38 protein-coding genes and 1 pseudogene (2 of these 39 cut by a window edge) are annotated in these 57671 nt (G+C 63.7%); 31 read left to right on the top strand and 8 right to left on the bottom strand.

Features of this window, described 5'->3' with window-relative positions:
- The 5 genes from guaA to DL240_RS06470 all read left to right on the top strand — a co-directional run.
- Positions 1-275, top strand: the 3' end of a protein-coding gene (guaA, locus tag DL240_RS06490; protein WP_233497049.1) for a glutamine-hydrolyzing GMP synthase. Its footprint begins 1303 nt before the window's first position; 275 of the gene's 1578 nt are visible here — the last part of the coding sequence; the start codon falls outside the window, past its left edge; the stop codon is at positions 273-275.
- Positions 276-304: 29 nt separating this feature from the next.
- Positions 305-1201 carry a hypothetical protein gene (locus DL240_RS06485; RefSeq protein WP_146618144.1) on the top strand — a complete coding sequence of 299 codons (897 nt, stop codon included), beginning with the start codon at positions 305-307 and terminating at the stop codon, positions 1199-1201.
- Between the two features lie 67 nt (positions 1202-1268).
- Positions 1269-2720, top strand: coding sequence for an AI-2E family transporter (locus tag DL240_RS06480; protein ID WP_111729054.1), 1452 nt, complete (start codon positions 1269-1271; stop codon positions 2718-2720).
- Between the two features lie 72 nt (positions 2721-2792).
- Entirely contained in the window at positions 2793-4820 is a 2028-nt protein-coding gene (locus DL240_RS06475; protein ID WP_111729053.1) for a hypothetical protein, read from the top strand.
- A 98-nt stretch (positions 4821-4918) separates the two neighbouring features.
- Entirely contained in the window at positions 4919-6172 is a 1254-nt protein-coding gene (locus DL240_RS06470) for an alkaline phosphatase family protein (protein ID WP_111729052.1), read from the top strand.
- 326 nt (positions 6173-6498) lie between these two features.
- Here DL240_RS06470 and DL240_RS06465 read toward each other — a convergent pair whose 3' ends face one another.
- Positions 6499-7233, bottom strand: a complete 735-nt coding sequence (locus DL240_RS06465) for a fatty acid desaturase CarF family protein (RefSeq protein WP_158542399.1) — start codon at positions 7231-7233, stop codon at positions 6499-6501.
- A 225-nt stretch (positions 7234-7458) separates the two neighbouring features.
- Here DL240_RS06465 and DL240_RS06460 point away from each other — a divergent pair, with 225 nt between their 5' ends.
- The 6 genes from DL240_RS06460 to DL240_RS06435 all read left to right on the top strand — a co-directional run bounded on the left by DL240_RS06460 (position 7459) and on the right by DL240_RS06435 (position 18990).
- Complete coding sequence (locus DL240_RS06460; RefSeq protein ID WP_111729050.1) at positions 7459-8427, top strand: YihY/virulence factor BrkB family protein; 969 nt, start codon at positions 7459-7461, stop codon at positions 8425-8427.
- A gap of 81 nt (positions 8428-8508) precedes the next feature.
- The gene (locus DL240_RS06455) at positions 8509-11352 is read left to right on the top strand and encodes a transglycosylase domain-containing protein (RefSeq protein ID WP_111729049.1); all 2844 of its coding nucleotides are present in this window, start codon (positions 8509-8511) and stop codon (positions 11350-11352) included.
- A gap of 66 nt (positions 11353-11418) precedes the next feature.
- A complete protein-coding gene (locus tag DL240_RS06450; protein WP_111729048.1) occupies positions 11419-11874 on the top strand; it encodes a hypothetical protein in 456 nt (151 codons plus the stop codon).
- 165 nt (positions 11875-12039) lie between these two features.
- Entirely contained in the window at positions 12040-13383 is a 1344-nt protein-coding gene (locus DL240_RS06445) for a TolC family protein (RefSeq protein ID WP_146618143.1), read from the top strand.
- Between the two features lie 11 nt (positions 13384-13394).
- On the top strand, positions 13395-15137 hold the full coding sequence (locus DL240_RS06440; protein WP_158542398.1) for an efflux RND transporter periplasmic adaptor subunit: 1743 nt from the start codon (positions 13395-13397) through the stop codon (positions 15135-15137).
- The gene (locus DL240_RS06435; RefSeq protein ID WP_111729045.1) at positions 15127-18990 is read left to right on the top strand and encodes an efflux RND transporter permease subunit; all 3864 of its coding nucleotides are present in this window, start codon (positions 15127-15129) and stop codon (positions 18988-18990) included. Before DL240_RS06440 ends, DL240_RS06435 begins: the two co-directional genes overlap by 11 nt.
- Positions 18991-19038: 48 nt before the next feature.
- On the opposite strand, the gene fni is transcribed toward DL240_RS06435, so the two are convergent.
- Positions 19039-20097, bottom strand: coding sequence for a type 2 isopentenyl-diphosphate Delta-isomerase (fni, locus tag DL240_RS06430; protein WP_111729044.1), 1059 nt, complete (start codon positions 20095-20097; stop codon positions 19039-19041).
- 290 nt (positions 20098-20387) lie between these two features.
- Here fni and DL240_RS06425 point away from each other — a divergent pair, with 290 nt between their 5' ends.
- A complete protein-coding gene (locus tag DL240_RS06425; RefSeq protein WP_158542397.1) occupies positions 20388-22802 on the top strand; it encodes a serine/threonine-protein kinase in 2415 nt (804 codons plus the stop codon).
- 106 nt (positions 22803-22908) lie between these two features.
- Here the strand turns inward: DL240_RS06425 and DL240_RS06420 are convergent, their stop codons facing one another.
- The gene (locus DL240_RS06420; RefSeq protein WP_111729042.1) at positions 22909-24348 is read right to left on the bottom strand and encodes a sigma 54-interacting transcriptional regulator; all 1440 of its coding nucleotides are present in this window, start codon (positions 24346-24348) and stop codon (positions 22909-22911) included.
- Between the two features lie 197 nt (positions 24349-24545).
- On the opposite strand from DL240_RS06420, the gene DL240_RS06415 reads away from it, so the two are divergent.
- The 4 genes from DL240_RS06415 to DL240_RS06400 all read left to right on the top strand — a co-directional run bounded on the left by DL240_RS06415 (position 24546) and on the right by DL240_RS06400 (position 32770).
- Positions 24546-26948 carry a serine/threonine-protein kinase gene (locus DL240_RS06415; RefSeq protein ID WP_158542396.1) on the top strand — a complete coding sequence of 801 codons (2403 nt, stop codon included), beginning with the start codon at positions 24546-24548 and terminating at the stop codon, positions 26946-26948.
- Positions 26949-27075: 127 nt separating this feature from the next.
- On the top strand, positions 27076-27657 hold the full coding sequence (locus tag DL240_RS06410; protein WP_111729040.1) for a hypothetical protein: 582 nt from the start codon (positions 27076-27078) through the stop codon (positions 27655-27657).
- A 96-nt stretch (positions 27658-27753) separates the two neighbouring features.
- Positions 27754-30246, top strand: coding sequence for a hypothetical protein (locus DL240_RS06405; protein WP_111729039.1), 2493 nt, complete (start codon positions 27754-27756; stop codon positions 30244-30246).
- Positions 30247-30307: 61 nt separating this feature from the next.
- Positions 30308-32770 (top strand): sulfatase family protein, encoded by a 2463-nt coding sequence (locus DL240_RS06400; RefSeq protein ID WP_146618142.1) that lies wholly within the window; start codon positions 30308-30310, stop codon positions 32768-32770.
- Positions 32771-33032: 262 nt separating this feature from the next.
- Here the strand turns inward: DL240_RS06400 and DL240_RS06395 are convergent, their stop codons facing one another.
- From DL240_RS06395 to DL240_RS06380, 4 genes are all read right to left on the bottom strand, one after another.
- Positions 33033-33644 carry a YecA family protein gene (locus DL240_RS06395; protein WP_111729037.1) on the bottom strand — a complete coding sequence of 204 codons (612 nt, stop codon included), beginning with the start codon at positions 33642-33644 and terminating at the stop codon, positions 33033-33035.
- 50 nt (positions 33645-33694) lie between these two features.
- Positions 33695-34405: a tetratricopeptide repeat protein gene (locus DL240_RS06390; protein WP_111729036.1), complete on the bottom strand. Its 711-nt coding sequence runs from the start codon at positions 34403-34405 to the stop codon at positions 33695-33697.
- Between the two features lie 94 nt (positions 34406-34499).
- On the bottom strand, positions 34500-35744 hold the full coding sequence (locus tag DL240_RS06385) for a serine hydroxymethyltransferase (protein WP_111729035.1): 1245 nt from the start codon (positions 35742-35744) through the stop codon (positions 34500-34502).
- A 143-nt stretch (positions 35745-35887) separates the two neighbouring features.
- Positions 35888-37963 carry a (Fe-S)-binding protein gene (locus DL240_RS06380; RefSeq protein ID WP_111729034.1) on the bottom strand — a complete coding sequence of 692 codons (2076 nt, stop codon included), beginning with the start codon at positions 37961-37963 and terminating at the stop codon, positions 35888-35890.
- A gap of 429 nt (positions 37964-38392) precedes the next feature.
- On the opposite strand from DL240_RS06380, the gene DL240_RS06375 reads away from it, so the two are divergent.
- The 4 genes from DL240_RS06375 to DL240_RS06360 all read left to right on the top strand — a co-directional run bounded on the left by DL240_RS06375 (position 38393) and on the right by DL240_RS06360 (position 42779).
- Complete coding sequence (locus DL240_RS06375) at positions 38393-40051, top strand: Hsp70 family protein (protein WP_111729033.1); 1659 nt, start codon at positions 38393-38395, stop codon at positions 40049-40051.
- A 154-nt stretch (positions 40052-40205) separates the two neighbouring features.
- Entirely contained in the window at positions 40206-40949 is a 744-nt protein-coding gene (locus DL240_RS06370; RefSeq protein WP_111729032.1) for a hypothetical protein, read from the top strand.
- Positions 40950-40972: 23 nt separating this feature from the next.
- A complete protein-coding gene (locus DL240_RS06365) occupies positions 40973-41773 on the top strand; it encodes a TatD family hydrolase (RefSeq protein WP_111729031.1) in 801 nt (266 codons plus the stop codon).
- Positions 41774-41873: 100 nt separating this feature from the next.
- Positions 41874-42779, top strand: a complete 906-nt coding sequence (locus DL240_RS06360; protein ID WP_199589758.1) for a tRNA threonylcarbamoyladenosine dehydratase — start codon at positions 41874-41876, stop codon at positions 42777-42779.
- Between the two features lie 90 nt (positions 42780-42869).
- Here DL240_RS06360 and DL240_RS06355 read toward each other — a convergent pair whose 3' ends face one another.
- The gene (locus DL240_RS06355) at positions 42870-43481 is read right to left on the bottom strand and encodes a hypothetical protein (RefSeq protein ID WP_111729030.1); all 612 of its coding nucleotides are present in this window, start codon (positions 43479-43481) and stop codon (positions 42870-42872) included.
- A gap of 273 nt (positions 43482-43754) precedes the next feature.
- Between DL240_RS06355 and lepA the strand changes: the two genes are divergently transcribed.
- From lepA to DL240_RS06300, 11 genes and pseudogenes are all read left to right on the top strand, one after another.
- Positions 43755-45572 carry a translation elongation factor 4 gene (gene lepA / locus DL240_RS06350; RefSeq protein ID WP_111729029.1) on the top strand — a complete coding sequence of 606 codons (1818 nt, stop codon included), beginning with the start codon at positions 43755-43757 and terminating at the stop codon, positions 45570-45572.
- Positions 45573-45593: 21 nt separating this feature from the next.
- Positions 45594-46586: a signal peptidase I gene (gene lepB / locus DL240_RS06345; RefSeq protein WP_199589757.1), complete on the top strand. Its 993-nt coding sequence runs from the start codon at positions 45594-45596 to the stop codon at positions 46584-46586.
- Between the two features lie 63 nt (positions 46587-46649).
- Positions 46650-47591, top strand: coding sequence for an aspartate carbamoyltransferase catalytic subunit (locus tag DL240_RS06340; RefSeq protein ID WP_158542395.1), 942 nt, complete (start codon positions 46650-46652; stop codon positions 47589-47591).
- Between the two features lie 10 nt (positions 47592-47601).
- Positions 47602-48801: a glutamine-hydrolyzing carbamoyl-phosphate synthase small subunit gene (gene carA / locus DL240_RS06335; RefSeq protein ID WP_158542394.1), complete on the top strand. Its 1200-nt coding sequence runs from the start codon at positions 47602-47604 to the stop codon at positions 48799-48801.
- Between the two features lie 115 nt (positions 48802-48916).
- The gene (locus DL240_RS06330; RefSeq protein ID WP_111729026.1) at positions 48917-51088 is read left to right on the top strand and encodes a protein phosphatase 2C domain-containing protein; all 2172 of its coding nucleotides are present in this window, start codon (positions 48917-48919) and stop codon (positions 51086-51088) included.
- 91 nt (positions 51089-51179) lie between these two features.
- Complete coding sequence (locus tag DL240_RS06325) at positions 51180-52403, top strand: hypothetical protein (protein WP_146618141.1); 1224 nt, start codon at positions 51180-51182, stop codon at positions 52401-52403.
- 16 nt (positions 52404-52419) lie between these two features.
- Complete coding sequence (locus DL240_RS06320; protein ID WP_111729024.1) at positions 52420-53127, top strand: hypothetical protein; 708 nt, start codon at positions 52420-52422, stop codon at positions 53125-53127.
- Positions 53128-53141: 14 nt separating this feature from the next.
- Positions 53142-54425, top strand: coding sequence for a phosphopyruvate hydratase (gene eno, locus DL240_RS06315; RefSeq protein WP_111729023.1), 1284 nt, complete (start codon positions 53142-53144; stop codon positions 54423-54425).
- A gap of 282 nt (positions 54426-54707) precedes the next feature.
- Positions 54708-55842 (top strand): peptide chain release factor 2 gene (prfB, locus tag DL240_RS06310; RefSeq protein WP_111729022.1). Its coding sequence is split into 2 segments (ribosomal slippage): positions 54708-54767 and positions 54769-55842, totalling 1134 coding nucleotides; the frame shifts between segments, so codons are not numbered across the junction.
- Positions 55843-55970: 128 nt separating this feature from the next.
- Positions 55971-57506, top strand: a complete 1536-nt coding sequence (locus DL240_RS06305) for an FtsX-like permease family protein (protein WP_158542393.1) — start codon at positions 55971-55973, stop codon at positions 57504-57506.
- Positions 57499-57671 (top strand): annotated as a pseudogene (locus DL240_RS06300) (ABC transporter ATP-binding protein); its annotated part runs 508 nt beyond the window's last position; the annotation flags it as partial. The gene DL240_RS06305 and the pseudogene DL240_RS06300, both read left to right, overlap by 8 nt.

Here is a 57671-nt window from a genome sequence, read left to right as displayed (position 1 = left end):
TTCGGGCCGAGGGGCTCTACGACCAGGTCTGGCAGGCCTTCGCGGTGCTGTTGCCGGTCAAAACGGTCGGGGTGATGGGAGATCAGCGGACCTACGACGAGGTGATTGCGCTTCGAGCGGTGACCAGCAAAGATGGCATGACCGCCGATCGTGGCCACCTGCCGATGTCTTTTCTGGGCCGGGTCAGCGACCGCATTATCAACCGGGTCGAAGGGGTCAATCGGGTGGTGTACGACGTGACCAGCAAGCCGCCGGGCACCATTGAATGGGAGTGACGCGCCCGGAGGGCGCAGGAGTCATAGCGATGAAGACGTACGTGTGGTCGTGGATGTTGATGGTTGCCGCGCTGGTAGGCGCGCCGACTCTGGCTCAGGCTCAGCAGAGTGGTGGGGCGGTGGTGCTGATGACCGAGGTGGTCGAGGCCGGCGTCGCTGGTGAGCAGCCGCAGGTGGGCTTCTGGTGGAGTCAGGCCGGTGAAGCGCAGTGGACCGACAGTGATCGTGCGCTGCTTCGCGGGCTGGAGGCCCAGGGCGTGGAGCTGGCGCGGATGGGCGACCAGAGCATCTCACGCATTTACCGACGCCCGGCGCTGAGCCCGGCCAATGCCGCGCAGCTCGGGGCGTTGCTGGGCGGGGACCGGGTGTTGGTCGGCCAGATCACCTACCGCAAGCTGGGGCCGATCTGGCCGCTGGGTCTGGAGACGCTGGAAGCCAACGCCGAACTCGAGCTGGTTGCCGCCGGCTCGACTGAGGGCGTCTCCTTGCAGCGTTTTGTCGTGAACCGACGTTACTACGGCAGCGATGCCCGGGAGCTTCTGGCCGAGGCTCGCCAGCAGGTGGGCCTCGCGCTCGGTGAGGTGGCCGGGCGAGGGCTTCGCCGCTCGGCAGGGCCGGTGGGAATGGCGAGCACCGAGCCTTTGATCGCGGTGCGAAACGCCACCAGCGCCGCGCATCTGGAGCGTCTGCGCGCGCGGTTGCTGGAGCTGGACGGGATCAGCGCGGTGGTCGAGCGCTGGGCTAGCGAGGGTATCATCGCCCTGGAGATCAATCCCGGAGAGGTGACGTCCCCCGATGTTGTTGAATACGCCGTCCGGGTGTTGGAAGGGCATAGCTTTGATGATTTTGCGGTCAGCAGCGTGCCGGGCTCGCGCCTCGAAGGTGTGCGAGAGCTCTGGGTGGAGCCCTACCAGCAGGGGTTTTGAGTGGGGCCGGGGGGATGCGTCGACATGATGAATGGTTGGATCCAACTACTTTTAGCTGAGCGCCTGTATGTCTGAACAATCCTCCTCACGGCCTGGCGAGGCCGGGAGTCCTCGTCTTGACGCCGGTTCACAGTGGGAGCGCTTCGGCCGCTACCCCTATCTGCTCTCGAAGCTGCTCTTTTTTGGGTTGCTCCTGGGGGGATTTTTCTGGGTCCTTGGGAAATTCTCCGCGGTGCTCCTGCCGATCTTTGTCAGCCTGCTCTTCGCCTACTTGCTCGATCCGGCGATCGACAAGCTCGAAGCCCGGGGGATCAGGCGTGGTGTGGGCATCGTGCTGGTGCTGACGGTCGGCGTGCTTGTTGTGACGCTTTTTGCGCTCTTTCTCTACCCGACGCTCGCCAATCAGGCGCGTTTGATCGCCGATCACTTCCCCGCGCTGCTCACGTCGCTGGAGACGAAGGCCTTGCCCTGGATTGAGCGCACCTTTGGGCTGGAGCTTCCCTCGACGGTGTCGGCGGCGATGGAGCGCTACGGGGCGCAGATTCGCGAGGCCTTGCCGACGATCGGGCAGCACGTGGGCTCGGTGCTCACCAACGCCGTCACCCGCACCGGCGCGGTGGTGGCGAGCCTGATTAACGCGGTGATGATCCCGCTCTTTACGATCTATTTTTTGCATGACTTTGATCGGGGCCGGCGCGCGTTGGTGCGCTTTATCCCGCCGCATCGCCATGATCACTTCATCGATCGTCTCCAGGATATGGATCAGGCCGTGGGGCAGTGGTTCCGCGGTCAGATTCAGGTCGCGATGATTCTGGCCGGGATGTACGCCCTCGGTCTGGCGATTGTGTACGGGGCCTTCGGGCTGGATGTGCAGTCGGGGGTGGTCATCGGCATCCTGGCCGGGTTCCTCAACGTGATCCCTTATTTCGGGTTTGCGGTGGGCACGCTGCTGGCGGTGCTGGTGGTGTTGATTCAGTGGAGCGGCTTTGGCGCGCTGCTGGGCGTGGGTATCGTGTTCACCTCGGTGCAGCTGCTGGAGAGCTACCTGATTACGCCCCGGATCGTGGGCGAAAAGGTCGGACTCAAGCCGGTGACCGTGATCATCGTGCTCTTGCTCGGCGGCAACATCGCCGGGCTGATGGGGATTCTCCTGGCGATTCCGGTCACCGGGGCGCTCAAGGTGCTGCTGCCCGACATCTTTGCCTGGTATGAACGCACGTCCTTCTTCACCGGCAAGCCGATGGCTCCGGCGCAAATGCACGTACGCGCCCGCGTGATCACCGACGATGCGACAACATGGGATGAGGAGATTTCCGGAAACGCGGAGACTAAATCGCCAAGCGACGCCGCGGTCGATGGGCCCGCTTCGGAAGATGGGCAGACCGGCGACCCGGCGGAGCACGAAGATGGCGAGTCCGGGAGTTCGGCGGAGGACGACTCCTCGAAAGACGACTCCTCGAAAGACGACTCCTCGAAAGACCCGAAGGCCGATCGTGGAAACTCCGAAGAGCAGGATTGACACGTTCACGGGCCCTTGGAACGATGTCGCACGACACTCGTCTCCCAGCCTCCAGTAACGCCCGGAACCTCCATGTCTCAGAGCCATTGGTCGAGTGACGAGCAAGCGCTCATCAACGCCCTGGAACGCTTGATGTCCGAGCGTTTCGGGGAGCTGCGCGGCCCGGGGGTGCGCGCCGTCTTTGAGGAGGTGTTGACTCGGCTGGAGAAGGCCCCGGCTCCGCAGCGTTCGCCCGAGGGGTGGACCGGACGCATGGAGCGCGAGGTGGCCAGCCCGGTGGCGTCCACGCATCAAGGCGGGTTGATCCGCGCCGATGTTGAAATCGTGGCCGATACCGAGGCGCTGATCGACAGTCTCCTGCATCAGATTCTGGAGGTCGGGGCGGTGCTGGTGCAGCTCGATGATCCCCCGGGGCTCAACGACATCGTTCAGGTAAAGCTCAGCTTCCCGCACGCCCACCTGGAGGTGGAGGCCCGCGCCCGGGTGGTCCATCAGTCGGAGCGCGGCACGGCGATTGAGGTCTCGGGACTCAGCCGCGAAGATCGCGTGACGCTGCAGGCGGTCGCCGACGATCGCCAGCGCGAGGCCGAGGCACAGGCCGCCCGGGAGACGTCGGTCACCGAGGTGCCCTCCACCCATCCGGCGCCGGTCGACGACGCCGCGCGCTCTTATTCGGGCTTTGGCGCAGGGCGTGGCTCGGTCACGCGTACGATGCAGTCCGCGGGGCGCCGGCGCTTTGATGTGCCCGATCCCGATATGGATGTGGTGCGCTCGACGATGCAGTCGATGAAGTCCGGGTTCATCACCCGAGAATTTTACGGACCGGCGCCGCCCTGGTTTGAGCCTGATGGCGACCCGGACCGCGTGGAAGCGCTGGCCGGTGAGCGCGTGCTCGATGTGCTGCTCCAGCTCTCGGCCAGTGGGTTTACCGGTGCCCTGGTGCATCGCAGTGGCACGTCTCAGCGTCAGCTCCTCTTTGAGAGCGGCTATATGGTGGAGATGAGCAGTCTCCCTCGTGCTCCCGGCGCGGAGCTCGGGCCGATGCTGCAGGCGGCCCGGCGCATCACCAAGCGCCAGCTCGCCATGGCGGCGGCTCATGCCGACGAGTTCAACTCGCCCCTGGCCCGCAGCCTGCTGGAACTCGACATTCTCGACCCGGATCGCATTCGACACGCCATCTCGGGGCGCCTGACTTTTTTGCTGCGCGAATTCTGTGAGGAGCGCAGCGGCGATGTGGCGATCTTCGACGCCGCGGCGCTTCCGGCAGACTTTTTGCCCAAGCCTCCGCTGCGCGTGCACCTGGCCGTGGAGCGCGTCATCTACGAGCGTCTGCTGCGCGGGCTCACCCAGTGCATGGCGAGCGAGCGCGATCAGGTGATGGCCCCGGAACTCGATACCTACCCGGAGATCCTGATCCAGGAGCGAGACCGGCTGGAGCGGGCGCTCAGCGCTGCGGCTCAGCTGCGCCTGGTCGATAAGGTGCTCAATGGGCGTCGTCGTTTGCGCGAGGTGCTCACCGAGAGCGCGCTCCCGCCGGCCGAGACCTTCGCGGTGGTCTTTGCCCTGCACAGGATGGGTTTGCTGCGCTTTGATCGCTCGCTGCATCAGACGGTGGTGCGCGAACGCCTGCGCGAGAACGTCACTGTGAAGTACCTGAGCGTGCATAAGGCCAGTTACTTCGAAGTGCTGAACGTCCACTGGTCGAGCTATTCCGAGGTCATTGAAAAGGCCTACGGAGAGCTTAAGGCTCAGTTTGATCCCTCACGCATTCCGGCCGAACTGGAGGACGAGGTTCATCAACGGGTGCGCGAGATCAACGAACGGGTGGAGGCGGCCTATGCCGCGCTGGCCAAACGCGCCACACGCCACGGCTATCGCACCCGGATCATGCCCGAGTACAAGCTCGCTCACGCCATCCCCCTCTTTTTGAAGCAGTCGGAGCTGGCCGAGCGCCGCGGGCAGTGGGCGGAGGCCCGAGACGCGGTGCGCCGCGTGCTCGAGATCGAGCCGGACAACGCCGAAGGCCAACGCCGCCTGACGCGCTATGAGCAGATCATCGAGAAGGGGATCTCGCCGAACCCGGCAGATACCAATCAATGAGCCTGAAGGGGCAGGGCGTTGGCTGAGCCTGCCCGAAACCTCGCTCTACCCTTTTACATCCTACTTACGATCGTGAACTCCTTATCTGTGGAGGTGCCATGGAGCGCATCAAGTTGTTGCAGGAACTCGTCATCAAGAATCAGAGCAAGATCCTCTTCTGGGTGTTCGACGGCATCGGGGGATTGCCACACCCGGAGACGGGAAAAACCGAGCTGGAGACGGCGAATATCCCGGCGATCGATGCCTTTGCGCGCTCGGCCAGCTGTGGCGGGCTGGTGCCCCACGGTGCCGGGGTAACTCCCGGGAGCGGTCCGGGGCATCTCTCGCTTTTTGGTTACCCGCTGGACCAGTTTGACCTGCCGCGCGGCGTGCTCGAGGTGCTCGGCGCAGAAGATGTCTTCCACGGTGGTGAGCTGGTACAGGGCGTCGAGATTCAGGCCGGAGACCTGGCCATGCGTGGGAACTTCGCAACTCTGGAGCACCGCGGAGATAAAGCGGTCATCTCCGATCGCCGGGCCAACAAAATCGCCACCCCCGAGAGCCGGCGAGTGTGTGAGTTGTTGAGTCGGGAGCTCTCGGTGGAGGGCTACGAGGTCTATGTGTACCCGGGCAAGGAGCACCGCTTTGCGCTGCTCTTGCGTGGACCGGGCCTGGTCGGCGGCCTTAGTGACGCTGACCCCCAGAAGAGCGGGGTGCCGCCGAAGCCGGTGGAGGCCGAGCATCCGGAGGCCGAGCGCTCCGCCGCGCTCGTCAACGAGATCATCGCTCAGGCGACTCGCATCCTGGCCGACGAGCCCGAGGCCAACACCGTGTTGCTGCGGGGCATCGGTGCAGCGCCAAAGATCCCCACGTTGGAAGAACTCTACGGCATTAAGGCCGCCGCCATCGCGACCTACCCGATGTACAAGGGCATCGCGCGTCTGGTGGGGATGGATGTGCTCGACGTCGGCTCGATGGAGCACGCCGATGAGGTCAAGGCGCTGGAAGAGGCCTTTGACGACTACGACTTCTTCTACCTGCACATCAAAGAGACCGACGGCTATGCCCACGTCTTTGATTTCGATGGCAAGGTCGGGGTGTTTGAGTCCTGTGACCCGCTTTTTAAGAAGGTGACCGAGATGGGCTTTGATGTGATCGCGCTCACCGGTGACCACTGCACGCCGGCGGTGCTGGGCGATCACTCCTGGCACCCGATCCCCACGGCGTTGTGGTCGAAGACGGTGCTCGGTGGCGGCGTGGAGGCGTTTAGCGAGCGCGAGGTGTTGCGTGGCACCATGGGGCTGCGGGCGTCGCGCGACCTCCTGCCGCTGGCGCTGGCCGAGGCTCGTCGTTTCAATAAGTTCGGAGCCTGAGACTCAAAAGGGGGGGAGGGCGGAGCTCGCTCGCCCGATCCCCCTTCTTGTGCCCCACGGAGTAAGGCCGAAACACGACCCGCTGGCAGGCCTCAGGGGCTCGGCAGGGCCTTCGCGCATCAAACGAGACACTCTGGCGCTGTCGATGTCCTTCGCGTCTGCTTGTGGGCTCTCCTGGAGAGAACGGCGATGCTTTCGCGCATTGAGAGGGGCCCCGGTAAGGCCCCTCTCAATGCGTCTTTGGGCTCTTTAGACTGGCGAGTCTGCGCGTGTCGGGGCTTTGCCCTCATGGAGGAGGGAGAAGGGGAGTTAGCCGCGGGCCGGGTTCAGGCCTGCTTGCGGATCGCGTCGGGCTGATCGTTGACCGTCTTGATGCCGAAGGTGCTCCGGGCCACGCTTTCCAGCGTTTCGAAGAATTTCAGACGCTCGAGGATCGGGTTCAGCCACCCGCAGGTGATGCAGTAGTAGGTGTCGTAAGGCGCGGTGTGGTGAAAATCGTGGTTCGTCGGCGTCAGGATCAGGTTGAAACGCTGCAGCAGGCGGATGTAGGCGGGCGGGTCGCTCATGTGCGCCCACTTGTGGAACTGGTTGGTCATGAACACGCCGCAGGTGAAAGTCACCGAGCAGGCGAGCACGAGCAGCTGCCAGATCTGCGTGGGATCGGTGAAAAAGAGGGCGATCGGGATCATGTAAAGCGCCAGCACGATCGAGTTGTTGCCGTTGACCGTCACGTAGTCGTGCTCGCAGATACCCTGGGGGTGGGTGTGATGATCGCGGAAGGGCTTGACGAATCGCTCGCCAAGAATAGGCGTGTCTTCGCTGCCGAAGGTGTCCCCCATCCAGTGCACAAAGCCCGAGGCAAAGTCAGCCCCGACGTAGCCGAGCGCCGCGGTCAGGGGCACCAGCCAGGCGGCGGTCTGCCAGCCCAGCACCGAGAGCCCGTGGAAGGCTCTCATGCTGATGATCACGACCAGCCCGAAGAAGCTCAGGATGGCCACGATTTCCAGGAGGCGATGAAGGGGGGAGTAGTCAAAGTCACGACTGAGGAACGACTTAAACATCGAGGACATCATACAGCTCTACTTCAAAGGGGAGATACAACAGGTCGCATTGCGCGACCGGGATCGGAGAGGGGGACGCCGATCGAAGTGTCGGCTCGCCATACCCGGGGCGATGGGTGAGCCTACCTGCGGTTGACGGAGGTCCTGGCAGTGGTGAGATTGCTGCCACCGACACGACACAGAAACTGTCAACATTGGTGACCGCGAAATTTAAGGAATGGCGGCATGGAAATCAAGGCACGCGCACGCAAAGTCTTGGCGCCAGTGATGCCCTTTTTTACGTTTATTGGCGAGGCCGCGCGTGAATGGAGCGACGACAACGCCCTGCGTTTGGCGGCGGCGCTGGCGTTTTATTCAGTTTTTTCGATGGCGCCCCTCCTGGTGATCGGCATCGCGGTGGCGGGGCTGGCGTTCGGGGAGGCCGCCGTGCAGGGGCAGGTCGTCGGGGAGCTGGAGGAATTTGTGGGGCTCGATGCCGCCGAGTTCATCGAGGAGATGCTGCGCGGGGTGCGGATCAACGACTCGGGCTTGATGCCGATGCTCGTCAGTCTGGGCACGATGGTCTTTGGGGCGCTGGCGATCTTTGCCGCGCTGCAGGACACCCTCAACATGATCTGGCGGGTGCAATCCGATCCCGACAAGGGAATCCTCTACACGATCAAGCGCCGGCTTTTTGCCTTCTCGATGGTGCTTTTTTTTGGCGTGCTGCTGATGGGCTCGCTGCTGGTCGGCTCGGTCATCGCCGTGGTGGAGAGTTCTTTTGCGGATCTGGTCACCACCCCGCTGTGGATCTGGCGGGTGGGGGATAGCCTGGTCTGGCTGATCTTTTTCACGGCGGTGTTTGGCTCGATGTACAAGGTGTTGCCCGACGTGCAGATGGCCTGGCGCGATGTCTGGGTGGGCGCGGCGATGACCTCGATCCTCTTCGGGGTGGGCAAGTTTGGCATCAGCACGTATCTGGCCCGCTCGGGGGTGGGTTCCATTTTTGGGGCGGCGGGCACACTCGCGGTGATTCTGACCTGGATCTACTACTCCTGGGTTATCGTGCTCTTTGGGGCGGAGCTCACCCAGGTGTGGGCTCGGCGCATTGGCTCGGGGATTGCGCCCGGGGAGGGGGCGGTGGTTCGGCCCAAGTACGATATTGAGGATCCACGCCATCAGGTCATGGGCGATCAGACGCCGGGCTCCGGGTGACTAGATTCAGGGGGAGGAGATGACACCGGGTTGTCTCCCTGAAGATGCCCGCAGAGCGCTGAGAGTGCGCAGGGGGCGAGGATGGAGCGAGCACCGTGGTGGCTTTCGATACCGGTTGCGCTGGGGTTGGTTTGTCTGACCGGGCTTGTGGTGGTGTGGCAGGAGGTACGCACCTCCGCGCTGCAATCCGCCCTGGGCGCGCAGCTGGCCTCCGGGGTGGTGACCTCGCCGGCGGTGGCGTTGAGTGAGCGTCCGCCGGCGCTTTCGGCGCCCGGTGGTCCCTGGGATCAGGCCCGCGGGTATGCCGGGCATCTCAAGCGGGCCGAACGCCTGGAGAGTCTGGGATTCAAGGTGGTTGCCGCGGCTCGACCGACTCTGGTGACCCAGCGCTGGGCTCACCGCGCTTGGACTTATCCGATCTATGAACTCCGGCCGCAGGCCGGGCTCCATATCGATGATCGCGTCGGGCGCACGCTGGAGGCCTGGCGTTTCCCTCATGTCATCTGGGAGACGCCCCCGCAGCTGGCCCGCGACGCGGCGATCGTGCTCGAGAATCGGGCGCTCGATAACCGTGCGCATGCGTACACCAACCCGGCGGTGGATTGGACCCGGCTGGGGGTGGCCACGCTGAGCCAGGTGCGCGCCCGTGTCGATTCGGGACATCGCGCCATCGGTGGCTCCACGCTGGCGGTGCAGATGGAGAAGTTTCGCCACTCGCCAGGTGGGCGTACCCACTCGACCTCCGAGAAGGCCCGGCAGACCCTGACCGCCTGGTTGCGCGCCTACAGCCACGGGCGCGACGCTCAGAGCTGGTCGCAGCAGCTGGTCACCGACTGGCTCAATTCTGTGCCGCTGGGGCACCGCGCAGGCTACGGGCCGATCCAGGGCGTCGCCGAAGGGATGTGGGCCTGGTACGGGCGCAGCCTTAATGAGGTGGAGTGGGCCCTCTACGGCGACGCCAGCGACGCCCAGCGCGCCCAAATCCAACGCGAACTTCTCTCGCTGATACTCGCCCAGCAACGCCCGGCGCGCTACCTCCCCCGGGGGCTGGAGCGCCTGGAGAGTCGCGTCGATGGCCTGGTCGATGACCTTGTGGCAGCGGGGAAGATGCCCCGCGAGCAGGGCTACATCATCGCCTCGCGAACGCTCACCCTGGCCGAGAGCCCCCGGCGCCTTCCCGTGGCGCGGGGTGATACACATTTGGCCGGGCTTTCCGCGCGTCGCTGGAGTGCGATCAGCGGGGAGGACCAATCCTCGATGCGAACGCGCGATGCCCGGGTGCAGACGACCTTTGACGCCGAACTCCAGCAGGCCCTGGAGCGCGAACTGGGGGAGCGCTCCTGGCCCTCGCGGGTGAGTGTCGCGGTCTATGCCCACGCACCGGGGCGCCTGGAGCCGCGGGCCATCGTCGACACCGATCCCCGCGCCGTCGATCTGGCTACCGAAGGGCGCCTGGATCTCGGATCCACCGCCAAGTTACGGGTGCTGATCTCCTACCTTAACGCCGTGGAGCAGGCGTATCGCGAGATGCGTGATCGGGGCAGGGCGTCCACCACCGACCCTCTGGGGCGCTTTGTCGCCCGGGAGCTTCAAAAGAACCCCGAGCTGGGGCTCGATGAGCTCTTGCAACGCGCGCTGCAACGTCGGGTCTCCGCCGACCCGGATCAGGTCTTTTATACCGGCGGCGGCCCTCATGAGTTTCAAAACGTGAACCCCGGCCATAACACCCGCACCTTTAACGTGGCCTCGGCCTTTGTGGCCTCGGCCAACCTCCCCTTTGTGCGCGTGATGGAGGAGCTGGTGGCCTTTCATGCGCATCGTCTCTTTGATGCTCCCATCGACGCGGTGCTGGCCGGCGATCATCCGGAGTACGAGGCGTTGCGCGATCAGCATCTGGAGATGGCCGCGGCGCGCCTGGTGCGCGAGGCCTATTTCCGCCACCACGGCAAGACCCCCGATGCGATGGTTGCCCTGGCCCTGGACGGTCTGGATGCCACGCCCGAGCGCTGCGCGCGCCTGCGGCTCGCACTTCTCCCCGGAGCCCACTCGCCGCCTCCGGCGGCGCTGCGGGCCCGCTGCGGGGCGGACCCCGGCCCGGACGCCAGCCCCGATGGGTGGGATGCGCAGGACCCGCTGGAGCTGGCGGCCATCGCCGCCCTGACCCAGGCCCCCGATGCCTCGCTCTCCGAGGTGATGCTCGCGACCCGAGAGGCCCGGGCCCGCCAGATCGACTGGATCGACGCCCACACCAGCGCGCTCGAGACGCGCCGCGGCATCACCTACGCCATGGAAGCCCGCGTCTTTGAACTGTTGCGAGAGCAATGGGCCCTGGCCGGCTACCCCTTTGAGCGTCTGACCCCCTCGCTGGCCACCGCGCTGGGAAGCTCCGGGGATCGGCCGGCGGCGCTGGCGCGCCTGGTGGCGGCGGTGCGCGCCGGCGGGGTCGTGCCTGAGCTGCGGATGATTGAGAGCGCACGCCTCTATGAGCAGACCCCGTATGAGACCTGGTTTCGCGCCGCCGGTGGCCCGGCCCAACGCGCGTTTAGCCCCGAGGTCGCCCGGGCGGTGGAGGCGCTGCTGATTCGGGTGGCCGAGCGCGGTACGGGGCACGCCTCGGAGGGGCCCTGGAGCGTCGACGGAGAGCGCTGGGAGGTGGGGGGAAAGACCGGCACCAGCGAGCATCTGCTGCATATTCGCGATCGTGCCGGCCGCGTGATCGAGCGTCGGCCCATGGCGCGTTCCGGGACCTGGGTCTTTTTTGCCGGTCCCTGTCTCATCGGCAGCGTCGTGATCTTCGAGCAGGGGGCGTCCGCCGCGGAGCATCACTTTCACGGGGGAGACGCCGCCGAACTTAGTCGGGCGATCTGGCGAGCCCTGGAGTCCACGGAATCGGGAAGTACCTTTTGTGAAGGTCTGGACGAATAAGAACGAGGGCATTAGTGTTGCAACAGAATCCGGCGACACCTCCGTCGCCAACCCTGGAGCGTTTGCATGCCTTTGAACCTGCGCATTGAGACTCTGATCGGCCCGCTGCTGGTCGCGATCTTTACGATCGCGCTGGGTGTGCCCTGTCTCTGTGCGCCGGCTGAGGCCAGCGAACCTGTCAGCTCCGAGGCCGAACACGCCGAGACCTCCTGTGACTGCTCGCACGGTGATGAGCCCGAGGAGGAGCAGAGCTGCTGCTGCGGTTGTGATGCGGTCGATTCGGCGCCGGATGTACCGCTGACCGCTGAAAACTCGGCGGCCATGGCGGCCGGCGACCTGCGCCTGGAGCGCACCGGCACCCCGCTGGTGTTGGAACTCCCCGAGCCCGGACACCTGGCTGCGGCTGGGGTTTCCCCCGGGCCGGTGTTTGCGAGCGCGGGGCTGGACCGCGCCCCTCCCCACGGCTCCCTTCCGGAGCATCCCCAACCGACCTACCTCCGAGTGCAGACGCTGCGCATCTGATGTCGCGCGCCTTTGATGAGGCGCGCGCTCTGTAGAGCGCCCACCGTCCAACTCGTCCTGTGTTCCCAATGAACGCGCGATGCTGAGTCAGGGTCAGACGTGCACCCACGTCTCAGACCGGTATCGCGAGGATTGGGCCCCTGTCTGGGCCCGAGAGGTGTTGCAATGGCAACCGATTCTCGGCGCACCTGGCTGGCGACGGCATCATGGATGAGCGCGCTCGGGCTGACAGTATGTCTGTCTCTCCCGCTTGCCGCTCAGGAGCTTGAGGAAGCTTCGCTCTCCATGGCCGCGCTGGACCAGCGCGCGCTCGAATTACATCCTGAAGTGCGCGCAGCCGGGCTGCGCGCTGATGAAGCTGCGATCTCCGCCGATGTGGAAGAGGGGCGCTGGCCGGAGCCTCGTGTCGAGTACATGGCTGAGATCAGTACGCCCTGGGCCAGCCATATGACCACCAGTCATATGGTCACGCTGATGCAAACGCTGCCCTGGGCGGCTACTCGTAAGGCGCAGGCGGCCCCGGCGCTGGCCCGGGAACGCGGCGCTCGCGCCGAGGAACGGGCGGCGGCTCACGGCGCCCTGCGCGATCTGCGCGTGGAACTGGTGAACATCGCCCGCACCACCGAGATGATCCGCCTGCTCGAGGAGGAGCAGGCGCTGGTGTCGGATGTCCTCCAGGTGCTCGAGACCACGCTGGCGACCACCGAGCGAGAGCACTCCGATCTCTACCGCCTGCGCCTGGCCGAAGAAAACCTCGTCGACCAACGTCGCGAACAAGAAGGCCTGCTCGCCGGATCTCGCGGTCGACTGGCCCAATTGCTGGGGCAGGCGCCCGAGGATATCTCGCTTGAAAACGTGGCGTCGATCCTGACCTGGTCGCCGGAGCTTCCCTCGCGCGAGCAGTTGCGCGCGATGATCGAAGAGGGGGCCCCGGCGCTGGCGATCTTCGAGGCGCAGGCCTCGGCGGCCCGGGCTCAGGAAGAACTCAGCGAACGCCAGCTGCGTCCGCCCCCGCAGGTGATGCTCGGCTACGCCAATATGCCGCCGATGTTTGCGCACGACGCTCCGCGCCACGACGCAATTCGGGTGGGGTTCTCGATCGCGCTGCCGGTCTGGGGCGGACGCTACTCCGCAGAGGCCCGGCGCTGGCAGGCCGCGGCGCAAGCCGCCGGGGAGTCTCAGGCGCAGCGCCTGCGTGAACTCCTCTCCCGGATGGAGTCGGCGCGGGCACGGGTGGAGCAGGCCGACGCGCGCCTGGATGCCTTTGAGGCGGAGCTTGTCCCGCTGGCCGAAGCGCTCAGCGAGCAGGTGCTCATCGGCGTGGAGACTGGCGAGCGCAGCGTGACCGACTATCTGGGCGCGGTGCGCGAAGAGCGGACGCTACATACTCGCCGTCTTGGACTCCAGGCGGAGCGTGCCACCCAACTTCTCGAACTTCAGTATTTGAGCGGAGGGCTCTTTGCCGTCCGCAGCCCGTGGGCGTATCCGCCCGCGATGCGAGGTCAGTGATGGATGACAGAATGAAACGATGGGGGGTGGCGCTGGGCTGCCTGGCGCTGCTTGGGGGCGGGGCTTGCCGCGGCGATAGCGCCGAGGGTGAGCATGGCGATCACGCCCATGCTAGCGAGCAGGGCGCTCAGGACGAGGCCCAGGAGTACGTCTGTCCGATGCACCCCCAGGTGCGTCAGGACGGACCGGGAACCTGCCCGATCTGCTTTATGGATCTGGTGCCCAGTGGCTCTGATGGCGGCGATAGTGACATCCCCTCGGTACGCCTCTCCGAGGGCTCCCGACGTCTGGCTCAGGTCGCCAATGCCAACGTGGAGGCCGGGGCACTGGTCGATACCTTCGAGGTGTTTGGGAAGATCGAGGTCAGTGAGAAATCCGAGGTCGACTTAAGCGCCTGGGTCGGCGGCCGCATTGAGCGCCTCTACGTCAACGCCCGTGGCGAAGAGGTCAAACGCGGGCAGCGCATCGCCCGGATCTACTCGCCACAGCTCTTGACCGCCCAGCAGACGCTCTTGCAGGCGCGGCGCAATCTGGAGGCGGCTCAGGCCTCGGGCAGCGTGCCGCGTGAGCGTGCCGCTCAGGCCTCGTTCGCCGCGGTGCGCGAAGAACTGCGCCTGCTCGGCATGGGGGCGCGCCAGATCGACGCCGTTTTGAGTGAGGGCAGTGCCCGCAAGACGGTCGATGTCTTCGCTACGGCCAGTGGAACCGTACGAGAGCGCCTGGTCTCGGTCGGTGATTACGTGACCACGGGGGAGCCCCTGGTGTCATTGGCGGCGCTCGACACAGTCTGGGCTCAGCTGGAGATCTTTGAGCAGGACATCTCGCGGGTCAGTGTGGGGCAGCCAGCCAACGTGCGGATTCCGGCGCTGGGCGACCACATCGTGGAGGCCCGTGTCGACTTTTTGGCGCCCGAGATCGAGCCGGAGCGTCGCGTGATGCTTGCCAGGGTTGCCCTCCCCAACGACGAGGGACGACTTCGTCCGGGCATGTACCTGAGCGCGGAGCTGGAGCGGCGCGTCGGTGATGAACACCTGCTCTCCATTCCGCGTGAGGCCGTGCTCTGGACCGGTTCGCGCTCGATGGTCTATCGCTGGGATACCTCGCTGGAGCCGCCGGCCTATGTGCCCGAACGCATTGAGATTGGCGAGCGCCTGGGCGATCGCGTGATCGTCCGCGACGGCCTCAAGGCCGGCGACGTCGTCGCTGCCCGGGGGGCCTTCCGAATCGACGCCTCGCTCCAGATCAAGGGCGGGCCGTCGATGATGAGCGAACTCACCGACACCTCCCCGGTGGAGGTCGCCCCCGAGGGCACTCGCTTTGACCCGGCCGTCGACGCCGAACGCCTGCCCGAAGGCGTATGGTTCTGCGACATGGGTACCACGCACTACGCGCAGCACGGCTCCGGAGAGTGCCCGGTCTGCGGGATGTTCCTGGTGGAGAAGACAGGCGATGAAGACGCGCCGACCGAAGATGCGACGCACGATCATGAGCATCATCATGATCACGAGCCCACCTCCCCGGTGGAGGTCGTCCCCGAGGGCACGCGCTTTGATCCGGCCATCGACCCCGAACGCCTGCCCGAGGGCGCGTGGTTCTGCGACATGGGCACCACGCACTACGCGCAGCACGCCTCTGGCGAGTGCCCGGTCTGCGGGATGTCCCTGGTAGAGAAGACGGGCGGCGATAGCGCGTCAGCCAAAGAGGCGAATCACGGCCACAACCACGAGCAAAGCGAGGGGCATCATGGCCATTGAGTCCTCGAATTCGACGTGGACAGCGCGCCTGATTGAGGGTGCGCTTCGTCAGCGCCTCATCGTGGTGTTGCTCACGCTGGCGGTCATCGTCTGGGGCGTCTTTGTCTCACCGATCGATGTGGGCTGGGAAGGGGAGGGCGATCCGGTACCGGTCGATGCCATTCCGGACCTGGGTGAGAACCAGCAGATTGTGTTCACCGAGTGGCCCGGCCGCTCCCCTCAAGACATCGAAGATCAGATCACCTACCCGCTCACCACCGCGTTGCTGGGGGTCCCCGGGGTGGAGACGATTCGCAGCTCCAGCATGTTTGGGTTCTCCTCCATTTACGTGATCTTTGAGGAGGACGCCGAGTACTACTGGACGCGAGCGCGCCTGGTCGAGCGATTGGCCAGCCTGCCCGGGGGGCTGCTCCCCGAGGGCGTCGCGCCGCAGCTGGGGCCCGATGCCACGGCCCTGGGCCAGGTCTTCTGGTACACGCTGGAGGGGCGCACCCCCGAGGGAGAGCCGGCCGGCGGATGGAGTTTAGAGGAGCTGCGCACGCTTCAAGACTTTACCGTGCGCTACGCCCTCTCCAGCGCGCCCGGCGTGGCTGAGGTGGCCTCGATTGGCGGGCATGTACGGGAGTATCAGGTCGAGGTCGATCCGGCCCGGCTTCGCGCCTACGACGTCACGCTGGCTCAGGTGGCCAACGCGGTGCGCCAGTCCAACTCCGAGGTCGGCGCGCGCACCACCGAGATCAACGGCGTGGAGTACCTTATCCGGGGCGTGGGATACGTTGAGAACCTCGAAGATATCGAAGCGGCGCCGGTCGTCACCCGCGACTCGGTTACGGTGACCGTCGGCGAGGTCGCCCGGGTGACCAGCGGGCCCGGCATTCGCCGCGGGGCGCTGACCCGCGGCGGTGTCGAGGCGGTCGGCGGCGTGGTCACCGCCCGCTACGGCGCCAACCCCAAGCAGGTCGTGGACCAGGTGAAAGCGTCCATCGATGAGGTGCAGCGCGCGCTTCCGCGACGCACGCTCGAAGACGGCACCGTCTCTCAGGTCACGATCGTGCCTTTCTACGACCGCTCCGAGCTCATTGAACGCACTCTGGGAACGTTGAGCCTGGCGCTTTATCAGCAGATCCTGATCACGGTTCTGGTGGTCATGTTGATGATGCTGCATCTGCGTGCCGGGTTGCTCGTTTCCTCGCTCTTGCCGCTGGCAGTGCTGATGACCTTTGTGGCCATGAAGTACACCGGCGTAGATGCCAACGTGGTGGCGCTGGCCGGCATCGCGATCGCCATCGGTACGATGGTGGATATGGGCATCGTGATGACCGAGAACATCGCTCAGCATCTCGATGACGCTCCCGAAGGCGAGGACCGTCTGCGCGTGATCGGACGCGGGGCCTCGGAGGTGGCGCCGGCCATTCTTACCGCGATCACGACCACCGTGGTGAGCTTCCTGCCGGTATTCATGCTCACCGGCCAGGAGGGCAAGCTCTTTACGCCGCTGGCGTTCACCAAGACCTACGCGTTGGTGGCCAGCCTGATCATCGCGCTCTTTGTAATTCCGACAGCGGCCAGCTGGGTGTTGGGCGTGCGCGCGCGCTCGCTACGCTCGCGCTTTATTCTCGGGCTGGCGGCCGCCGTCGGCGCGCTGGCCGTGGCCATCTGGGCGCATGTGGGCGTGGGGCTGGCGCTGCTCCTCTCGGCGCTGGCCTGGCTCGTCGACGATATGCTCGACGCCAAAAAGGTCTGGCGAGATACCCGGGAGCACCGCTGGGCGCGCCGTGCGCTGCGTTGGGCGGGGCTGGTGGCTGTGGTGGTCGTGGTGAGCTGGCTTCTGGCCACGTCCTGGATGCCCCTGGGAGCCGGGAAGGGGATGGCTCCCAACCTGATTGTGGTGCTGGCCGTGGTCGGCTGGGTGTTGGGTTCCTTTATGCTCTTTCGGGTGGCCTACCCCACGATGCTGCGTTGGATCCTGGCGCATAAGGGCCTTTTCCTGGCGCTGCCGGCGATGGTGGTGGTGCTGGGGCTGACGATCTGGTTGGGATTTGCCGCGACCTTTGGCTGGCTGCCCGATGGGGCGCAGCGCAGCGCGCCCGGTCAGTGGATGCATCACGCGTTTCCCGGATTGGAGCGCGAGTTCATGCCCGACCTCGATGAGGGCACCTTTCTCTACATGCCCTCGACCATGCCGCATGGCTCACTTGGCGAGGCTCGCGACATGCTCCAGAGCCTGGACCTGCTCTTTGAGACGGTGCCTGAGGTGGAGTACTCGGTGGGCAAGCTCGGACGTGCCGAGAGCGCGCTGGACCCGGCGCCGGTGGCGATGGTCGAGACGATCATCGAGTACAAGCCCGAGTATCGCCTCGATGCTCAGGGGCGGCGCCTGCGCTTTAAGGTCGACGGCCAGGGCGAGTTTGTGCGCGATGAGCAGGGAGAACTGATCGAAGACCCCGATGGGCGTCCCTTCCGGCAGTGGCGCGATGAGATCCGGCGTCCCGAAGATATCTGGGACGAACTTGTGGACGTCGCCCGGCACGTGCCCGGGTTGACCACGGCCCCCTTGCTCCAACCGATCAGCACTCGCCTGGTGATGTTGCAAAGTGGCATTCGCGCGCCGATGGCGGTGCGACTTCAGGGCGATGAACTCGAAGATCTGGCCGACGCGGCGCTCAAGATTCAGGAGATTCTGCGCGAGCACCCCCTGGTCAACCAGGGCGCCGTCAACGCCGACCGCCCGGTGGGCAAACCCTACCTGGTGATTGAGCCCGAACGGCGCGAACTCACCCGCTACGGCGTTTCCATGGAGGCGTTTCAGCAGGTCGTCGAGGCCGCCATCGGCGGGGCCAGCGTGGGGCAGACGGTCGAGGGGCGAGAGCGCTTCGCGATGCGGGTGCGCTACCCTCGTGAGTTGAGGGACGATCCGCAGACCATCTCCCGGATTCTGGTCGCCACGCCCTCCGGCGCACAGGTGCCGCTGGGGCAGCTTGCCAGCATTCGCTATGAGCGCGGTCCGGAGATGATCCGCAGTGAGAACTCAGCGCTGGTGGCCTATGTCATGTTCGACGCCGCCGAAGGTACCAGTGAGGTCAGTGTGGTTGAGAGCGTGCGGGCTCGCCTCGACGATTTGCAGGCCTCCGGTGAGCTGGAGCTCGCCGAAGGCGTGCGTCTGAGCTTCGCCGGCAGTTATGAGAACTCGTTGCGTGCCGAGGCGCGTCTCCGCATCCTGGTGCCGCTGATTCTGTTGATCATCGCGCTCTTGATCTACCTGCAGTTTCGTTCTCTGTGGACGGCGCTGACCATCTTCAGCGGCATCGCCGTGGCCTTTGGGGGCGGGTTTATGCTGATCTGGCTCTACGGTCAGAGCTGGTTTTTGGACGTGTCGATCTTCGGGGCGTCGCTGCGCGAGATCTTCCAGATCGAGCCCATGAACCTGAGTGTGGCCGTGTGGGTGGGCTTTATCGCGCTCTTTGGTATCGCCGCCGACGACGGTGTGGTCATGGCGACCTACCTCAAGCAGCGTTTTGATGAGGGTAAGAGTGGCACCGTCGACGAGGTGCGCGAGCGTGTGGTGGAGGCCGGGCTGCGTCGCATTCGTCCCTGCCTGATGACCACGGCCACCACGGTTCTGGCGTTGCTCCCGGTACTCACCAGCTATGGGACCGGCGCCGATGTCATGATTCCCATGGCGGTGCCGGCCGTGGGCGGCATGACGATCGCGCTCTTGACGCTCTTTGTGGTCCCGACGCTCTACTGTGCGGTTGAAGAGGGTCGCTTGCGTCTGCAAGACCTGAACGCAGCGCCGGAAGACGGCGACGTGGTTCCGGCCTCGATGAGTGTCGAAGATGAGCTGACGGACTGAGTTTAGGCTCAGTGTGTGGCCCCCCCGCGCCGCGTCAGCGGCGCGGGGTTAGCGACAGGTGTCGGCAGCCAGCCAGCGTTCCAGGCGAGGGCCGATCATGCGTGGAGCCTGGCGGAGTTCGTCGAGGGTGGCGGAGCCGGTGAGCGCCATCGTGGTGCGCAGCGCCGAGGTGCAGTGCGCGCCGAAGGCGCGCGCGCCTTCGGCGCCCTCATGGTAGCAAGCACGCAACCAGGGCAACGCCATCCCGGCGATGTCGGCGCCCAGCGCAATGGCCCGGGCGGCATCGTAGCCGGTGCGCAACCCGCCGGAGCCGATCACCTGCAAATCACGCCGCCGGGCGTACACGATCGACGCCGCCGTCGGCACTCCCCAGTCCCAAAAAAGTTCTCCCAGGGTTTGCTGATCGGCGGGCGCGCGCATCGCTTCGACCCCGATCCAGGTGGTGCCGCCGGCGCCGGAGGTGTCGACGGTGCCCACTCCGATCTTCTGCAGTGTGTTGAGGGTCCCCGGGGAGAGCCCGCACCCGGTCTCTTTGGCGATGACCGGCACCGAGAGCTCTTCGACAAGGCGAGCGATGGCGTCGATGCACCCACGGAAATCGCGATCGCCTTCGGGCTGAATCAACTCCTGGCCCGGGTTCAGATGCACGCAGAGCGCGTCGGCGCCGATGCTTCCCACCAGATCTTCGACTTCGTCGGTGGACATGGCCGCGACCTGTACGGCGCCGATGTTGCCCAGCAGGCAGATGTCCGGGGCAACGTCGCGTACCTGGTAGGTGCTGAGCAGCGCGCGGTCGCGGGCCATGGCCCGTTGGCTTCCGACGCCAAAGGCCAGCCCCATCTCCTGGGCGACCAGTGCCAGCTCGCGGTTGATGCGCTCGGCCTCCGGCGCTCCGCCGGTCATCCCGGTGATCAGCAGCGGGGCCTGAAGCTGCCGCCCGAGAAACTCCACGCTCAGATCGATGGCGTCGACGTCGACCTCGGGCAGCGAGCTATGAAAGAGCTCCACGGCGTCAAGCAGGTTGGTCTTGGCGCGCGCCTCCACGTCCTGGTCGGCACAGAGCTCCAGGTGGTCGCGTTTTCGGTCGGAGATCGTCGGGGTGCTCATACGTCGCTCGCTATCAGAGTCAGGGGACGCCGGGTGGGGGGAGATGGGGCAGGGGGCGTCCCACGGCCAGAGTTGGGGCAAACCTGCACCGCCGCCCCGAAGTTGTCCAGTCACCCCGATGGTGGATTGCTGTGATTGACGCTTCGCGGGCCCGCTCCCTATACTCCGGCCCATTCGGGGACAGGAGTTCAGGCTCCCCCGATGGTATGAAGTTTCCCGGCGCCCTCTCTGCCCGCGTGGCAGGCCGGCGCCGATTCGTTTTCCCGCCACGCAGCGCGCAGGTCCTCGCTTTGGAACGCCCCCTCCTCTTTGGCAAATACACGCTGCTGGAGCGCGTCAGTGTTGGGGGGATGGCCGAAGTCTTTCGCGCCAAACCCCTGGGCGCTCCCGACCCCAACCGTTACTTTGCGCTCAAGCGCATCCTGCCGCATCTGGCCGAAGACGAAGACTTCATCAAGATGTTCGTCGATGAGGCCCGGCTCACCGTCCAGCTGCGCCACCCCAACGTGGTGCAGAACTACGAGCTGGGGAAGTTCCAGTCGAGCTTCTACATCCTGATGGAGTTTGTGGCCGGTCAGGACCTGCTCGCACTGCAAAAGCTGGTGCGCCGTCAGAATACGATCCTCTCGGTGGATATGGCCTGTCATATTCTCCACGAGATCGCGCGCGGTCTGGATTACGTGCACCGCAAGACCGACGAGAACGGAAACCCGCTCAACATCATTCACCGGGATATCAGCCCCCAGAACGTGCTGGTGAGCTGGGACGGGCAGGTCAAGGTCATCGACTTTGGTATCGCCAAGGCCGCCTCGCAGAGCACGCGCACCCAGGTGGGCGTGCTCAAGGGGAAGTTCGGCTACATGAGCCCGGAGCAGGTTCGCGGGCAGAGCATCGACCACCGCAGTGACATCTTTGCGATGGGGACGTTGTTCTGGGAACTTTTGACCAATCAGCGGCTCTTCCGCGGCGAAGGGCAGTTTGAAACTCTGAAGCTGATTCGCGACCCGCAGATCGAGTCGCCGCGGGTGTACAACCCGAAGATTCCGGCAGAGGTCGAGGCGATCGTGCTGCGGGCGTTGGCTGGTGAGCGCGAGGAGCGTTACCAGTGGGCCTCGGAGTTGGCCGACGACCTGGCGGGCTATCTGACGCAGCTCAAGCCCCCGTATCATCGCTCGCAGCTGACCACCTGGATGCGTAGCGCTTTTGCCGAAGATTATGACGACGAGAAGCTCAAGCGCGAGATCTACCGCAAGGTGAACTCCGCCGATGATGTGCGCCGTCTCTTCGCTGAGTCCTACGGCCCGGGCGGCGATGATAGTGACGCGGAGCTGGGGGAAGCCACCCAGATCTGGGATGTTGATGAGGCCCCGGAGGAAGACGTCGACATCGATGCCTTTGTGGCCAACCACACCGTGGTGCAGGCCGGGGGGCTCGATTTTGCCGATGCTGATCTCTGGGCCGAGGCCCCCGATACCATCGATGAGACTCGCGACGACGTGGAAGCACGCATCGGTGAAGCACTGGCCGCCGAAGGTACCGGTCAGACGGCGGCCTCACCGACACCGCAGCGGGCAGGGCGCTTTGAGGCGGAAGCCACCGACGTGACCGGTGTGGCCAATCCACAACGGGCGCTGGCGGCGATTCAGAGCACCCACACCCGGGAGGCCCCCGGGCTTCAGGCGCCGCCACCGCCGGCGGCCAGCACCGGGCTCGATGCCGGCACACGGCGCCGCATTGTTCTGGCCTTTGTCAGCGTGCTTCTCGTTGCCGGGCTGGGCTCGGCCGCGCTCTACATGCTGCTGCAGCAACCGGCCGAGGTAGCGGCGCCGGCCACGGCCACGCTGCAGATCCAGGCCCGGCCGGCTCAGGGGGTATCGATCTGGATCGACGGTGTCGAACGAGCTCAGGGGGCGCCGGCCATCCTTGGAGACCTGGCCGCCGGAACCTACGCGGTGGAGGTGCGGCATCCGGAGCATGAGCCCTGGATCTCGAGCGTAGAGCTTGAGCCGGGCGCATCCACGGAGCTGCTGGCGGATCTCAGTGCCGAGGTCGAAGTCACACTCTCCTGGCCGGCGCTCGAAGGCGTGCAGGTCTTTGTGGATGGTCAGCCTGTGAGCACCCGCGAGCGCACTGAGGCGACCCTGGCGCTGGCCCGCGGGCGTCGACTCCTGGAGGCCATTGCGCCCGGGTACCGACCTTTTAGCCGCTACGTGGGGCTGGAAGTCGGCGGTGATGCGACCTTTGCCCTGGAGTTGGAGCCCGCCGATCGTCTGCTCATCGCCGGCGAGAGCGCCGACGAGGTCATGCTCAACGGGCGCTCCTACGGAACGCCCCCGGTCGTGCTCACCGATCTTAATCCCCGGCGCATCTATCAGTTGAAATGGGGCGCATTTGAGAGCGCGATCGGATTTCCCGAAATGGGGCTGGGGACCCTGGAGCAGGACTCCATTGGCGAGCTCCCGGTGCGCAGCGAAGAAGACTTCGGCTGGCTCAGCGTGAGCAGCGGTGAAGACTGGTGGGAGCTCTACCTCAACGGCGTACCCACCGGCCTGGTCACCCCGATCGAAGGTGACGGGCGCATTCCGGTGGCCGCCGGGGCGTATACCCTGAGCTTCCGCCGTGGCGATCGTCAGGTGGATTTCGGGATTGAGGTTTTGGCCGGGGAGGGGACGGGATTTCGACGCGATATTCGCTTCGAGCCCTGAGTCCTCGGAGCGCCTACAGCCAGGGCTTAGCCGAGCCGGGGGGCGGGGTTTCGACGCGATATTCGCTTCGAGCCCCGACGCTCCCCGGAGCGTCTACAGGTAGGGCTTAGCCGACTTCATCGGCAGCGATGCCGTACTTGGTCATCAGCTTGCGGAAGTACTTGCGGTCGATATCCGCCTCGCGCGCGGCCTGGCTGATGTTGCCCCCGTGGCGGGTGAGGAGCTCGGTGATGTAGTCGCGCTCAAACGAGGAAATCCACTGCTCTTTGGCCTCTTTAAAGGGCTGGTCCTTGAGCTCGGATTTGGCCGGGATTTGCGTCCACTGATCGCCTTCACCGAGCGGCCCGGAGTCGATCTGACGGGGACGTTGCCCGGCGATGTAATCGGGGAGGTCGGCCAGCTGAAGCATGTCGGTTTCGGCAAAGGAGCAGGCCCGCTCAATGGCGTTGGCCAGCTCTCGCACATTACCAGGCCATTCATAGGCCATCAGCGCGGCCAGCGCTTCGGGCTGCACACTTGTGAGCCGGCGCTCGCCATCAAAGTCCAGGTTGCAGTCGAGCACGTTGAGGAAATGCTCCACCAGCAGCGGGATGTCCACGCTGCGCTCACGCAACGCCGGCAGAAAGAGCCGCACCACGCTCAGGCGGTAGAAGAGGTCCTCGCGAAAACGCCCCTCGCGCACTTCATCTTCGAGACTGCGGTTGGTCGCGGCGACCACACGCACGTTGATGGGGATGGGTTTGTTGGAGCCGACCCGGCGCACCTCGCGTTGCTCCAGCACACGCAGGAGCTTGGGCTGCAGGTCGATGGAGAGTTCCCCCAGCTCGTCGAGGAAGATCGTGCCGCCCTGGGCCATCTCAAAGAGGCCCTTACGCGTCATGATCGCGCCGGTGAAGCTGCCCTTTTCGTGACCGAAGAGCTCGCTCTCAATCAGGCTTTCGGGCACTGCACCGCAATCAAAGACGATGAAAGGTTTGTCTTTGCGCGGGCTCATCTGGTGGATGGTCTGCGCGACAACCTCTTTGCCCGTGCCGGTTTCCCCCTCAATGACCACGGTGGCGGCGGTGGGGGCGATTTTGGAGAGGATGTCGAAGATTTCGCGCATCTTCACCGAGCGGCCCACGATGTTGCCCAGGCGCTCGGTGCGCGAGGGCTCCACGGCCACTTCTTCGTCAATGGGGCGAAAGCGGATGTTGGTGTTGCCCACGCATAGGATGACGTTTGGCGAGAGGAAGGCCTCCCGAATACGTACCCCGTTGATGTGAGTGCCGTTGGTCGAGTTCTGATCGACCACAATGTAGTGGTCATCTTCCTGGACAATGCGGCAGTGGTTTCGACTGACGGTCTCGTCGTCGAGCACGATGTCATTGTCTTCCAGAGCGCCGATTTTGATGACGTTCTGGTCGAAGAAGAGCTCTTGTTCCTGCTCGCTGCCCGGATTGACGATGAGCTGGGCGCGGCGGATGTGCACCGTTTTCGGAGCGCCGTTGAGGTAGGCGATCTTGGTGGGCTGCGACTGGTCTGAATAGGGCTCGTAGGGCGCCATGGGGCCTCGACACGGGCTGCAAGGATGCGTGTCCCTGGCCCAATACCGGGGAGCACGTTGACGAAATGGTCGAGAGGGCTTCAACTCGGCGCCAGGCGCCGCGCTTTTCATCGTTCAGGGGCAGGAAACGAGTGGCCGGAACCACCAAAATGCGTCACAATGACGGCCCGATCCATGGCCCTGAATATGAAGTAGGCATGATAGAAACCGGCGAGAAATTTGGCAAGTATACCCTGCTGGAGCGACTGGCAGTGGGGGGGATGGCCGAGATTTTTAAGGCCCGCACCGACGGTGTCGACGGATTCGCGAAGCTCCTGGCGATCAAGCGCCTGCATCGTCAGTTTTCTGAGGATAGCGAATTTGCCTCCATGCTCATCGATGAAGCCAAGCTGGTGGTTCAGCTCAGCCACGGCAACATCGGGCAAATTTTTGATCTGGGGGTGGTCAACGGCCGCTACTTCATCGCCATGGAGTTTATTGACGGCCTCGATCTCCACGTGTTGTGCGAACGGGTGGAACGCCAGCACCGCCGTCTGCCCACGGAGATCGCCGTCCATGTGGCCATCCAGCTTGCGGATGCGTTGCATTACGCGCACACCAAGCTCGGCCCGGACCGCCGGCCCCTGGAGTTGGTTCACCGCGACGTTTCGCCGCAAAATGTCATGCTCAGCGTCGACGGCGAAGTCAAGCTGGTGGACTTTGGCATCGCCAAGGCCCGCATGCGCGCGGAGCAGACTCAGGCCGGCATCATCAAGGGCAAGTTCTACTACATGAGCCCGGAGCAGGCGCTGGGCCACCACATTGACGGGCGAACCGACGTGTACGCGCTCGGGATGCTTCTCTATGAAGTGCTCGCCGGCGCGCACCCCTTTGATAGCGTTCCCGACGGCGAACTTCTCCGGGCGGTGCGCCAGGCCGACTTTCCGCCGATTGAACAGGTCGTTCCCGAACTCTCACCAGGGCTGGCCGGGGTGATTCGGCGAGCGCTGATGCGCAATGTGGAGCTGCGTTACGAGAGCGCGCTGGCGATGAAACGCGAGCTCGTCGAGGTGGCCCGGGCGGAGCTTTTGCCGGTGGGGCGCCCGGAACTCGCCGAATTTGTGCGTGCCTATCTGCAGACGCATCTGCCGGAAGAGACGCGGGCGGCGGGCTTTGAGGCGATGCAGCGCTCGGAGTTTGAGGCGAGCCAGCACAGCGTGATTTTTGATGCCGCGCGGGCGGATGAATCCTCGGATTTTGAGGAGGATCAGCACACCCAGATCTTCATGCGTGACGAGCCGGCGGTCGATGATTTGGATGCCGATGCCGCCACGGCGATGGTGGATTGGGCCGATCACGATGAGGTTGAGACTCAGGAGAAGGTTCCGGCGCGGCCGGTTCCGGGGCCGGCGCTCAGGTCTGCGTACCAGGAGGCGAGTGCCCACGAGATGCCGACGCGCGAGGCTCAGGCGCCGGTGGGGCTTCGGGCGCCGGCCGCGGTGCCCACGGCGGCGAATCCGGCCGTGGGCTTTGGCGCTTCGTTGCGGGACCTGCCTGCGCAAACGCCGCGCCCCGGGGTAAAGACGCCCGGGGAGTTGCCGGCGGTGGGACGCACTCAGCCGGGAGTGCGTGTGACGTCTGCGATCTGGTCGCGCGTTGAGCGCCTGATGCGCACACGTCCCTATCTCGTCGGGGTTGTCCTGGCCTTCGTAGCGCTCCTCGTCGTGGGGCTGGCTGGCTGGGTGATGTGGGGAGATGACCTGCGCGCGGGCGCCGCGGCTCCGGTCGTCGAACAGGCGCCGGCAGCGTCGACTCACACCAACCTGATGGTCTCTACAGAGCCGGCCAACGCCCGGGTCTATCTCGACGACACCTTTGTGGGCGCCACGCCCACCACCCTCAAGGAGTTGAGGGTGGGGCGCGGGTACGCATTGCGTTTTGAGCGCGACGGCTACGACGTCAAAGAACTCCAGCTCGTAGCCGAAGCTCAGATGCATCCGCTGGTCATGCAGCTTGAGGCGCTGGGAGGGATCCTCCAGATCGCGACGTCGCCGCCCGGTGCAAAGGTCTATGTGAATGGCGAACTTCTGGGCGAGTCTCCCGTGACGGCCATGGGGCTCTCACGCGAGATGGAACACAAAGTCTACGCCGAGTTGGAGGATGCGTCTCCACAAGAGCAGACCCTCCGCTGGGAGGAAGACGACCCGCGAGTGCAAGAGGTGCATCTGAGCTTCGATGTACAAGCCTCCGCCAAAGCAAAGCCCACTACATCCACGTCGAAGAGGAGCAGCCGGCGCTCCTCCTCACGCCGGAGCGCCTCGCCGAAGCCCTCGAAGTCCGGTGCATCCAACACCGCTGAGGCGCTGAATATCTGGGAGCTGGGCGAGACGGCGCAGGCCTCGGAGCAGGGAACACTCAGTGTGCGCGTGGATAATGTGGACGATGCTCGCATCTATATCGACGGCGCGCTCGTCGCCGAGAGCGCTCGGCTCAGTGATCATCGCCTGGACGCCGGGAGCTACGAAGTGCGTGTGTATTTCACGAGCTTTAAGCGCTACTCCGAGACCCGAACCGTGGCGGTGCGCGCCGGGCAGGGCAGTCAGCTGGTGTTTCGCCCCTGATGGGTGAGGTTGTTGCCCTTGCGCTCCCCTGATGTAGTCTGAACCCGCTCGGGCTCTGGGTCAGTCTGTCAGACTGGCTGAGCGCCTGAGGCAGCCCGCGATCTTCCAGGACCCCAGGAGTACCGTCATGAGTGAGAGAACCCCTGCCGACCGCCGCAGCTCTGTGCGTGTGCGCAGTCTGCTTCCCTGTCAGATTGATCCCGTTGAGCAGGACCGAATCGAAGCGCTGGAGGCGCGTATTCTGGACCTGGCGGTGCTGGAAAGCGACAGCGTGATGAACGATGCGCTGGATTGGCGCGATCATGCCGAGGATCTTTCCCGAGAAATGATCTTCGTGCTCAATGAACTGCGAGCGATGCGTCAGCAAATCACCGAGATGCAGCGACTGATTGAGACACATAATCAGGCCGGGCTGGCCTCGCGCTGGGTGGAACTCAACGATCAGGGGCTGTGGCTAGCCGGCGATGAGGACCAGCCTCGCTGGGAGGTCGGTGACCTGGCGGAGATTCGCGTTCAGATCCCCAGCCTGCATAGCCCGGAGATTCTGGCCCTTGGCGAGGTGGTTCGGGTGGACGAGGCCCCCGAGCGAGCCGGTGCGGCCTTTGCCTTTCGGGCTATTTCGCAACCGCATCAGCAGGCGATCGCGCGCTATGCGCTCCGACGGGAGCGTCAGCTGGCTCGCAGTAAACGCCAGCGCTTTATGATCTAAGTGCCTGATTCGAACATGGAATCTCTGCACCGAATTCACTACACTCGGCGCATCTGATCGTGTTTGCTGATGAACCGTTTTCCAAGGCGCAAGCCCATGAACCTGGCGACCTCTTCGTATTCTTCTCTTCTGCGCACGCTCGTGGTCGGCGCGTTCTGTGTGATGGCAGCCTCCTGTGGGCGCACCGCCATCGGTCAGCATTGTCAGACCGATGATCAGTGTCCCGAGGGCGGGCAGTGCGTTGGCAGCATCTGTGTCGGTGACGATATCCCGGATGCCGATGGCGACGACGCTGATGTGACGCCAATCGCCTGTGAGAGTGACCTCGATTGCGGCAGCGGGGTCTGCGAGGCCGATTCAGCGGACTCGGACACCTGTGAGCGCGCGGTGTGCGACCTGGAAGTGGGCGTATGTGTGAACATCGCCTGCGAGCTTTCCTGCGACGAGGGCAGCGTGCAGCTCGGATGCCGCTGCGTGCCGGAGGTCTGCGAGTCGGATGCGCAATGCGACGGGCTCATCTGTGACGAGGGGCAGTGCCGCGGATGTTTGCTCAACGATGAGTGCGGCACCAACGAGTTGTGCCAGGCCGGCGAGTGTGTGGCTGGTCCTGAATGCAACGAGGATTTGGATTGTCGTCCCTCCGAAATCTGTGTGGAAGAGAGCTGCGTGGAGCGGCCCGAGTGCACCTTTGGTGATGACTGCGGCCCTCAGGAGCAGTGCATTGCCGGGGTCTGCCAGTTCACTCCGGAGTGCAGCACCGATGATGACTGCGGCCCTCGCGCCGAGTGTGTGGGCGAGGTCTGCCAGGAGCGCCTCTGTCGGGGCAACGACACCTGCGAGGAAGGGCAGCTCTGTGACATGGGGCAGTGCATTGACCCGCCGCTTACCCACTCTTGCATCATGATTACCGGCGGCCGGCTCATTGCCCCCAATGAGCGCATTGCCCTGGAGGCGTTTGCCCTGGATGAAGACGGCAATGGCGTGGCGGCGAGTTTCATCTGGTCGTCCACCAACAGCGCTGTGGCGGCGATCGATGGCAACTACCTGGTCGGTGGTACCGGCGCTGGCACCACCGAAGTTAGTGCCGTGCTCGCTGGCGGGGACCCGATTCAGTGCAACGGGAGGTCGACGTTTACCAACAGTGGGTTGGTGCCCGGAGATGTGATCCGGGTTGTTGCATTGGATATGGAAACCGGGCGTCCGCTCAGCGGCGCCCAGGTGGAGATCGGGGACCAGCAAGCCACCACCGATGACGAGGGCCTGGCGCTCTTTGAGCGCGTCGAAGGTGCCTATGAAGTCTCGGTGTTTCATCCCGCGTACAACTACCTCACGGTGCAGGGAGTCGAGGCGCGCGACATCCGCCTTCCCGTCTCGCCACGCTCGGGTAGCGGGCCTGCGGCCGGCTTTACCGGCTCCTTTGATCTCAGCCAGCTGAACACGTCGGGAGATATTAATGTGGGGCTGGCGGGAGCGAGCGTCGCCGGTGATTTGCTGGACCTGGACCTGACCCGGCTGTTGGGCGACACCTTCACGACTCGGATTGAGATCCCGGGGATGGGCGGCGCGGACGTGCCTTTGCCCGGTGGTCTGGTGGCTTACGGCCGCCTCGGAGGCCTGCAGATCGACGCGAAGCAGACTTACTACGTGCAGGGCGCCGCCGGTGCGCGCCTTGCCTGGGGACTGGCGGGCAGGGTCCCCTTCAGAGATCTGCTCAGCGTGTTCACATCGCCTCCCGAAAACGTGAACCAGGCAATCGGGGTGTTGCTGCCCCTCTTTAGCCGCTTTGATCACGCTCAGCAGCCGATGCTGATGGCGGCGCTTCCCCGGGCGCTCGATGTTTCGGATATCAACAACAACGGTGATACCGATGAGTGGCTGCCCGATTACCGGAATTTTCCAGAAGAGGACCTGGCGCCTTCGGTGCGCCAGCGTCTGTCGACGGCGGTGAACATCTCGAACTTCCCGCAGTTGGGTAGCGATGCGGCGTCAGTGGCCGTTCTGGTCGGCGGCGTGCAACTCGATGGTCCGGGCTTTGTGCCGCTGGGCATCAGTGCGACCACCGACGAGGATGAAGACGGCCGCCCGGACCCGCGTACGCTCTTTATGGCGCCGCCTTATGGCACCACCGTCGGTGGCCGCTACGCGTTGCTCGCGCTGGCGTTTAGCGCCGAGGGCAATACGCTGGCGACCGACTTCTCGGCGGCGTTGTGGAATGGGCAGTCGCTGGGCACGACCACCCGGCTGGGAACCTTCCCGGGAGCCTCAACGCTCAGCGCCAACCGTGGTCAGCGCACGCTGTCGATTGACGCCGACGCCGGACCGATCTATCGGGTGCGCATGGTCGGCGAGGAGCGCAGTTGGGACGTCTGGGCGATGGGCCCCCAGGGGGATAACAGCGCGTTTAGCCATAGCGTTGTGATTCCGCCGGTGCGTCCTGGTGGCCCCGACTTCTTCACCCGCGGGACTGTGATTGTTGACGCGATACGTACGACAGTAACGATCAACGATCTGGTGCGCTCCAGCGGTGTGGGACTTCGCCGCGCTGGCCTTGTGACCTCGAGCTTTAACCGAACGACCCTCCAGCAGTAGCCCGTTGACGCGCGGCCAGGGATACGCCGGGCCGCGCGCCCCATTTGAGAAAGAACGCATCATGATATCGACGACGTGGCCTCATCGGCTCTCCCTCGCCGCGCTGCTGCTCGCCGCCGGCACCACTGTGGCTTGTAGTAGCCGCTCTCCGGAGCAGGTTTCCGCACATCAGCAGGAACTCAAACGCGTGGCCGATCCGACGCTCGAACCTCAGAGCGGAGTTCCTGAGATCGATCCGCCCCTGCCCAACCTGGACGCCCCTCACTACACCGCCTTTGATCTTCTGCAGAACCGTCCCCTGGCGCATCGTGTGACCCGCGATGGGCAGGAGCGCGCGTACTGGATCGACGCCCGTGAGCTCGATTTCATGCGCTACGTTCACGGCAATCATGGTCGGGAGTGGATTGTGGGGGCCGATGTGGAGGGGGGAAGGGTCTCGGGCACCCGGGGACGGAAGGCCAGTATCTGGCTGCCGGCTCCGGGCGGGGAGATCGAGGAGTTGGCGCTGCGGGTGTTCAATCCCGCGCGAGGTCATAACGAGCTTCAGGTCGCGCTTAACGGACATGCGCTGGAGACGGTTGCGCTGGAGGAGGGGTGGCAAACCGTGCGCCTCTCGCTTCAGGGGGCGCCAGTGCGCGCCGACAACGCATTGGTGCTGACCTTCTCCAACATGGGCCGTATCGACGGCCAGCTCTCCGGTGGAGGTCTTGCCTGGGCACGCTTTGGAGCGGCGCTTCCGCAGGAAGTCGCCACGCCGAGTCTCGAGGATGAGGGGGCAGGCTCCGGTGGGAGTGATGCGTCAGCGGAGCAGGCTGTGGGAGAAGGGACGGCTGCGGCTCCGGGTGGCGAGGCCGCCCCGACGCCGGGTGAGGCTGGTCTGGAAAACACGCCGCTCGCCGAACTCGCGCCACACCAGCACAACCTGGGGCAGGGCGAGGTTCGCCTGGCTGCCGGTGAGGGGCTGAGCTGGCTGGTCTGGGCCCATCAGGATGCGCACCTGCAGCTCGATCTTCGGGCCGAGCCGGGGTGTGGTCCGCAGGTTCGTCTAGAGGTTGAAGAAGGGCAGGGTAAGGTCCGCGCGGCGCTGGAGGATGGGCGCGCGCTGGTGCCCGAGCGTGGTGCGGAGCAATCCACGTCCTGGAAGCTCCCGGTCGACGACGATCAGATCGCCCGGCTGGAGATCATCGCCGATGACGCATGCCAGGCACCGCTGACCCTGAAGGGCGCGCGCCTGGTTCGCCCCGGCGAGTTGCCGGCGATGCCCGAGGCGATCGAGCCTCCCCGCTATGTGGTGTTCTGGGTAATCGACACTCTCCGGGCGGACTTTCTGCCGATTCACTTCGACACCGACGTGCAGGCGCCCAACCTGAAGCGCCTGGCCGATGAGGGCGTGAGTTTTGAACTCGCCTACGTTCAGGGCACGGAGTCACGGGCGAGTCATGCATCGCTCTTCAGCGGGCTTTACCCCAACCGCCACGGGGTGGCCGGACGAGGGAAGGTGCGCGACAATGTGCGGGTCATTCAGCAGTTCTTTAAAGACGCGAACTACCGCACCGCGATGTACTCCAGCAACGGGTACGCCTCTCATCTGCTCAACCTGCGCCGGGGCTGGGACTTCTACCAGAACAACATCCATGAGCAGACCGGTCTCGACGGCATGTTCATGGCGCGCCAGGGGCTGGGGTGGGCCGAGAATAATCTCGAGAATCCCTTCTTCCTCTACCTGGGTACGATCGATCCGCATGTGACCTATCGGCGTCACCAGGAGTACATCGGCCTCTATGACACCGAGCCCTACAATGGTCGCTTCCAGCGCTATATCTCTGGCGAGGACCTGGGACTGGTCAAAGGCAAGAGACTCCCGGTGAGCGAGCGGGATAAGCAACGGATCATCAACCTCTACAAGAACGAAATCACCTACAACGATAACGCCTTTGGGCACCTGCGCGCCGAGTTGGAGCGCATGGGGATCTGGGATGAGACGTTGGTGGTGGTGACCTCGGACCACGGGGAAGAGTTCTGGGAGCATGGCAGCGTGGGCCATGGCCATAACGTGCATCAGGAGATGGTCCACGTTCCGCTGATCTTCCATTATTCGAAACTCCCGCAGGAGCGGGTGGTGAAGTCCGGTGCCGATGTGGTCGACGTGCTGCCTACCGTCACCGCGCTCCTGGGGCTGGCGCATCCGGAGGAGAAGCAGGGGATGAACCTGCTGCCGGTGATGTACGGGCAGCACGGCGGCTATCCCAATCCGGCGGTGGCCACGCAGTATCAGCTTCATTACGGCATGCAGGTGGCGCACTGGAAGATTTACCTGCGCGCCGGCCAGTTCAAACTCTTTGATCGGCGCGAGGACGTGCGTGAACTCAACGACGTGAGCGCGGACCATCCGCTGGCCAGCCGTTGGCTGCAGGATTCCGTGGCCTGGTTCCGTGCGCATCGCGAGCGCTGGGACAAAGAGCACTGGGGCACCTCCACCAATGTGAGCCCCGAGTTCTGGGAGCAGGTCAGTCAGGTGGATTGACGGACTGCATGTGCGTAGGCCTTCAAAAGGCCTACAAAAAGCCCGCCCGGCGTTTTACGCCGGGCGGGCTTTTTTGTTTGTGCTGTCCTGAACGAGGGCGAGGGCGTTGTAGTGGGAATAGCGAGGAGCATTTCGGCTCCCCCCTGGCGCAAAGAGGGGAGGTCTTAAACCGATCAAAAAACCCGCCGGACATGGGAGTCCGGCGGGTCTCGAGCGCATTGCCTGGTCCAGGTAAAGCGCTCCGGGGGCTGTAGAAAAGGGCTTAGTTGGCCGCTTTCCAGGTCACACCGAGCTTGCTTAAGTCGGGGTGGGTCGCGCTGGTGAACTCGTCTTTGTTGACGGTGTGGCGCTGCACATCCCAGATGCGGAAGCCCCGGTAGTCGGCTTCGCGCGCGTTGCCTTCGGCGTCGAGTTCGTTGGGTCGAAGGGTGATCACGTCAACCTGGACTTCTTCGACGCGCGGGTCGTTCTGCCCCTGGGTGAGCACCACGTAGACGTCAGGACCGTCGACGCGGAAGTGCTGCAGCTCGTAGTCCGGACCGGCGACCATGGCGTCATTGCCCTGGTCTACCGCTTCGATGAAGGCTCCCTTCTCGGGGTAGCGCTGGCGGAAGGGGCCGGCCTCGTGGCTCAGATCGTAGTAGAGGGCAAGCGCGTTGCTCTCAAAGACCTGGGTCAGCACCTTGTAGACCTTGTAGGGGATGGTCTTGGAGCCGATGAGCTGGTGGGGCTGACGGCTCTGCTTTTCGCTCTCTTTCTGGATCTGGTGGGTGCGCTGGCAGCAGCGCTTGTACTTTTTCTCGCTGCCGCAGGGGCAGGGATCGTTGCGGCCGATGTTCTCGGGAATCTCGGAGGCAGGGATCGCTTCGGACATACGCTGGACTCTCGATGGATAAAGCGTCGAGCGGCGAGGCTCGAGGACGGTTAACGGCGACGGAATTGAGCCTGCTGGCGCTGGGCCGGCGGCCGGTCAAGGTGGAACTGATACCACATCAGGTTCCAGCCTCGCATCTTCATCTTACGGTTGTTCTGAAGCGCCTTGAGATTCTTCTCGGTGCGCTCGTCGTTCTCGAGTTTTTCGGTGGCCCGGTTGAGCACTTTGATGGCTTTATCGCGCTGCCCGCTCTTCCACATGCAGTAGGCGTAGATGTTCCACAGAAGCGCTTCCTTTTTGTTGGCGAGCACGGCCTCCTCAAACACCTTTTCCATCTCGTCATAGCGCTTGCGCTTGTAGAGCAGGGTGCCGAGCATCGCCCGGGAGACCCAGTTGCGCTTAAATGAGCGCTTGAGGAAAGGCTCAGCCTCGTCGAAGCGCTGGCTCATGTAGAGGACGGTGCCGATCTGTCCGTCGACCTGGGAGGTGACAAAGAACTGCCACTTGCCCACGGCGTAGGCTTCTTTGAGGATCTCGATGCCGCGATCGATTCGGTTGGCCTGCAGATCGGTCTGGGCCCGGCCTACGATATCCTGGACGGCCTTCATCGAGCGGCGCGCCAGGTAGATGTAGAGGCCCACAAAGACGATGAGCCCGGGGACGATGCCGTAGGCGATGCGCAGCTCTCCGCCGCCGACGGCGAAGCCGGTAAGGAGAGTGACGGCGACCAGGCCGGCGATGCTGATGAGAAGGTTGTACATAGATGGTCACTGCTGGAGGTGGCGTGGGGGCCGGCTCCGGGGCTCTCCATGAGCCCCGGGGAGGCGTGCTTAAACGCCAGGGCCCCCCTGAAGGTCAAGGGATCGGGAAATCGCGACAGAAGGCTTCTACATCGCTGCGGATGCCGCTGAGCGTGTCATCGTTGTCGATGTTGTCGAGCGCGCGAGCCATAAAGTCGGCAATCTGGCGCATGGCGTCTTCGCCCATGCCCCGGGTGGTGATCGCGGCAGTTCCAATGCGGATGCCGGAGGGATCGAAAGGCTTGCGCTTGTCGAAGGGGATGGAGTTGGAGTTGACGACCACGCCGGCTTTTTCCAGCGCGATGGCCGCCGCTCGTCCGCCCAGGCCACGCGGGGTGAGGTCGACCAACACCAGGTGGTTGTCGGTGCCGCCGGTGACCAGGCGAAGCCCCTGCGATTGCAGGGCGTCGGCGAGTACGCGGGCATTGTCGACCACCTGCTGCGCGTAGTGTTTGAAGTCGGGTGTCAGGGCCTCGCCGAAGGCGACGGCGGCCGCGGCGATCTGGTTCATGTGCGGGCCCCCCTGAAGGCCAGGGAAGATCGCGCGATCGATGGCCGAGGCATGCTCCGAGGTGCACATGATCATACCGCTGCGCGGGCCGCGCAGGGTCTTGTGCGTGGTGGTGGTGACGATGTCGGCCACCGGCACCGGGGAGGGGTGGACGCCACCGGCGACCAGGCCGCTGATGTGGGCGATGTCGGCAAGGAGGATCGCATCAACCTCGCGGGCGATTTCGGCAAAACGCTCAAAATCAATGGTGCGCGGGTAGGCCGAGGCGCCGCAGATCAGCATCTTGGGGCGAATCTCCCGGGCCTGGCGAGCGACGGCATCGTAGTCGATGGTCTCGGTCGTCTCATCGACGGCGTAGGCGTGAGCATCGTAGAAGCGCCCGGAGAAGCTGACCTTCCAGCCGTGGGTAAGGTGTCCGCCGAAGGGGAGGCCCATGCCCAGAACTTTGTCGCCCGGCTCCAGCATAGCGTAGAACACCGCCAGGTTGGCCGGCGAGCCACTGTAGGGCTGGATGTTGACGTGATCGGCACCGAAGAGCTCGCGGGCGCGCTCAATGGCCAGGTTTTCCACGCGGTCGGTGTAGGCCTGGCCCTGGTAGTAGCGCTTACCGGGGTAGCCTTCGCTGTACTTGTTGGTCAGGCGGCTTCCGGTGGCCTCCATGACCGCCCGGGAGGTGTAGTTCTCGCTGGCAATCAGGCGGATGGTGTCGTGCTGGCGAGCGTCTTCCGCTTCGAGGATCTCGAAGACTTCCGGATCGGCCTGCTTAAGCGCGTTTAAGGTCTCGGTCATGGCGTCTCCAGGTCGGGGGCCAGGCCGCCTCATGGCGAGCGTGGCGTCAAATGAAGAGCGCCGCCTCAGCAAGGCTTCGGCGGCGGTCGGGTCGTACAGCGACCCGGCGCGCGGCGCGCGCCGGGGTACATCAGGTAAAGCGTTTACTCGGCGGCCGCTTCGCTGATCTCATCGTCGGCAACGGGCACGACGAGGTTGTCGGCGATGATTTCGGCCAGATCCAGGAGTTTGACATCGTCGGCGCCGCGGTTCTTGAGGCCGTCATCAAACATCGTCAAACAGAAGGGGCAGTTGACCGCGATGGCATCCGGCGCGGTGGCCAGCGCCTGGTCGGTACGCTCGATGTTGACGCGCTTGCCTTCGGTTTCTTCCATCCACATCCGGCCGCCGCCGGCACCGCAGCAGAAGCTCTGCTTCTTATTAAGATCCATTTCCTGCATGACCACCCCGGGCACCGACTGGAGCACTTCGCGGGGGTTCTTGTAGCTGTTGTCCCAGCGTCCGATGTAGCAGGAGTCGTGGTAGGTGACCTTCATGGTCGCGGTGGGCTTGAGCTGAATGCGCTGGTGCTGGAGCAGCTCGTTGAGCAGCGCGGTGTGGTGGATCACCTCGTACTGACCACCCAGCTGCGGATACTCCTTGCCGATGGTGTGGAAGCAGTGGGGGCAGGTGGTGATGATCTTGGTCACGCCGTAGCTGTTGAGCGTCTCGATGTTCTGGGTGGCGAGCATCCAGTAGAGGTACTCGTTGCCGATGCGGCGGGCAGGATCGCCGGTGCAGGCCTCTTCCGGTCCGAGGATGGCGAAGGAGACGCCAGCCGAGCGGAGGATCTTGGCAAAGGACTGGGTGACCTTCTTCTGACGGTCGTCGAAGCTGCCGGCGCACCCGACAAAGAAGAGGTAATCAGGCGCCGAGGTCATCTCGCTCATCAGCGGGATGTCCAGGCCTTCGGCCCAGTCGGCGCGGTACGACGAGGAGATGCCCCAGGGGTTGGAGTTGTTCTCCATGTTGCGGAAGGTGCGACCAACTTCGGCGGAGAAGTCCGACTCCATCAGCGCCAGGTAACGACGCATGTCGACGATGGTATCGACGTGCTCGATGTAGACCGGGCAGTTGGCCACGCAGGCCCCGCAGGTGGTGCAGGCCCAGAGCTCTTCTTTGGTGATGATGCCACCGGCCAGCGGCGGGAACTCATCGGCAGCCTCGGAGTTGCCACCCTTGATGACGGCGGTGCCTTTCTCGCGCAGGTGCTCTTTGATGTTGTGAATCACCGCCATCGGGTTGAGCGCCTTGCCGGTGTTGTAGGCCGGGCAGTAGTGCTCGCAGCGACCGCACTCGGTGCAGGCGTAGGTGTCCAGGAGCTGCTTCCAGCGCAGATCTTCGACACGCGCCGCGCCAAAGGACTCCACGTTCTCGTCTTCCATGTCGATGGGGTAGAGCGCGCCGGAGGGCTCCAGTTTGCGGAAGAAAATGTTGGGGATGGCGCCGATCAGGTGCAGGTGCTTGCCAAAGGGAATGTAGTTGGCAAAGGCCACGACGATGGCGATGTGGAACCAGTAGGACACATGGTAGATCCAGAACATCCCCTCGGACTGCGGCGAGGCGCCCATGCCCTGAAGGAGCGTCGAGGTGAAGAGTGCCACCGGGGTCCACTGCGGATCGTGGGCCTGGTTTTCCACGCTCAAGAACGCGATTTCGGCGCCGTTGGCGATGAACTTGGTGAGCATCAGCGCCGCGATCAGCGAGATGATCACCGCACCATCCACCGACTGCAGGGAGTGCTTGGGGCGAATCACATAACGGCGGAACGCCGAGAGGCTGATGGCCACGAGCACCAGGAATCCGAAGACGTCCTGCATGAAGAGCGCCCCGTTATAGGCTCCTCGCCCGATGATCGAACTCAGGTGGAAGTCCCATTTAAAGGCACGGGTGATGTACTCCAGGGTCTCGATCTGGAGGATCAAAAAGCCCCAGAAGATGAAGAGGTGGAGCACCCCGGCCGGCTCGGCGATAACGCGGGCCTGGCCCAGGACCTGGGTAATGATGCCTTTGACGCGCTCGGGGATCTGACTGGTTTTAAGGTCGCCCTGACCGGCGGCCACATAGCGCAGCAGCCAGTAGACGGTGCGCCCGGCGAAGCCGAATCCGACGAGCACGCAGAGGCCCAGGACCATGCGGAACCATTGATGACCCGTGCTGAGTTCGAGGAAGCTATCCACGATGGAGACTCCGAAAATAAGTTACCAGGGGCGCGCCATACTCACGTCGTGAGGGCGCAGCCGTTGCCGTTTATACAGATGGTGGTGCCGCAAAAAAGGCGGCACGAAGACCCCTGTACATAACCGACCGAAGGGCAATCGGCAACCCCGTGCCACGGCGGGCTCTTCGGGGGCGGGGGGGGGGCGGCCCGGAGGAGGGGGCGGCGGCCGGGGCTTGAGACGTGTGGACCGGAGGTCCCCGAGTTGTGTAGGCGCTGGTCGCCCGAACCCGGCTATGGCACCATCGGCCAGCGAACGCCCGGTTCGCCCTTGCTGGCGAGAGACGTGCCGGAGAAGAGGTGGCGCGGCGGTGTTCAGCATAAAGACCCATATTAGTGGATAGCCGGCGTTGTGAGACGTCGCACCCGAATCAGCGTTGAGGAGCTGCACATGTCGGAGATTGTCGCGGGAATCGATCTGGGAACCTCCAACTCGGTGATCTCAGTAGTGCTCGAGGGCGAGGCGATCGTGATTCCCGATGCGCAAGGGCGCCGGGTTCATCCCTCTATTGTGCATCTGATGCCCGGGGGAGAGTCGCTGGTGGGTAACGATGCGCGGCCCTACCGCTTGAGCGACCCGATGAACACGGTGTTCAGCGCCAAGCGTCTGATGGGGCGACCCTTTGACAGCCCTGAGATCAAGATGTTGATGGGGCACTTCCCCTTTCCGGTGGTGCCGGCCGAGGATAATACCCCCCGTATTCAGGTTCAGCAGCAGCTGCATCCACCGGAGGGGATCGGGGCGCGGGTTTTGCATTATCTGTGCGGCCTGGCCCGCGACTATCTGGGGGAGCCGGTGACCCGGGCGGTGATCACGGTGCCAGCGAACTTCGATGAGGCGCAGCGCCGCGCGACCAAGCGCGCCGGGGAGATGGCCGGTCTGGAAGTACTGCGGCTGATCAATGAGCCAACCGCGGCGGCGCTGGCCTACGGTTACGGCAGCGATAAGCGTGAGCGCGTGGCGATCTACGATTTTGGGGGTGGCACCTTCGATGTGACGCTCCTGGAGCTGCGGGGCAACGTCTTTGAGGTGCTCTCCACGGCGGGTAACAGCTATCTGGGAGGAGATGATTTCGACTACCGCCTGGTCAGCGCCATTCTGAACGCCTTTGAGCGTCAGCATCATGTCGACCTCTCCGGTGATGAACTCGTGCACCAGCGGCTGCGGGTGTACGCCGAGGAGATCAAAAAGGGGCTGACTCACCAGGATGCCGTGCGCATGATGATTCGGGAGACGATTCCGGGCACGGTGACCGAGTTGGAACTCGACTTTTCGCTGACTCGGGACAACTTCGAGAAGCGTTGCGCGGACATCGTGGACCAGAGCCTGACGACCTGCGAAGACGCGCTGCGCTCGGCCGGGCTGCAGCGCGCGGAGATCGAACACCTCGTGCTCGTCGGCGGTAGTACCCGGGTGCCTCTGGTTCAGCGCAGCGCGCGGGAGTTCTTTCAGCGAGAGCCGGTGCACGGAATCGACCCCGACGAAGTTGTGGCGGTGGGGGCCGCGGTGTTCGGGGCGTCGATGGTGCAGGAGCAGGCGGCGCCGGCTCCGATTCCGGCCATTCCGGCGGTCGCAGGGTTTGAGCAGGGCATCGAAGAGCTTGATGAGTCGTGGCTGGAGGAGATCGAGCCCGAGAACCAGGCTCCGGCCGGTCCGCTGCTTATCGATGTGACCCCCCACGCGCTGGGGGTGGCGACGGTGGGCGGGGTGATGGACATCATTATCGAGCGCAACGGGCAGCTGCCGCTGGAGCGCTCGCGTTATTTTTCGACGTCACGGGATGATCAGACCCGGGTGGTGTTGCCGATCTACTCCGGCAACAGCCGCCGGATCGAGGATAACCAGCAGCTGGGCGTTCTGGAGTTGACGGATATCCCGCCGGGGCCTCGCGAAGAGGTGCAGATCGAGGTGACCTTTGAGGTGGATACCAACGGGATGCTCAGCGTGCGGGCGACCGATATGCGCACTGGCGTCAACCAGTTTGCGCGCTTGTCGATCAGCGGAGACTCCCAGGTTCAAGACTACAACGCCAGCCACCTTCTGATGTGAGCCCGCAGTGAGGATCCGGGGGTTGGGGAATGCGCGAGGCGGTGTTATGGGTTGGCGCGCCGAGCGCGCGCTGCGTGTCGTCGTCCGAGGGTAGGGTGCCGGATGGCGCCGGCAGCGCTCTGGATATTAAGAGACTCAACAGGCGGTGAGTGAGATGAAGAAGTTGACGATGGGCTCGCTGGCTCTGGCCATGACGCTGGGGTTGGTGGGGTGTGAGGATGATCCCTTTGAAAACGCGCCTTCGGTGAGCGCTTCGGCCTCGGCGCCGGCGGCGTCGAGCCCGCAGGGCGAGCAGGAAGAGCGCTCAGGTGGGCTTGGTCCGGTCGAAGGCACCGAATTGCCGCCCGGGCATCCCCCTCTCGGAGAACAGGCCGGTCAGGGCGCCGATATGATCGGTGGCGTGCCGGCCCCCCAGGTCCCGCGGATGTCCCCACAGGAGTACGGCACGGTGGGCCCGATTCGCTGGCAAACCCCGCAGGAGTGGCAGGCTCAGGTGCCGACCAATGCCATGCGTCAGGCGCAGTATCAGATCCCCGGAGAGGCCGGTCAGGAGCCGGCCGAACTGGTGGTGTTCTACTTCGGTCCCGGTGGAGGTGGGGGGGTGGAGGCCAACCTGAAGCGCTGGGCGGGTCAGTTTAATGGCGAGTCCCCGGCGACCTTTGGCGAACGGGAGGTGAACGGGGTCAAGGTCCATACCGTGGATGCTTCCGGGACCTATGACGCCGGGATGGCGATGGCCGGTCAGGGCCCTCGCGATGCGCAGCGTATGCTCGGGGCGATCGCCGAAACCTCGCAGGGACTCTTCTTCTTTCGCATGGTCGGGCCGAAGGCCTTGATCGACGCGAAGGCCGACGGGTTTGAGAGCTTTGTCAGTTCCTTTGAGCATGGCGAGAGCTAAGCCCGGTGAATGAGAGGTCGGCGATGATCGACGCACACTGTCATCTGCAGTTCGAGGCCTTTGACGGGGAGCGCGAGGCGGTGATTTGTCGCGCTGCGGACGTCGGTGTGGAGGCTCTCGTGATCGCCGACTACGACGGAGCTCGGCGAGGGATGCTCGCCGAACTGGGCAAGACTCCCGGCGTCGCGATCTGTGTCGGATTGCACCCCTGGGCGCTTGCCGGGATGGATGAGCAGGCGATCGGGCGGGAGCTTCAGCAGATTGGGGAGGCGCTCCGTAAGTCAGAGTGGGCGGCGGTAGGCGAATGTGGGTTGGACTTTGTCCGGGCAACCGACGCCGACGCCCGGGCCGAGCAGCAGCGCGTGCTGGAAGCGCTGCTGGATTTGGCGAATGTGCACGCATTGCCGGTCGTGCTGCACGCGGTGCGTTGCCACAGCACCCTGCATGCGCTGCTTCGCCAGCGTGGCGGGTGCCCCTCGGGCGGGATCATGCATGCCTACAGTGGCTCCTCCCGACAGGTGCCGCTCTTTTTGATGCATGGCCTCGATATCTCGGTGGGCTCGCGGTTGATTCGCAATCCCGAGAAGTTGCGTGCGGTGGTCGGACAGGTCCCACTGGATCGGCTGCATCTGGAGACCGACAGCCCGGATGGCCTGGTGATGGCGGATTCGGATCGGGCGTTCACCGAACCGGCCGACGTGGTCCACATCGTGCGTGCGGTTGCCGAGGCGCTCGGGCTCGCGCCGGAGACGCTTGCCCGGCGTTGCGCCCGCAATACGCGTGAGCTTTTTAAGCTCGGTGAAGGCCGGCTTGGGAGCGCATAAACGTTGAGCCGGCCAGGTTTTCATCGTAACATTTTTGCGCGTCGGCAGCCCGGGAGGCTCGCCGCAAACCGTATTAACCCCCAAGTTGTGAGACGAGACGATGAGCTGTCCAATCGATGGGTTGACCGTGGAAGAGCAAGACCGCCCGGATGACGCCGGCACGGTGGTCTTTGAGGGACGCCCGATGAAGTCATGGAGTCTGCATCGGCGCTGGGATCGGGCCGGCCGATTGCTCGGCGAAGATGCGATGGCGCGGCTGTACGGCGCGCATGTGATGGTGTTCGGACTGGGGGGCGTGGGGAGCTTCACCGCGGAAAGTCTGGCGCGCACGGGCGTGGGCAAGCTCACCCTGGTTGATTTTGACCGGGTCTGCGGCACCAATACCAACCGCCAGCTTCACGCGATGAAGGGGACGTTTGGAAAATGGAAGGCCGACCTGATGGCCGAGCGATGCGCGCTGATCAATCCGGAGGGCACCGTGATTGGGAGGCGGGCGTTCTATCACGAAGCGACCAGTGAGTCGTTTTTGGGTCAGCGGCCCGATTTTGTAGTAGATGCCATCGATAATGTCAGCGCCAAGGTGCATTTGCTGACCTCGTGCCTGGAGCAGGGGATCGAGGTGGTCTCGTGCATGGGCGCGGCCGGTAAGGCCGATCCGACAAAAATCGAGATCGACGATCTGGCACGCACCAAGGGCGATCCCCTGGCTCGGGCGGTGCGCAAGATCTTGCGTCAGAACGGGGTCATGAAAGGAAAGGGTCGCGTGGGTATCCCGACGGTGTACAGCAGTGAAGTGCGCCATCAGCCTCAGTCGCTCAGTTATGATGGCACCGCCGGGTTCCGATGCATCTGTCCGACCAAAGGCAACGAGCTTCACTCCTGTGACCACCGCAATCTGATCGAGGGGACCGTGAGTTTTGTTACGGGGACCTTCGGGATGATGGCCGCCTCGGTGGTCGTGCGTGAGCTCTGCGCGCAGGTCGCCGGCGAGGCTGCCGCCGAGTAAGTACGAAGCGGCCCAGCCGAAGGTAAAGAAAAAGCCCCCCGGATGCTCTCCGGGGGGCTTTTTCGTTCTTGCTGGGAACTAGCGGCGGGCTTAACGGGCCTGCCAGGTGTCCGCCTGGCCGTCTCCGGTGGTGTCGCGGCCGACCCGGGTGAGGATGCCTTCCTCGTAGAACTCCCAGTAGTCGATACGGTCGTCGGCGTTCTGGTCCTTCTCCACGCGCAGGAGCGTGCCCTCGGCATAGTGGCGGGTGGTGCTCACGCGTCCGCTCTCGGCGTCGATGAGCTCTTTGCGGGTGAGCTTGCCCCCGTCATAGTAGAGGATGGAGTCGATGCTGCCGTCGAGGTCGACGTCGAGCTCTTCGGTGCGCACGTTATTGTACTCATCGTAGACCCGGCGGACGTTGACGCTGCCATCGCCGTTGGCGTCGATCTCCAGTTTCACCATCCGGCGGCGAGTCAGGGAGGGATCGTCGGCGTCGGCGCTTTCCTCATAATATTTAAGCACATCGGGCTCGCCATCGCCGGTGGAGTCGTAGTGTTCGACGATTTGCCCCTCGGCGTTGCGGGAGCGCGAGAACTGAGGGTTCTCCAGCGAATTGGCGTCGCGCTTGGCGCTGTCATCGGAGCCACAGGCTCCCAGGAGGGCCAGGAAGAGAAGAGGGGCCAGGGGGCGAGGGAGGCGGTGGAGCATAAAAGTCATCATGATGGCGTTCTCATCACCAGGGGTTCAGCGCGCCCGGTTGGGCCAGTATGGCAGGGGGCCAGCATGGAAGGTTAGCGCTGCGGTGTCAAAGTTAACCCCCGGGCTCTGAGCCCGCGCGGGTGACCTTGCCTGATAGGGGCCGCTAGGTTATGAAGCGCGCCGGGAGCCGTCTATGCCCGTGGTGGGACGACGGTAGCCCGGCTGCAGCCGGGAAGGCCCCGGGCCGTGTATCGGTTTGAGCGGCGTCACTTTTGAAAAAGGCCAATAGCGTCTATGGCGAAGCGTTCCGTCGACCAGTCTAAAATCCGCAACTTCTCGATCATCGCGCATATCGACCATGGTAAGTCGACCCTGGCCGACTGCATTCTCTCGGAGACCAAGGCGGTAAGCGATCGTGAGAAGAAGGCTCAGTTCCTCGACAATATGGATCTGGAGCGCGAGCGGGGAATCACGATCAAAAGCCAGGCGGTGCGTCTGTTTTATACCGCGGAAGATGGGGAGGAGTATCTACTGAACCTCATCGATACCCCGGGCCATGTGGACTTCAACTACGAGGTTTCTCGAAGTCTGGCGTGCTGCGAGGGCGCGATTCTGGTGGTCGACGCGGCGCAAGGGGTGGAGGCTCAGACGGTGGCCAATGTGTACCTGGCCATCGACTCGGACCTGGAGATCGTGCCCGTTCTCAATAAGATCGATCTTCCCGCGGCCGACGTGGACCGGGTCAAAGATGAGATCGAAGATGTCATCGGACTCGATGCCAGTGAGGCGGTCCTGGCCAGTGCGAAAAACGGCATCGGCATCAAAGAGACGCTGGAGGCGATCGTCCAGCAGGTGCCTCCCCCGGCCGGCGATCCGCAGGCGCCGCTGCAGGCGTTGGTGTTTGATAGCTGGTTCGATCCCTACCGCGGCGTCATCAATATGATCCGAATTGTCGAAGGCGAGCTGCGCCCGGGCATGGAGATCAAGTGGATGGCGTCCGGGGCCAAGAGTGAAGTGACTCAGATCGGGGTTTACGGACCCACGCCCATGCCGGTCGACAAGCTGGGGCCGGGAGAGGTCGGGTTTGTGATCGCGATGATCAAAGAGGTCGATCAGGCCAAGGTCGGCGATACCATTACCGATGCGCGGCGCCCGGCGGCCGAGGCATTGCCCGGATTTAAAGACGTGAAGCCCACGGTGTTCTGTGGGATCTTCCCGACGAACTCCAAAGATTACGAAGAGCTTCGTGACGCGCTCGATAAGCTGGTGCTTAACGATGCCTCGATCAGCTACGAGCCCGAGACCAGTCAGGCGCTGGGATTTGGGTTCCGTTGCGGGTTTCTGGGGCTCTTGCACATGGAGATCATCCAGGAGCGTCTGGAGCGGGAGTTTGATCTCGATCTGATCACCACGGCCCCCTCGGTCGTGTACCGGGTTCTGACCACCGATGGCGAAGAGTTGATGGTGGAGAACCCCAGTGACCTTCCCGAGACGCAGTTTATCGATCGGATTGAAGAGCCGGTGATCAACGCCACGATTCATGTGCCCCCGGAGCACGTCGGGCCAGTGATCGGGTTGTGCGAAGAGCGGCGAGGCACTCAGCTCGATCTGCGCTATTCGGGGACCAATCGTATTATTCTGAAATACGAAATGCCGATGAACGAGGTTGTCTTTGACTTCTTCGATCGGCTGAAGTCGGTGTCCCGTGGTTACGCCAGCTTTGAGTACGAGGTCATCGGCTTTAAGCGCGGGGATATGGTCAAGCTCGATATGCTGGTCAATGGCGAGCCGGTCGATGCGCTCAGCGTGATTGTCCATCGCGATTTCGCCTACAATCGTGGCCGAATGCTGGCCAAGAAGCTGCGGGAGGTGATCCCGCGTCAGATGTTTGAGGTGGCGTTGCAGGCCGCAATCGGTAACCGTGTTATTGCTCGCGAGACGGTGAAAGCCTTCCGCAAGAATGTCACGGCCAAGTGTTACGGCGGTGATATCAGCCGCAAGCGCAAGCTCCTGGAAAAGCAGAAAGAGGGCAAAAAGCGCATGAAGCAGGTCGGCAACGTGGAGCTGCCTCAGGAGGCCTTCCTGGCGGTGCTGCGAGTCGACGAAGATTGAACCAGCGTGAGGTAAGTGGCGGTGTCCGATCAAAACAATAAAGCGCAGACGTTGGAAGAGGCGCAGGAGCTGGTGCGAGAGACGCAGCTGCGTCTGGACCGTGCGCGCAAGCTTCCCGACGAGGTGCGCTACCGCCTCCAGGAAGAGCTCAATGCTCTGCGCCAGGGAATCAAGCGTGAGGACAGCGCCTACGTTGAGGAAGTATGCGAGACGGTACGCTCGCTTGCCGAGGAGTATCTGGCCGGTATCTCGGTCAAGCCTGCCTGGCAGGAGTACGCCGAGACGGTGGGGCTGGCGATCTTGTGCGCTTTGGTGTTGCGGGCCTTTTTCTTTGAGGCGTTTAAGATCCCCAGCGGCTCAATGGAGCCGACGCTTCTCAAAGGCGACCACCTCTTCGTCAACAAGATTCGTTACGGCATTCGGGTTCCCTTTACGACCACGTTTTTGATGCGTTTTGCCGAGCCCCAGCGCGGAGAAGTGGTGGTGTTTCGCTTCCCCTCCGATGAGGCGCGGGAGCATGTGCGCCAGAAGCGGGAAGAGGCTGCGGCCAATGGCGAGAAGGCCGTTGAGTGCATTTTGAACTTTGATGAGAAAGACTTCATCAAGCGCATCGTCGGGTTGCCTGGAGACGTGGTGGAGGGGCGAGGGGGGCAGCTGCTGGTCAACGGGGAGCCGATGAGTCGCACTCCCATTCGCCGCGGTCCGGCGCCGGATCGATCCGGTCGTACGGCGTACTACTACCTGGAGACTCTGGGGGAGGCGACTCACCAGATTCGCGAGGATAGTCCGCCTGGCTACGACGAGGGCCATGATTTTGGGCCTGTCACGGTAGCCGAAGGGCACTTTTTTGCCATGGGCGACAATCGCGACAATTCTGCCGACAGCCGCTGCTGGGGACAGGTCCCGCTGGATAATATCAAGGGGCGAGCGATGATCATCTGGCTCTCGCTGGAAGATGGTCAAACCGGAGAGCCCGGCATTCGCTGGGATCGTTTCGGGATGCCTATTGAATAGGGAGCGATAACCCGAGAAGAACGAGCGGCCGGGCCGGGTCTGCTCTCAGAATCCGGAGCGATGATGAACCTGATCGGACTGCAGGAGTTGTCGAGACAGCGCATGATCGCGCTATTAGATGCTTCGGAGCGTTATCTGAGCGAGGACGGCCAGGTGATCACACCGGCGGAGGACCGAGAACTTTTGCGCGAACAGACGTTCGCGCTTTTGTTTTTGGAGCCCAGTACCCGCACCCGAACGAGCTTCGATCTGGCGATTCAGCGCCTCGGGGGGCGTTCGGTGACGATCAGCGGCCAGGGGAGTAGCCTTCAGAAAGGAGAGTCGGCGGCCGATACCTGTAAGACGGTCGCGGCGATGGGCGTCGATGGACTGGTGGTCCGCCATCATGACCGCCATCTTCCCCATGTGTTGAGCGAGCGGATGAACTTACCGGTCATCAATGCCGGCAATGGCAGTGGTGAGCATCCGACCCAGGGGTTGTTGGATGCGCTCACACTGCGACGTCATTTTAACAGTGGGGAGGGGCTCAGCGGGCTGAAGATCGCCATCGTGGGTGATATCGTTCACAGTCGAGTCGCTCGCAGTGATGCGCATATCTTTTCGGCACTGGGCGCCGATGTCTTGCTGGCCGGGCCCAGGATGCTTTTGCCCACCGAAGCACAGCTGGACGCGTGGCCGGCGCGTGTGACTACCTCCCGCAAGGAGGCCCTGCGTTGGGCGGATGCGGTGGTCGTTCTGCGAATTCAGCAGGAGCGTTTGCGTGGCTCGGTGGTGGATCCTCATCGCTATGCATCGGATTGGGGTATCGACCAGTCGGTCATTGAACAGTATATGTCCCCGTTGACGGTGATCTTACACCCGGGTCCGGTGATCCGGGGCGTGGAACTCTCCGATCCGGTGATCGATAGCCCGCAGAGTCTGATCTGGCGCCAGGTAACCCACGGGGTGGCCGTGCGCCAGGCGGTGATTGCGGCATACTTTGGACCGCGCGAGGAACGCGCGTGAGGAGCAGCAGTTGAGTCAATCGCGACCCAGGTTAAAGTCACTGTCGGGGCGCAGCCCGGCGATTCTCGTATTTGAAGATGGCAGCTGTTTCGAGGGGCTGAGTGCCGGTGCCGGCGGCTCGACCCTGGGAGAGGTGGTCTTCAACACCAGCATGTCCGGATATCAGGAGATCGCCACCGATCCCTCGTATCGCGGACAGATCGTCACCTACACCATGCCTCATATGGGGAACTACGGGGTCAACTCGGTTGACGATGAGTCGGTGGAGTTTCAGGCTGCCGGGGTCGTGGTGCGTTCGCTGGCTCGCCTGGCGAGCAATCATCGCGCCGAGCAGAGTTTTGAGGAGTGGCTGGTGGCCCACGGCGTGGTCGGAATCTGCGAGGTCGATACTCGTGAGCTCACCCGGAAGCTGCGCGACGGCGGCGTGGGGCTTGGGATCATCGTGCACGACGCCACGCGCGAAGATGCTCCGGCGGCGCTGAAGCTGCTCGCCGCGCATCCCGACTACGGAAGTGTTGATTTCGTAAGTGAAGTCGCGACGACTCGCGCACTGCATGTCAGTGTGGACGGTGATAACGCCTGGGAGCACCCCCTCCGTTTAACTCCCCTGGAGCAGGCGATGGCGCCCGGGGAGGGCACGCATGTGGTGGTGATGGATTTCGGTGTGAAGTTCAGCATTCTTCGGCATCTGGTGGCGCGGGGCATTCGCGTAACCTTAATGCCCCGTGATGCCGATTTGAGCGCGGTGGAGGCTCTCGACCCGGACGGGGTGCTCTGGTCCAACGGCCCCGGGGATCCAGATAAGATGGAGCCCTTCATCGCGCAGGTGCGTGCCATCAGCGAGCGCTTCCCGACGATGGGGATCTGCCTGGGACACCAGCTTCTGGCCAAGGCCTTTGGTGGCCAGACCTTCAAGCTGGCTTTTGGTCATCGCGGCCCCAATCAGCCGGTGCAGGATCAGCGCGATAAAACCGTGGCGATGACCAGCCAGAACCACGGATATGCCGTGCGTCGCGAAGGATTCCCGGATGAGCTGGAGGTGACCCACGTCAACCTCAACGATCACACGATCTCGGGGTTTGCGCACCGCACCCTGCCCATTCACGCGGTGCAGTACCATCCGGAGGCTGGTCCCGGCCCCAACGACGCTACGAGCTTCTTTGACCGCTTTGCGTTAGCCATTGACGAGCATTACGCGGCGCGCGCTTGAGCATGGTTGCTATCTCCGGGGATAAAAAAGCCCCGGCCGCAAGATGATGATTCGCCAAAGATGGGTTATGATGCGCCCGATCTTTCGCCTCGTGCGACACTATTGAGGAGCTACCATGGACTTGCGGTTTTGGGCCGCCACGGACACCGGGCGCGTCCGCGACCATAATGAAGATAACTTCCTGGTCGACAAGCGCCTGCAGCTCTTTGTTGTGTGCGATGGCATGGGCGGGCATGCCGCCGGGGAGGTTGCCAGCGCGGTGTGCGTGCGCACCGTGCGCGAGGTGATTGCCGGAGCCGGCGAGTTGATCACCCACGTGCAGGAGGCCCCCGAGGACCCTCAGGTGCAACAGGCCGTGGTCGACCTGCTACGTCAGGCGGTTCAGGCAGCCTGCGCTCGCATCTTTGAAATGGCTCAACAGGACACCAGTCGCCGGGGCATGGGGACTACATGTACGGCGCTGCTGATCAGCGGTGCGCACGGCTTTGTGGGGCATGTCGGCGATTCGCGTCTCTATCGGGTACGGCAAGGGGAGGTGGAGCAGGTTACGACGGATCACTCTCTGCTCAATGAGATGATCCGCCAGGGAAAGCTCCCCGCAGATACCCGCGAGCGCGACTTCCCGCATAATAACGCGGTGACGCGGGCGGTGGGGGTGCGTGAGTTCGTGGAGGTGGATGCTTTTGAATTTGGCATCGACCGGGGTGATCGCATGATGATGTGTTCCGACGGGTTGAGCGGTTATTTCGAAGAAGAGATCGACGTCCTTGATATGACCTCCGGTGATGACCTGCAGGAGATCATTACGCGGTGCATCGATTTCGCCAATGAAAGCGGCGGGAAAGATAATATCACCGTGATTGTCGTCGATGCCGTTGACGCGCAGGCTAATCAGCCGGATCAGGCGCTAGAATTGGTTCGAGCCACCTCGTACTTTCATTACCTCTCGGGGCAGGAGCTGGAGCATATCTGGCGCCTGGGCAAGGTCGTAGAATTTGAGCCCGACCAGGAGGTGACCTCTCCGGTGAGTGTGGCACATTGTCTCTTTGTGATCCTCAAAGGGTCGGTGTCGCTGCATCTGGATGGGAAGCGGGTCAGCGTCCTGACGACCGGGGAGCATTTTGGCGAGATGGCGCTGATCGATGCGCAGGATGATAACGATAACCGTTTGCTGGTGCGCTCGCTGGAGCCGACCACACTCTTCTCGATTGCGCGGGATGAGTTTATGGGGATTCTGCGCAGTGATCCGGGGCTGGCGATCAAGCTGCTCTGGAACTTCGTGCAGGTATTTGCGGATCGTCTTCAGTCGGTGCCGGCGGAGTATCGTTTCAGTCCTGACGACTGGCGGGAGGACCCGGATGCCTCGGCAGATTTTACGCCTCCCTCCGGCTCGCTGGTCTTTACTGAGGATATCCGGCGCATTGAGGAACGTTTCCTCGCCGAATCGGCGAACTTCGAGGCCAGTGTGGGCGGGCAGGATTCCGAGTCGGCTGTCGAGGATGATGTCACGACGCAGGACGCAGGGCGCGACGGGTTGGAGTCTGCCTCCTCGCCGCAGATGGACTGGCCGCCGGCATCCTCCGACGCGTTGAGCGAGAGTGAGATGGAGGCGGATGGCGATGAGCGGGCGTTTGCGCACCGGCCGACGCTGCGCCTGGACGCTTTCCGCGATGATTTTGATGGCGATACAACGCTCAATCCCTGGGACAATGCCACGTCTCAGATCGGGGACTCCAACTCCGACGCGTCGGATGCTGGCGATTGGACCTTTGGCAGTATCGACGATGCCTACGATGATTCGGATCCTGAACCGCCATCTGGCGCTTCGGTGAGCTTTGGGAGAGCGGCGGCGGCCGGGGCTGATGAAGACCTGCGAGCCACGGTGCAGTTCGAGCGTCCGCTCTCTCGCGAAGGGGTTATGGCCTCAATGGCCTCGTCCTTTTCCGGAGCAGCTGGCAGCGTTGAGGGCGAACGCAACGTCGATGAGGATGTTGCCAAAACAGTCGATCTCGATGCTGACCTGGCGCGCCTGCGCTCGCTCCGAGCTGAGTCGAGCTTGGACCTCAAGGAGCGCTTGCGACAGCGCATGAAGACTCGCACCCCCGCCGGGTTGTCACAGGAGGACGGGGCGAATGTGTCGGACGAGAGTAGTGTCGGTCGCGGGGCGATGGCAGGTGAGTCGGAAGTTCGCAGCACGCACCAACCTCGTGCTCCGGAGGTTGGGGAAGAGGCCAAGATCATGATCTCGCCAGAGCTCATGGGGTTGGTTGACGATGATGAGGTCTAGGTTGCCCCGGGGTTGCTGCTTCGGCAGGCCCTTTGTTTTGTAGGTCGCGCGCATTGCACGCGACCTGATGTACACCAGGACGGCGCTCGCCATGGAAACTCGTACAATTCTTCAAATCGTGCTCGGGGTGGTCATCTCGCTGATCGTGGTCGCCGGGGTGCTGATGGTCATTGCCCTGACTCGTGATGCAGAAATGGTCATTGTGGAGCAGGCCGTGGTCGAGCAGCGCGAGGCTCGCGAGCGCAAGAATCCCTGGGCCGATCAGGGAGATGCGGCGATTGCGCTTGTGCAACGTTCGCGCGTCAAGGGCCTGGCGGAAGAAGCCGGCGATGACGCGGAACCGGCCACGGTCGGGGCGCTGATGGCGGACGAGGGCTTTATCAGCGAGAAGCTGAAGATCTCCGGCCCGGAGTCGGCAGGTTGGCAAGCGCAGTGGTGGGGGGAGACTCGCTTTGGGCCCTCGTTCTTCCTGGTGCGCTACGCATTTAAGGACGCCAACGTGGAGGTCGGGCCCGCCTGGCTCGTTGACCTGAAGACGCAGAAGGTCGTTCCCAAAAACGTGCTTGCGAGTGTGGCATCAAACCCGACGAAGGGCGTGGAGTCGAAGTATTACGACAAGGCCAGGCAGGTGGTCTCGGCGATGACCAGCCACCGCTTTCCGGCGGGGATCAACCTCGGAGGAGCGCTGCTGCTCTACTTTGAGCAGCGTGAAGGGTCGGGGGAAGGCGATACCGTCCTTGGTTGGACCATTGATCACGACCGGGACAACCTCTTTCGGGCCTACTTCCAGTGGACAGAAGGGGGAGAGCAATCCTACGCGGAGTTTGAGTTCGACTTTGATAAGCGTGCGCTACGTGCGGTGAACCTGCAGGCGGCCCAGATCATGCGTGTAGGGGAGGAGTTCGAGCCCACCGACCGGGTCAGCATTATGCCGGGGACCTACGACCCCACGCAGCGTGTGGCGGCGAACCGGTGGCTGGGAGGGGCGCGTCAGCAATGCCGTCAGCCGCGTCACCGGGACGGCTGTAAGGCGCTGGCGACCCTGCTCGACCAGAACGAGTTGATCGAGACGCTGGAGTGGCTGCTCACCGCGCGCTCCGATACGGCCGAGGCGTTTGAGGCCTGCAAAGAAGAGCGTAAGTGTCGTTGGATGCCCGAGGCGCGTGGCGAGGGTATCTACCGTATTAAGTACATCTATAACCTGGGTGGTGAGGAAGAAACGCTGGCCTGGGATGTGAACCTGCGCAAAGATCAGGTCGAAGCCGCCGGTCGTATCAGTCAGCTATCTCAGCGTGCGGTGAACCCGCGTGGTTGAGCCGGGAGAGTTGGGCGTGAATCATGAGCGGATCGAGATGTTAGAACGCCAGGTCTTGCGGGCGCTCTTTGCAGAGCCGCCCGTCGAGAGTTCGTCGGTGGCCGTGGACGTCTTTGGCGATGAGCCTCGCCAGCCGGTGCGTTATTTTGTCTATGCCGATGTGCTGGCGGAGTTGGTCAAGGGCGCGCGCTACCGCTCGGAGCGGGCGGTGGCCGTGCTTCTGGGACAGTTCGCGCTCGATGAGCAGGGGGCCTTCGTTGAGATCACCGGATTCGAAGATTTCCAGTACCTCTGGGACGATGCGCAACCGGGCGAGGTGCTGGAGCGCGCGGTCATGGAGCAGCTTTCCCTGCTAAGTCGGCAGGGGGATTCGCCGGTGCCACGCCAACATGTGGTGGGGCTCTTCTGGTCGGAGCCTCAGAGCGAGGGGCGTCTGGGGGAAGATGCCGCCCGGGCGCATCTGACCTACTTCAATCTGCCTTTTCAGGCGGCCCTGGTGTGCGACGGGCAGGGCGCACAGGTGGGGCTCTATGCCCGGGGGCCTCGCCAGAAGTTTTTTAACGCGGCCTTTCACCTGGTGCGCTCCCGCCGGCCGGAGTCTGTGCCCGCCGGCGCGGAGTCCGCACCCGGTAAGTCGCGTGAATCACACCTTAGACAACACTCCGAAGAACAACGCGGCGAGGGGGCTTTAGAGCCCGATATGCCCGATCTTATTGATGCCTGATAGGGAGGCGTACGATGACTGAAATTGTAGATGTGGTGGCCCGTGAGATACTCGACAGCCGTGGCAATCCGACGGTGGAGTGCGATGTCTACCTGGAGAGCGGGGCGAGGGGGCGTGCGGCGGTACCCAGCGGCGCGTCGACCGGGGAGCACGAGGCCATTGAGCTGCGCGATGGTGACAGCGAGCGTTACCTGGGCAAGGGCGTAGAGCAGGCGGTTCAGAATATTGAAGATGAGATCGCTCCGGAACTCATCGGCGAGGACAGCGCCAATCAGCGTCGGTTGGATGATATTCTCATCGGGCTGGATGGTACCGAAAACAAGAGTCGTCTGGGTGCCAACGCGCTGCTCGCGGTGAGTATGGCCTCGGCCTACGCTGCCGCCGAAGAGCTGGGGCTGCCGCTCTACCGCTACATCGGTGGGCTCAGTGCCACGGTGATGCCGGTGCCGATGATGAACATCATCAACGGCGGGTCCCACGCCGATAACAGCGTCGACATCCAGGAGTTTATGGTGATGCCGGTGGGAGCCGGTTCCATCAAGGAAGCGGTTCGCTGTGGTGCGGAGATCTTCCACGCGCTCAAGAGCGTGCTCAAGTCTCAGGGCTACTCGACTTCGGTGGGCGATGAGGGTGGGTTTGCCCCCAATCTCAAGAGCAATCGGGAGGCCCTCGACCAGATCATGAGCGCGATCGAGAAGGCCGGGTACAAGGCCGGCGAAGATGTGGTGCTCGCGCTGGACTGCGCGGCCAGCGAGTTCTTTGATAAAGCCTCCAAGACCTACAAGCTCGCCGGTGAAGGTCGGGAGCTGGATGTGGCGAAGATGATCGACTTCTACGAGGAGCTGGTCAGCGCCTATCCGATTGCCAGCATCGAAGACGGCCTCGATGAAAACGACTGGGAAGGCTGGAAGCAGCTCACCGACCGCCTGGGCAATAAGGTACAGCTGGTGGGCGACGATCTCTTCGTGACCAACGCCCGGACGCTGGCCCGTGGCATTGAGCAGGGCGTGGGGAACTCGATTCTGATCAAGGTCAACCAGATTGGCACCCTCAGCGAGACGCTGGATGCCGTGGAGCTGGCGCACCGCAATCGCTACACGGCGGTGATCAGCCACCGCTCCGGGGAGACCGAAGATACAACGATTGCCCACCTGGCGGTGGCCACGGCCAGCGGCCAGATTAAGACCGGTAGCCTCTCGCGCTCCGACAGGGTGGCGAAGTACAACGAGCTTATCCGCATTGAGGAAGAGCTTGGTGCGACGGCCAGCTACCCCGGCGCGTCGATCTTCGGCAAGTAATCGTCGGGCGGGCTCCCTTTTGTTGGGGCCCGGGAACACCTCGATAAGCGTCGCCTCTCGCTCGGAGAGGCGGCGCTTGTTGTGTTTAAGAGGGATGATTGGCGTCTGCTCCGCTGTTGATGTCTGGCAGCAGGGGCATCGTTGAGAGAGCGCCCGATTGACAGTCACAGAGCCCGCGCGCTACAACCGCCCGACCTGCCGCGGCGGCCAAATTTAAGGTCGCGCGGCATCTTCAAACCCCAATTTTCGCGCGCTGAGCGCGCTCTGTATGGAGGTCATGCCATGACCCGCGAAGAGATCCGCACTGCCATCTCCGATCTTCGTCAACGGTTGGTCGAGCTCGGGAGGTATCTTTGACCTGGCTCAAAAGAGAGCCAGAGTTGAAGAGCTTGATGCCATAAGCCAGGACCCGGAGTTCTGGAACGACGGCGACCGCGCCCAGGCCACGATGAAGGAGCGCGGGGAGCTGATGGATCTGATCGAGCGTTTTGAGGGCCAGCTCGAGGGTCTGGATGAGGCCGAACTCTACCTGGAGCTCGATGCCGAGGCCGAGGGCGACCCGCAGGTCATTGCAGATGCATCGGAGCTGATCGAGGGCGTAGAGCGCGAGGTTCAGACGCTGGAAACCCGGCGGATGCTCGGCGGTGAGCACGATGATCTTAACGCCATCGTGTCGATCAACGCCGGTGCCGGCGGGACCGAGAGCCAGGACTGGGCCTCGATCCTGTTGCGAATGTACCTGCGCTACTGCGAGCAAAAGGGCTGGAAGGTGGAGATCGCTGACCAGCAATTTGGCGACGAGGCCGGTATCAAGAGTGCCGACCTGCGCGTGGAAGGCTCCTTTGCCTTCGGGCACCTTAAGGCCGAATCCGGGGTGCATCGTCTGGTGCGTATCAGTCCTTTTGATAGCGCCAAACGTCGTCATACCAGCTTTGCGGCGGTGTCAGTGGCGCCGGAGATCGATGACGATATCGAGATCGAGATCAACGATAGCGATCTGCGCGTCGACACGTATCGCGCTTCCGGTGCCGGTGGTCAGCACGTTAACCGGACCGACTCCGCGGTGCGCTTTACCCACATTCCCACCGGGATCGTGGTGGCCTGCCAGAATGAGCGCTCGCAGCACAAGAACCGCGCCACGGCGATGAAGATGTTGCGCGCCAAACTCTACGAGCGGGAGATGCAGGAGCGCCGCGAGAAAGCCGACGCGGAGCACGCCGATCAGAAGGATGTGGCCTTTGGTAGCCAGATTCGATCGTATGTGCTGCATCCTTATAAGCAGATCAAAGACCTGCGCACCGGATATACCGAGGGCAATGTCGACAAGGTGCTCGACGGAGGTCTCGATCCCTTTGTGGAGGCCTACCTGCTCAAGGCCGGTGGTCAGGCTGAAGATGTCGAAGACGCCGAGGTCTAAGAGCCTTGCCGGCGGCGGGAATCAACTCGCCGCCGGTGGCGGCTTGAGCCGCCCGGTGTGCTCACCTGCAAGTTGCCCGAAATGGGAAGCTGATGTCCTATGAGAGCTTCGTCGGCCGTCGATATCTGATGGCTAAACAGCGCAGCCGCGTCGTCTCGATCATTACTCTGATCGCGGTCAGTGGCGTGGCGCTGGGGGTCACCGCGCTGATCGTGGTGCTCAGTGTGATGGGCGGCTTTAAGGCCGACCTCACCGGTAAAATTCTGGGCGCCAAGGCGCATGTCGTGATTCAGGCGCCGGATTACGGGCCCCTGGCCGACGCGGCCGCCGTGGCGGACAGCGCGTTGGAGGTGGAGGGCGTCCTCGGAGCCTCCCCCTTCATTGAGAGCGAGGTGATGGTGTCCTCGCCCACCAATCTCAGCGGTGTCATCCTGCGCGGTGTTGACATCGAGCGGGTGGGCACGGTCACCGAACTCCTGGAGGGGTTGGAGCAGGGGAAACTTGAGTATCTTCGCGACGACTCCGCGATGATGCGCGAGCTGGAGGCTGAGCGAAGTGCCGAGCTCGATATCCTGCTGGACCGTCTGGATAAAGAGAATCGGGAGCTGCGCGAGGCGATCGATGCCCGGCGAGGGGAGTCCGAAGGCCAGGAGGACCTGTTTTTGGAGCCCGGTGACGAGCCGGTGCCCTTGATCGACCTGGATGATCCGATGGCGGAAGGGGCCGAGCCGATGCCGGCCGGCGAGGAAGGCTTTATGCCGCCGCTCTTTGATGATTCCGGGGCTCAGGGATGGGACCTTCCCGCGCTGCCGGGCGAAGAGGGCGATGGCGAGTCGATGCCGCCGGTGTTCGACGCGGCCTTTGATGATCCTTCGCGGGTTCCCGGGCTGATCATTGGCACGGAGCTGGCGACCTCGTTGCAGGTTCGTCTGGGCGATGAGGTCAACGTGGTCACGCCTCGTGGCGAAATCGGGCCGTCAGGGCCGATTCCACGCAGCCGGCCCTTTCGGATCGTGGGCATCTTCTACAGTGGGATGTACGAATACGACGCCAACGCCGCGTTTACCGCGCTGCCGGATGCCGCGCGCCTGCTTGATTTTGAGGGGGCCACCGGCGTGGAGTTGCGAACTGCCGATGTGGACCTCTCGGTGGAGAGCGCCGACCGGCTGCGCGAGCGATTCTCCCCGGAGCTGCGAGTGCTCGACTGGCAGGAGATGAACAGCAGCCTTTTCTTTGCGCTGAAGCTCGAAAAGATCGCCATGTTTGTGGTGCTGATCTTTATCATCCTGGTCGCGAGCTTCTCGATTGTGGCCATGCTGATCATGATCGTGATTGAGAAGGCCCGCGAGATCGCCATTCTCAAGTCGATGGGGGCCAGCGATGGCGGGGTGATGCGGATCTTCATGTACCAGGGGGTGGTGATTGGCGCCGTCGGAGCGGCGGCCGGGTTGGGGCTGGGGCTGTTGATCTGTTACCTGCTGGAGACCGTCGGGCTGCCGCTGGATTCGGAGGTGTATTACATCTCAACGCTGCCCGTGGCGGTGAACCGCTGGGAGGTCAGCGCGGTGGTGGTCAGCACGATCGTCATCAGCTTTCTGGCAACACTTTATCCATCGTACCAGGCGGCGAAGATGCGGCCGGTAGAGGGGCTTCGCTATGACTGACACGACCGGAACTCCGTTGATCGAGCTGGAGAAGATCTCCAGGCGTTTTGAGCACCGCGGCCAGGAGTTGGCGGTGCTGCGCGACCTGAACTTCCGTATCTTTGCCGGCGACCAGGTGGCCATCATGGGGCCGAGTGGGGCCGGCAAGAGCACGCTTCTGCAACT

Origin of the sequence: Lujinxingia litoralis (genome assembly GCF_003260125.1) — a bacterium.
Classification (GTDB): domain Bacteria; phylum Myxococcota_A; class Bradymonadia; order Bradymonadales; family Bradymonadaceae; genus Lujinxingia; species Lujinxingia litoralis.
This window is presented reverse-complemented; position numbering and strand designations above follow the sequence as displayed.

Bases quoted from the DNA above. Each gene is read 5' to 3' on its own strand.
- DL240_RS06485 (WP_146618144.1), top strand. From the start codon at position 305: ATGAAGACGTACGTGTGGTCGTGGATGTTGATGGTTGCCGCGCTGGTA.
- DL240_RS06480 (WP_111729054.1), top strand. From the start codon at position 1,269: ATGTCTGAACAATCCTCCTCACGGCCTGGCGAGGCCGGGAGTCCTCGT.
- DL240_RS06475 (WP_111729053.1), top strand. From the start codon at position 2,793: ATGTCTCAGAGCCATTGGTCGAGTGACGAGCAAGCGCTCATCAACGCC.
- DL240_RS06470 (WP_111729052.1), top strand. From the start codon at position 4,919: ATGGAGCGCATCAAGTTGTTGCAGGAACTCGTCATCAAGAATCAGAGC.
- DL240_RS06465 (WP_158542399.1), bottom strand. From the start codon at position 7,233: ATGTTTAAGTCGTTCCTCAGTCGTGACTTTGACTACTCCCCCCTTCAT.
- DL240_RS06460 (WP_111729050.1), top strand. From the start codon at position 7,459: ATGGAAATCAAGGCACGCGCACGCAAAGTCTTGGCGCCAGTGATGCCC.
- DL240_RS06455 (WP_111729049.1), top strand. From the start codon at position 8,509: ATGGAGCGAGCACCGTGGTGGCTTTCGATACCGGTTGCGCTGGGGTTG.
- DL240_RS06450 (WP_111729048.1), top strand. From the start codon at position 11,419: ATGCCTTTGAACCTGCGCATTGAGACTCTGATCGGCCCGCTGCTGGTC.
- DL240_RS06445 (WP_146618143.1), top strand. From the start codon at position 12,040: ATGGCAACCGATTCTCGGCGCACCTGGCTGGCGACGGCATCATGGATG.
- DL240_RS06440 (WP_158542398.1), top strand. From the start codon at position 13,395: ATGAAACGATGGGGGGTGGCGCTGGGCTGCCTGGCGCTGCTTGGGGGC.
- DL240_RS06435 (WP_111729045.1), top strand. From the start codon at position 15,127: ATGGCCATTGAGTCCTCGAATTCGACGTGGACAGCGCGCCTGATTGAG.
- fni (WP_111729044.1), bottom strand. From the start codon at position 20,097: ATGAGCACCCCGACGATCTCCGACCGAAAACGCGACCACCTGGAGCTC.
- DL240_RS06420 (WP_111729042.1), bottom strand. From the start codon at position 24,348: ATGGCGCCCTACGAGCCCTATTCAGACCAGTCGCAGCCCACCAAGATC.
- DL240_RS06415 (WP_158542396.1), top strand. From the start codon at position 24,546: ATGATAGAAACCGGCGAGAAATTTGGCAAGTATACCCTGCTGGAGCGA.
- DL240_RS06410 (WP_111729040.1), top strand. From the start codon at position 27,076: ATGAGTGAGAGAACCCCTGCCGACCGCCGCAGCTCTGTGCGTGTGCGC.
- DL240_RS06405 (WP_111729039.1), top strand. From the start codon at position 27,754: ATGAACCTGGCGACCTCTTCGTATTCTTCTCTTCTGCGCACGCTCGTG.
- DL240_RS06400 (WP_146618142.1), top strand. From the start codon at position 30,308: ATGATATCGACGACGTGGCCTCATCGGCTCTCCCTCGCCGCGCTGCTG.
- DL240_RS06395 (WP_111729037.1), bottom strand. From the start codon at position 33,644: ATGTCCGAAGCGATCCCTGCCTCCGAGATTCCCGAGAACATCGGCCGC.
- DL240_RS06390 (WP_111729036.1), bottom strand. From the start codon at position 34,405: ATGTACAACCTTCTCATCAGCATCGCCGGCCTGGTCGCCGTCACTCTC.
- DL240_RS06385 (WP_111729035.1), bottom strand. From the start codon at position 35,744: ATGACCGAGACCTTAAACGCGCTTAAGCAGGCCGATCCGGAAGTCTTC.
- DL240_RS06375 (WP_111729033.1), top strand. From the start codon at position 38,393: ATGTCGGAGATTGTCGCGGGAATCGATCTGGGAACCTCCAACTCGGTG.
- DL240_RS06370 (WP_111729032.1), top strand. From the start codon at position 40,206: ATGAAGAAGTTGACGATGGGCTCGCTGGCTCTGGCCATGACGCTGGGG.
- DL240_RS06365 (WP_111729031.1), top strand. From the start codon at position 40,973: ATGATCGACGCACACTGTCATCTGCAGTTCGAGGCCTTTGACGGGGAG.
- DL240_RS06360 (WP_199589758.1), top strand. From the start codon at position 41,874: ATGAGCTGTCCAATCGATGGGTTGACCGTGGAAGAGCAAGACCGCCCG.
- DL240_RS06355 (WP_111729030.1), bottom strand. From the start codon at position 43,481: ATGATGACTTTTATGCTCCACCGCCTCCCTCGCCCCCTGGCCCCTCTT.
- lepA (WP_111729029.1), top strand. From the start codon at position 43,755: ATGGCGAAGCGTTCCGTCGACCAGTCTAAAATCCGCAACTTCTCGATC.
- DL240_RS06340 (WP_158542395.1), top strand. From the start codon at position 46,650: ATGAACCTGATCGGACTGCAGGAGTTGTCGAGACAGCGCATGATCGCG.
- DL240_RS06330 (WP_111729026.1), top strand. From the start codon at position 48,917: ATGGACTTGCGGTTTTGGGCCGCCACGGACACCGGGCGCGTCCGCGAC.
- DL240_RS06325 (WP_146618141.1), top strand. From the start codon at position 51,180: ATGGAAACTCGTACAATTCTTCAAATCGTGCTCGGGGTGGTCATCTCG.
- eno (WP_111729023.1), top strand. From the start codon at position 53,142: ATGACTGAAATTGTAGATGTGGTGGCCCGTGAGATACTCGACAGCCGT.
- DL240_RS06305 (WP_158542393.1), top strand. From the start codon at position 55,971: ATGGCTAAACAGCGCAGCCGCGTCGTCTCGATCATTACTCTGATCGCG.